Annotated in this window: 51 protein-coding genes and 1 pseudogene; 5 read left to right on the top strand and 47 right to left on the bottom strand. The window is 37.8% G+C overall.

The genetic code is table 11. The features are described from left to right. Positions 1 to 441: 441 nt before the first annotated feature. From FFM67_RS10175 to FFM67_RS10050, 28 genes and pseudogenes are all read right to left on the bottom strand, one after another. Entirely contained in the window at positions 442 to 1,008 is a 567-nt protein-coding gene (locus FFM67_RS10175) for a GNAT family N-acetyltransferase (RefSeq protein ID WP_137614451.1), read from the bottom strand. Beyond that, a complete protein-coding gene (locus FFM67_RS10170) occupies positions 1,005 to 1,184 on the bottom strand; it encodes a hypothetical protein (protein ID WP_137614450.1) in 180 nt (59 codons plus the stop codon). Before FFM67_RS10170 ends, FFM67_RS10175 begins: the two co-directional genes overlap by 4 nt. 235 nt (positions 1,185 to 1,419) lie before the next feature. Further along, positions 1,420 to 2,688, bottom strand: a complete 1,269-nt coding sequence (locus FFM67_RS10165) for a LysM peptidoglycan-binding domain-containing protein (RefSeq protein ID WP_137614449.1) — start codon at positions 2,686 to 2,688, stop codon at positions 1,420 to 1,422. Next, entirely contained in the window at positions 2,675 to 3,109 is a 435-nt protein-coding gene (locus tag FFM67_RS10160) for a phage holin family protein (protein ID WP_137614453.1), read from the bottom strand. The genes FFM67_RS10165 and FFM67_RS10160 overlap by 14 nt, the downstream gene beginning before the upstream one ends. A 50-nt stretch (positions 3,110 to 3,159) precedes the next feature. Beyond that, positions 3,160 to 3,285: a CD1375 family protein gene (locus tag FFM67_RS12545; RefSeq protein ID WP_281279105.1), complete on the bottom strand. Its 126-nt coding sequence runs from the start codon at positions 3,283 to 3,285 to the stop codon at positions 3,160 to 3,162. A 37-nt stretch (positions 3,286 to 3,322) separates the two neighbouring features. Then, positions 3,323 to 3,436, bottom strand: a complete 114-nt coding sequence (locus FFM67_RS12540; protein WP_281279104.1) for a CD1375 family protein — start codon at positions 3,434 to 3,436, stop codon at positions 3,323 to 3,325. 2 nt (positions 3,437 to 3,438) lie between these two features. Then, a complete protein-coding gene (locus tag FFM67_RS10155) occupies positions 3,439 to 3,777 on the bottom strand; it encodes a hypothetical protein (RefSeq protein WP_137614448.1) in 339 nt (112 codons plus the stop codon). 16 nt (positions 3,778 to 3,793) lie between these two features. Beyond that, positions 3,794 to 4,951, bottom strand: coding sequence for a BppU family phage baseplate upper protein (locus tag FFM67_RS12575; RefSeq protein ID WP_371851588.1), 1,158 nt, complete (start codon positions 4,949 to 4,951; stop codon positions 3,794 to 3,796). A gap of 12 nt (positions 4,952 to 4,963) precedes the next feature. Next, positions 4,964 to 6,355, bottom strand: a complete 1,392-nt coding sequence (locus FFM67_RS10145; protein WP_137614447.1) for a hypothetical protein — start codon at positions 6,353 to 6,355, stop codon at positions 4,964 to 4,966. Next, entirely contained in the window at positions 6,355 to 7,401 is a 1,047-nt protein-coding gene (locus tag FFM67_RS10140) for a phage tail protein (RefSeq protein WP_137614446.1), read from the bottom strand. Before FFM67_RS10140 ends, FFM67_RS10145 begins: the two co-directional genes overlap by 1 nt. A gap of 8 nt (positions 7,402 to 7,409) precedes the next feature. Further along, entirely contained in the window at positions 7,410 to 8,231 is an 822-nt protein-coding gene (locus tag FFM67_RS10135) for a phage tail domain-containing protein (RefSeq protein ID WP_137614445.1), read from the bottom strand. Further along, a complete protein-coding gene (locus FFM67_RS10130) occupies positions 8,232 to 14,645 on the bottom strand; it encodes a phage tail tape measure protein (protein ID WP_137614444.1) in 6,414 nt (2,137 codons plus the stop codon). 194 nt (positions 14,646 to 14,839) lie between these two features. Further along, positions 14,840 to 15,151, bottom strand: a complete 312-nt coding sequence (gpG, locus tag FFM67_RS10125) for a phage tail assembly chaperone G (RefSeq protein ID WP_137614443.1) — start codon at positions 15,149 to 15,151, stop codon at positions 14,840 to 14,842. 60 nt (positions 15,152 to 15,211) lie between these two features. Continuing rightward, entirely contained in the window at positions 15,212 to 15,553 is a 342-nt protein-coding gene (locus tag FFM67_RS10120; RefSeq protein ID WP_137614442.1) for a hypothetical protein, read from the bottom strand. Positions 15,554 to 15,625: 72 nt separating this feature from the next. Beyond that, entirely contained in the window at positions 15,626 to 16,210 is a 585-nt protein-coding gene (locus FFM67_RS10115) for a major tail protein (protein ID WP_137614441.1), read from the bottom strand. A gap of 72 nt (positions 16,211 to 16,282) precedes the next feature. Then, complete coding sequence (locus tag FFM67_RS10110) at positions 16,283 to 16,693, bottom strand: hypothetical protein (RefSeq protein ID WP_137614440.1); 411 nt, start codon at positions 16,691 to 16,693, stop codon at positions 16,283 to 16,285. Next, positions 16,690 to 17,094, bottom strand: coding sequence for an HK97-gp10 family putative phage morphogenesis protein (locus FFM67_RS10105; RefSeq protein ID WP_137614439.1), 405 nt, complete (start codon positions 17,092 to 17,094; stop codon positions 16,690 to 16,692). Before FFM67_RS10105 ends, FFM67_RS10110 begins: the two co-directional genes overlap by 4 nt. Next, positions 17,087 to 17,461 (bottom strand): head-tail adaptor protein, encoded by a 375-nt coding sequence (locus tag FFM67_RS10100; protein WP_218022201.1) that lies wholly within the window; start codon positions 17,459 to 17,461, stop codon positions 17,087 to 17,089. Before FFM67_RS10100 ends, FFM67_RS10105 begins: the two co-directional genes overlap by 8 nt. After that, positions 17,424 to 17,726 (bottom strand): head-tail connector protein, encoded by a 303-nt coding sequence (locus FFM67_RS10095; protein ID WP_137614438.1) that lies wholly within the window; start codon positions 17,724 to 17,726, stop codon positions 17,424 to 17,426. The genes FFM67_RS10100 and FFM67_RS10095 overlap by 38 nt, the downstream gene beginning before the upstream one ends. A 77-nt stretch (positions 17,727 to 17,803) precedes the next feature. After that, positions 17,804 to 18,919, bottom strand: coding sequence for a phage major capsid protein (locus FFM67_RS10090; RefSeq protein WP_137614437.1), 1,116 nt, complete (start codon positions 18,917 to 18,919; stop codon positions 17,804 to 17,806). A 26-nt stretch (positions 18,920 to 18,945) separates the two neighbouring features. Then, positions 18,946 to 19,653: a head maturation protease, ClpP-related gene (locus FFM67_RS10085; RefSeq protein ID WP_137614436.1), complete on the bottom strand. Its 708-nt coding sequence runs from the start codon at positions 19,651 to 19,653 to the stop codon at positions 18,946 to 18,948. After that, a complete protein-coding gene (locus tag FFM67_RS10080; protein WP_137614435.1) occupies positions 19,634 to 20,791 on the bottom strand; it encodes a phage portal protein in 1,158 nt (385 codons plus the stop codon). Before FFM67_RS10080 ends, FFM67_RS10085 begins: the two co-directional genes overlap by 20 nt. A 22-nt stretch (positions 20,792 to 20,813) precedes the next feature. Continuing rightward, complete coding sequence (locus tag FFM67_RS10075; protein ID WP_137614434.1) at positions 20,814 to 22,457, bottom strand: terminase TerL endonuclease subunit; 1,644 nt, start codon at positions 22,455 to 22,457, stop codon at positions 20,814 to 20,816. Then, entirely contained in the window at positions 22,454 to 22,813 is a 360-nt protein-coding gene (locus tag FFM67_RS10070; protein WP_137614433.1) for a hypothetical protein, read from the bottom strand. The genes FFM67_RS10075 and FFM67_RS10070 overlap by 4 nt, the downstream gene beginning before the upstream one ends. Before the next feature lie 167 nt (positions 22,814 to 22,980). Next, positions 22,981 to 23,290 (bottom strand): annotated as a pseudogene (locus FFM67_RS10065) (HNH endonuclease). Next, positions 23,283 to 23,723: a hypothetical protein gene (locus FFM67_RS10060; protein WP_246042975.1), complete on the bottom strand. Its 441-nt coding sequence runs from the start codon at positions 23,721 to 23,723 to the stop codon at positions 23,283 to 23,285. Before FFM67_RS10060 ends, FFM67_RS10065 begins: the two are co-directional and overlap by 8 nt. Next, positions 23,720 to 23,923, bottom strand: a complete 204-nt coding sequence (locus FFM67_RS12455; RefSeq protein WP_137614431.1) for a hypothetical protein — start codon at positions 23,921 to 23,923, stop codon at positions 23,720 to 23,722. The genes FFM67_RS10060 and FFM67_RS12455 overlap by 4 nt, the downstream gene beginning before the upstream one ends. A 216-nt stretch (positions 23,924 to 24,139) precedes the next feature. Then, on the bottom strand, positions 24,140 to 24,328 hold the full coding sequence (locus FFM67_RS10050) for a hypothetical protein (RefSeq protein ID WP_137614430.1): 189 nt from the start codon (positions 24,326 to 24,328) through the stop codon (positions 24,140 to 24,142). Between the two features lie 475 nt (positions 24,329 to 24,803). On the opposite strand from FFM67_RS10050, the gene FFM67_RS10045 reads away from it, so the two are divergent. After that, the gene (locus FFM67_RS10045; RefSeq protein WP_137614429.1) at positions 24,804 to 25,052 is read left to right on the top strand and encodes a hypothetical protein; all 249 of its coding nucleotides are present in this window, start codon (positions 24,804 to 24,806) and stop codon (positions 25,050 to 25,052) included. Positions 25,053 to 25,515: 463 nt separating this feature from the next. On the opposite strand, the gene FFM67_RS10040 is transcribed toward FFM67_RS10045, so the two are convergent. From FFM67_RS10040 to FFM67_RS09955, 16 genes are all read right to left on the bottom strand, one after another. After that, positions 25,516 to 25,941, bottom strand: a complete 426-nt coding sequence (locus tag FFM67_RS10040; RefSeq protein WP_162787342.1) for an integrase — start codon at positions 25,939 to 25,941, stop codon at positions 25,516 to 25,518. A gap of 480 nt (positions 25,942 to 26,421) precedes the next feature. Beyond that, positions 26,422 to 26,784 (bottom strand): hypothetical protein, encoded by a 363-nt coding sequence (locus tag FFM67_RS10030; RefSeq protein WP_137614426.1) that lies wholly within the window; start codon positions 26,782 to 26,784, stop codon positions 26,422 to 26,424. Positions 26,785 to 26,786: 2 nt separating this feature from the next. Further along, positions 26,787 to 27,305 (bottom strand): DUF1642 domain-containing protein, encoded by a 519-nt coding sequence (locus FFM67_RS10025; protein ID WP_137614425.1) that lies wholly within the window; start codon positions 27,303 to 27,305, stop codon positions 26,787 to 26,789. A gap of 154 nt (positions 27,306 to 27,459) precedes the next feature. Next, complete coding sequence (locus FFM67_RS10020; protein ID WP_137614424.1) at positions 27,460 to 28,155, bottom strand: N-6 DNA methylase; 696 nt, start codon at positions 28,153 to 28,155, stop codon at positions 27,460 to 27,462. A gap of 37 nt (positions 28,156 to 28,192) precedes the next feature. Further along, the gene (locus FFM67_RS10015; protein ID WP_246042974.1) at positions 28,193 to 28,681 is read right to left on the bottom strand and encodes a DNA cytosine methyltransferase; all 489 of its coding nucleotides are present in this window, start codon (positions 28,679 to 28,681) and stop codon (positions 28,193 to 28,195) included. 123 nt (positions 28,682 to 28,804) lie between these two features. Next, the gene (locus FFM67_RS10010; RefSeq protein WP_137614422.1) at positions 28,805 to 29,047 is read right to left on the bottom strand and encodes a hypothetical protein; all 243 of its coding nucleotides are present in this window, start codon (positions 29,045 to 29,047) and stop codon (positions 28,805 to 28,807) included. Then, positions 29,048 to 29,404 (bottom strand): hypothetical protein, encoded by a 357-nt coding sequence (locus FFM67_RS10005; RefSeq protein ID WP_137614421.1) that lies wholly within the window; start codon positions 29,402 to 29,404, stop codon positions 29,048 to 29,050. Between the two features lie 11 nt (positions 29,405 to 29,415). Then, a complete protein-coding gene (locus FFM67_RS10000; RefSeq protein ID WP_137614420.1) occupies positions 29,416 to 29,859 on the bottom strand; it encodes a single-stranded DNA-binding protein in 444 nt (147 codons plus the stop codon). After that, entirely contained in the window at positions 29,860 to 30,195 is a 336-nt protein-coding gene (locus tag FFM67_RS09995) for a VRR-NUC domain-containing protein (RefSeq protein ID WP_137614419.1), read from the bottom strand. After that, entirely contained in the window at positions 30,192 to 30,380 is a 189-nt protein-coding gene (locus FFM67_RS09990; RefSeq protein WP_137614418.1) for a hypothetical protein, read from the bottom strand. Before FFM67_RS09990 ends, FFM67_RS09995 begins: the two co-directional genes overlap by 4 nt. Next, entirely contained in the window at positions 30,380 to 32,665 is a 2,286-nt protein-coding gene (locus FFM67_RS12290) for a DnaB-like helicase C-terminal domain-containing protein (protein ID WP_170178024.1), read from the bottom strand. The genes FFM67_RS09990 and FFM67_RS12290 overlap by 1 nt, the downstream gene beginning before the upstream one ends. Continuing rightward, the gene (locus tag FFM67_RS09975) at positions 32,655 to 33,458 is read right to left on the bottom strand and encodes a phage replisome organizer N-terminal domain-containing protein (RefSeq protein WP_137614417.1); all 804 of its coding nucleotides are present in this window, start codon (positions 33,456 to 33,458) and stop codon (positions 32,655 to 32,657) included. Before FFM67_RS09975 ends, FFM67_RS12290 begins: the two co-directional genes overlap by 11 nt. 4 nt (positions 33,459 to 33,462) lie before the next feature. After that, on the bottom strand, positions 33,463 to 34,140 hold the full coding sequence (locus tag FFM67_RS09970; protein ID WP_137614416.1) for a putative HNHc nuclease: 678 nt from the start codon (positions 34,138 to 34,140) through the stop codon (positions 33,463 to 33,465). Between the two features lie 5 nt (positions 34,141 to 34,145). Beyond that, positions 34,146 to 34,808, bottom strand: a complete 663-nt coding sequence (locus tag FFM67_RS09965; RefSeq protein ID WP_137614415.1) for an ERF family protein — start codon at positions 34,806 to 34,808, stop codon at positions 34,146 to 34,148. A gap of 147 nt (positions 34,809 to 34,955) precedes the next feature. Then, positions 34,956 to 35,147, bottom strand: a complete 192-nt coding sequence (locus tag FFM67_RS09960) for a hypothetical protein (RefSeq protein WP_137614414.1) — start codon at positions 35,145 to 35,147, stop codon at positions 34,956 to 34,958. A gap of 13 nt (positions 35,148 to 35,160) precedes the next feature. Next, positions 35,161 to 35,406 (bottom strand): hypothetical protein, encoded by a 246-nt coding sequence (locus FFM67_RS09955; protein ID WP_137614413.1) that lies wholly within the window; start codon positions 35,404 to 35,406, stop codon positions 35,161 to 35,163. Positions 35,407 to 35,459: 53 nt separating this feature from the next. On the opposite strand from FFM67_RS09955, the gene FFM67_RS09950 reads away from it, so the two are divergent. Then, positions 35,460 to 35,657, top strand: coding sequence for a hypothetical protein (locus FFM67_RS09950; RefSeq protein ID WP_016177906.1), 198 nt, complete (start codon positions 35,460 to 35,462; stop codon positions 35,655 to 35,657). Positions 35,658 to 35,828: 171 nt separating this feature from the next. On the opposite strand, the gene FFM67_RS09945 is transcribed toward FFM67_RS09950, so the two are convergent. The 3 genes from FFM67_RS09945 to FFM67_RS09935 form a co-directional block, all read right to left on the bottom strand. Further along, positions 35,829 to 36,677: a ParB N-terminal domain-containing protein gene (locus FFM67_RS09945; RefSeq protein WP_137614412.1), complete on the bottom strand. Its 849-nt coding sequence runs from the start codon at positions 36,675 to 36,677 to the stop codon at positions 35,829 to 35,831. Beyond that, positions 36,674 to 37,570, bottom strand: a complete 897-nt coding sequence (locus FFM67_RS09940; RefSeq protein WP_137614411.1) for a DUF3102 domain-containing protein — start codon at positions 37,568 to 37,570, stop codon at positions 36,674 to 36,676. Before FFM67_RS09940 ends, FFM67_RS09945 begins: the two co-directional genes overlap by 4 nt. 221 nt (positions 37,571 to 37,791) lie before the next feature. Continuing rightward, a complete protein-coding gene (locus FFM67_RS09935; RefSeq protein WP_170178023.1) occupies positions 37,792 to 38,010 on the bottom strand; it encodes a helix-turn-helix domain-containing protein in 219 nt (72 codons plus the stop codon). A 156-nt stretch (positions 38,011 to 38,166) separates the two neighbouring features. Between FFM67_RS09935 and FFM67_RS09930 the strand changes: the two genes are divergently transcribed. From FFM67_RS09930 to FFM67_RS09920, 3 genes are all read left to right on the top strand, one after another. Further along, positions 38,167 to 38,805 carry a LexA family protein gene (locus FFM67_RS09930; protein WP_137614409.1) on the top strand — a complete coding sequence of 213 codons (639 nt, stop codon included), beginning with the start codon at positions 38,167 to 38,169 and terminating at the stop codon, positions 38,803 to 38,805. A 16-nt stretch (positions 38,806 to 38,821) separates the two neighbouring features. Then, positions 38,822 to 39,382 (top strand): Ltp family lipoprotein, encoded by a 561-nt coding sequence (locus FFM67_RS09925; RefSeq protein ID WP_137614408.1) that lies wholly within the window; start codon positions 38,822 to 38,824, stop codon positions 39,380 to 39,382. Between the two features lie 76 nt (positions 39,383 to 39,458). Continuing rightward, complete coding sequence (locus FFM67_RS09920; RefSeq protein WP_137614407.1) at positions 39,459 to 40,595, top strand: tyrosine-type recombinase/integrase; 1,137 nt, start codon at positions 39,459 to 39,461, stop codon at positions 40,593 to 40,595. Positions 40,596 to 40,753 lie beyond the last annotated feature (158 nt).

The following is a 40,753-nucleotide window of genomic DNA, read 5'->3' as shown; positions in this document are numbered from 1 at the left end:
AGACACATGCCGGATCCCACTTAGTTGGATTACTACGAAACAAATGTTCTAAAATACTGTCAAATCAACGTTTTTGTCGTTCAATTTATACAGAATATTCGCCATTATTTGATAACATTAGCAAACATTTGCCTCTTTTCTGCCCCTTTTTCATTCTTAATAATTTGTTCGCTTTATAAAAATGAACGTTGGTTCATAGGGAAAACAAAAATTATGATGGAGTTTGAACAGATAATTATTTAATTTACGTACCTTCTCTTTTTGAGAAGGTATTTTTTTATTTGACAATATGCAAAATATTTAAATGGCGTGAAAAAACAAAGCTCCCTACTAAAAAGTAGAGGGTCTCCAGTGTTACAAAGAAAACTTATTCTGGGTTTAATAGTATTATAAATTGCAATATAAAAAAAGACCTTAGCGAGTGCTAGGGTCTTTTAGATTTTAGGCGTATAGTATTGAACTGATTTTTTCAAGATTTATCATCATAGGATAAGATTCTAGCATTTCCTGATTATCTGAATTTTTCATAAATTCAAATCCTAAATTCACATAAAATTCTGTTGCATCATAAAGGGACTCAATAAAAATATTATTTACAGGCAAATTGTATTTTAGCCTGAAATCCATGATATCTTTGTAAATCTCTAACATCATTGATGTGCCAACATTTTTATTTTGATAGTCTACATCAACAGCGAACCGCATTATTTCAAATACAGGGAATTGCTCTACCTTTAATGTATTTATAAAATCATTTATAAATACTCTTTCAAATGAAGGATAACCCGAATATTCTTTTATATTAATTCTACGAAAAGAAACAGTAAAGTATCCTATGACTCTTTCATCGACATCATCATAAAAAAATGTGGTATTTCCTATACCACATCTTTCGCTTTCAGCAGCTTCATCTATAAAAAAAATATTTAATCTTGGATTTCCACAATTAAACTGTCTTATTATTCTATTTGAAACAATTGATGAGTTATAAAATATTTTTTTTATCATCTATCAAAGTCAAATGCAACCTTTTCAAAACGGGCCGCTGCCTTCTCTACACTTTTCTTATAATCATCTTCATTTAGTAGACTTTTTTTCTGATTAGATACCAATTGTTTAATGTCTTTGTATTGATTTGGATTACGAACGACTATTAAAGGATCTCTCTTTAAATCTAAACGCATCAAAATCATCCCCCGTCTAACAATATAAATATGTTTAATATCATACTAGGATTTAAAGGTTATTTCAAGTCTATTATAACTCTCTTATCAAAAGTTAAACATTATTTTGCTTATTCTATGTACCCTGTAGATTCGAACCTACGGCAGGACGATATAGGTTAATTCAATTGTAATGTCTGATAAAAAAGAGTTCAAAACAAAAATAAGCCCCCTACGAAATCGTAGAGGGCCTTTTTTAATACGCTAAATTTTGACCTGGATAAATCAAATTCGGGTTTGATAGTCCGTTTTTTTGTGCCAGTGCTTGATATGTTGTACCTAGTTTCGAAGCGATTGATGATAAATTATCACCGCTTCGAACGGTATAACTACGAGTGGCCGAAGCTGTACCATTAACTTTCAATTGTTGCCCCGCATAAATGTAATTAGGATTACCCAAGCCATTCAAGCTAGCTAGACTTTGATACGTTGTTCTATATTTAGAAGCAATGCCACTCAACGTTTCACCACTTTGCACTACATGGATATTTGCTGTGGAAGGTGCTGTGCTTGTCGTTTGAACAATCTCAACATCTTTCTTGTTGATCCAGCTCATGACTCCACCTAACAAGACCTTAGATCCAGATACTTCTTGAACCGTGTAACTATTCCCTTTAATAAATGCTGGGATAGCTTGACCAGTTGCCCACGTTGACGCTGAGAAGTTCACTTTCACTTTGAATCCAGCTTTGATGTCATTCTTAGGCGTATCGTTAGCCTCTTGTCCTTCTTCTACAGCTGGCGGTGTTGTTTCAGGTTGATTATGTTTCGTATATCCGTTATCAGTGATACCTGTCAGATCGACGTTACCATCTAATCCACCAGCCACGTATGTTGACGTGAATTGATAGATCGCTACGCCTTCCATCGATGGGAAAACACTCCATACAGGCGACGGTGTTACATTGTAATTCGGATACGCCGCCATCCAAAGCGAGTTAGGAAACTCAGCAATGATCTGCTGATAATTTACGTACTGTAGTGTGAACGGTTTGTAAGAATAGTACATTGGCGTGTAGCCGGCGGCTTTGATTCGTCGCATACCGTAAAGAATCGTGTCGGTATTTGCTTGCTTATTAGAGCTTGCTCCATGTTCAAAATCCAGCGCCACAATACTGCCTTTTGGAGTCTGGATTTTTGGCAAGAAATAATCCATCGTTGTTTTAGCAATGCTCATGCTACCCCAAGTGTCGTACCAGATGTAAGTATGAGCACGTTTCCCTTGAGCGATTGTGGATGCTACTTGCGATTTATACGTCCATTGATCGTAAAGACCGCCAGCATTGTATCCCCCGATTTGAGAAATGGAAAACTTATCGTGAGCATAACCAAATTGTCCTTGTCCACCTTGATAAACAGCCCAATCTACCCCTTGATCGCCTTTAGCAGCATTCACACTTGACGGAAAAACAGGAAATAAAAAAAGAGCCGCAATTAGGCTCAACACGATCTTATTCTTTTTCATTTACTTCCTCCTTATTTTTCGGAGCTTTATCTTCTGCGTCATCCTCAAAGACTTGTAGCCAGCGTTGTAGCCACGCCACTTTCAGGCCAAAGTCATGCGCATTTTCAAGAATCGATCCAATTTCATAGACAATCAAAAGAACCGTCCAAATTAATGCCACATTAATTGGCAAAGAGACTCCCAAAATTGGCGCCAATTTATCCAAAGCCGCCGCACAAATGATCGTTCCAAAAGTAACAAATTTAGTCAGCAAACCCACCAAATTAATTGCCGACTTCCAGCTATGGCTTTTCATTGCTTTGATATAACCTGTTACAATATCCAAACCTACCATGGTCAAATAAACGCCCATGATTGGCACACTACCACCAAATAAGTAATTCATAATCGTTCCTCCCGATATTAAAACCAGTAGTTTCATCAAAAATACCTTCCTTTTCTCCCAAAAATAAAAGCACACTCGAAAGTGTGCTACCCTGCCAATTCTGGTAAATCCATATCCAGTAAGATTTCTCTCACTTGTTCGCGGATTAGATCAGGTACTTGTTCGATCGTTTTCTTGCCTTTAATAATTAAAGTCGCATATACTACGGCCATTTCTTCCACCTCCTTTCTGAGCAAATAAAAAGCAATCCTAATCCGCAGTTTCTGCATCAAGGATTGCTTGTACTTCATTTCTGATTGTTCTAGGAACTTCTTCAATAGTCTTCAGGCCTTTCTGGATAAGACTGACATAAATATTTATCATAGTTAAACCTCCTTAGAAAGCGGCACTGACATTTCATAAACTTCCGCAAGCGCTAGTTGTGTGTCTGTTAATTGCGTATCTTGAAGTGCAACTGTTTCAGCTAGACGTTCATTCTCAGCTTGCAAACCTGTAGACAGATTTTCCAGCAATTCAAGTTTCTTAGAATAATCTTGAATAATCGCCTGTTCCCATTTATTCTCTGCAAAGTTGAAGAATTGTGATTGTGGATTTTCTAGTTCCAGTGGAGCAACTTCCACAAAAGGTAATAATACTGGAAAATCATCTGCTACTTCGTGTTCTTCGTAACCGATTGGATATAATACTTTATAAATTGTTTTCATTAAAAATCCCTCCTATTTAGTTAGATGGCCATGGATCTTTAGTTGCCCACACACCTGATATATAAGAGTTTCCATTACCAGAACGAGCGCAAATCATAGAAGCTTGGCTTAAATACGCACGAGCATCTGACGGTTGCGAAGCATTTCTAGTGATTGATAAGGACGTCTGAGCTGGGTATTCTTGATCCCTTTTGAAACCATCCGGAACTTTAACAATCCAACGTGTTTCGGTTGCCGCACTCGGGTAATTGTCACAATTGTAACCCATTGTCAGAATCACGATATTTCCTATTCTGAAAAATTTCCCATTAACCTCTTTCACATTGGTTGTATCACTACGGTCTGCATCTGTAATAGCTCGCTCAATCATTCCCGCCTGGACACCTAATCCGCCAGTTTGAAGCCCGTCTTGAAAATTCTTTGTTCCTAAAATAGTTTCGTTACCAGTCGCAGAAACAAACTTGCCTTGTACCCATTTTGCGATTGCTTTAAATACTAAAGCAGGTGTCATGAACTTATTAGTAGCTGTTCCCGCTTCAGCTTCAGCCTGCGTGGCCGTGGTAAAGTTATCAACGTTTCCTAAACCGATATTTTCTTTAGTTAAATCTGTTTTTTTGGCAAAAAAGATATCTGCCTCGCTTTTTAAAAGAACCTTATTTTCTTCAATTGCGTTAAAAATTTCATTCAATTTAACTTGCGTGTTGTTTAAATCATCAAATAATTTATTAGACGTCTCGTGATATTGATCCATAATCTGATTGAAACCTTGCCAGTAGTAGTCATCTAATTCAGGCGTATTTAAATCAATCGGGCTTCGCTTGATGTCAAAGGTAAAACGTCCAGCAGTGTCTAACGATCGCGAATCAGGTAACTCAATATAAATTGACCCCTCTACACGCCCGACATAACCTAAAATATTATCTTCTAACACGATAGACACAATTCCGTTTATCGCATCTTCGATTATCGCATGATAAATGTGGCGGCCGCCAACAAAATCTAAGCAAATTGGAACAATTGTTCCTTCGGACAACGTTTGATTAACATAATCCTTTTGCAGTTGAAAAAGCATTTTAGCGGTACCTTTGTCATGCGACCAGAAAACCACTCCAGTTGGGATAGGGGTGATTGCTTTTGCTTGAATGACGATGATTTCTTCATTTGTTTTATACATTATTTCCCCCTCCTAGACGATTGGTATTGCATCGTTCGTTACCCAACTTCCAGAAATATAGGATCTCCCATTTCCTGAATACGCGACGATACGGCTTGCTTCAGTCATTCCGGCTCGGGCGCCAGCTGGCTGTGATTCATTCCGATATAACGCTAATGCATGATAGGCCGGATAATTCTGGTCACGCTTGAATCCGGCAGGCACTAAAATAATGTTTCGAGTGTTAGAAACATCAGAAGGAAAGTTATTACATTCAAACATGATTGATACAGTTACCACGTTTCCATCACGCTTAATTGTTCCATTTACATCTGTGACATTTTCTCTATCGCTAATGTCGTCTTTCGTTATCTGTCTTATGATCGGACCAGTCTCGATATTTCCTTGATTGCGTACTTCTGCAATGCGATTTGCTCGTACTTTAGAATCCGCGACGTTCACTCTACCTGCTCCATTATCAGCTATCAGACCATAGTCGTTTCCTGTACCTTTATCTTTTGAGCTGATGACAATATCAGCTAAATTACGCGCTTCAGCAATACAGTTCTGATTTTGATAGAAATTATTACTTGTACCAATTTTTGAAGCACCTATTGCGAAAAGACATCTATTTCCTTTTCCAAAAGTATTTTCAGCGAAACGACAATTCCAAACTCCCAAGTAACTTGATTGTTCAGAATAGATTGCACATTTTAAATCCCCAGAAATATATGCTGCACTGGAAATATTTGCCTGATCGACAAATTGAAGGCCGTTGATTTGCTGATAACCCAGCGAACTAATGAAAGCAATTGAACGGACTTTTACACCCAGTTCTGAGCTTGTATCTGTTACATTTTGTAGATTTCGTATCGTTATGCTGACAGCTTTAAGATTTCTTACTACCACATCTTCGAGATATGCTCCATCGGATATCCAAATTGTTACTCGTGAGCTGGTCAGTAAAGGAATTCGATTGACTGCTGCTTGGATCGTTAGAAATGGTTTTGATTCTGATCCATCTCCAGTCTGGTTATTTCCATTTTTAGATACATACAGACTCAACGTTTCTCCATAAGCACCCATCAATGTTCCAATTGAGTCATTTAATTGATCGAGTTGCCCTTGCTGTGTATCCTGACGAGTTTTCAATTCAGTATAATTAGAATCCACTAGGTTATCCAATGCAAGTAATCTTGAATATAACGTCGGATACGTTGTTCCTTTAACATTCACCCGCGCATCCACAACTTCGTTAGGCGAATCTCCCCCTGAATGTAAGACGAGATTGTCGATTCGCGAGTTAATCGTTTCAACCGTCATAACATTTCGTTGGTTCCATCCCAACAACACTTTGACGTTATCGTTGAAAGTTTTTTTCCACTCAGTCGAAATATTATTTTTCTCTAATAGTTCTAAATCCACTAGCGCATCACTCCTTTCTTAGCTAATCCGGCTAATATAGATGTCATTGTTTTCTTTGTGTTACTTAGTGTTATTTCCGGCGGTTTGTTAGGTAATGCTGGATAGGTCTTAATACCGACTACTTGAATGTACGTATTGATTTTCAAAGGCTCATAAATGAATGGAACGTGATCACCTTTGTTGGGACTGATTTTCCATTTCAAGGTTACGGATCCCGAAATACTTGGATAGTCTTGCAAGTCTGTCTTTAACCGCTCGAGCATGTTCCCTGAAACGGTATACCGTTCGTCTTTAACAGGATCTTGTATCCTGATTCCCCACTTCTGTGATTCAGGACTTGTGTAAGTGATAGGAGTAAATCTATAGTCACTATCTTTAGGATTCTCAGTATTTGCGCCATCCTTCAATTTTCCATAGCCTTTGATTTGTGTTTTTAGACTGTACGTATCAATATCGAATGACACTTCATCTGTATTGTATTTATAGCGAATCTGTTCTTCCGTCTGCTGGCCGTACTCACTGGCGGGATAGAAAGTTAGATGTTTATTATTCGGAATCACGACTGCATTATAGTCAGTCAGAATCTCATTGATCAGCTTCAAATAATTCGCATTACCGAAGTTTTCTTGTTCGACTGTAAGGAATTTCTTGTTTGGATCAATGACTTCCCATGTAAAGCCGCGACTCCCTGCACTAAATACATGTGTGAGTAACTGGCTAATAGATCTCGCACCAGTTACTGCATCGTACTGATAACCATCTTGAACGGTGTAATAGATATGTGTCGCAACTACTTGTTTCGTCAACAACTGTCCAAGTGCTTTGCGAGTCATTTCTTTGATCACAAATTCCTGTCCGTTGTAGAAAACAGAAGACTCGTATTCAACTAAATCAAATACTTCTTGATTCAACGAATTGCTGGTAACGGTAAAGCCAATCTCCCACGTTTCATTTTGTTGCCAGTTTTCATAAAAAGAACCCTTGTCATAACCGACAAGGATTTCTTCTTTGGTTTGTTCATAATTTCGAATAATTAAATCAGTCACTCAATCACCTACTTATATAAGAAACGGAAATCCCATGAAGATTTCACGCGAGTAATATTTTGGATCTCGATTTCATTGACTCCCTCAACCAAATTGATCAGACCGTGATTCGTATTGATCCCACAACTTACACCGTTCAATTTTGGAATCACGCCATCCAAGACTAATGTCTGCCCTAAATTAGTTGAGAGAGAAGGATAATAAATGAATCGATCGCCAGTTGTTTTATTTAGAATCGTCATGTTTCCATCTGATTCCCCTTCAATCCTGATTTTCAGGTCATGCTCACGTGGATCAATCGTGAAATCTCCTGCATTGAACACTAGTATTCGACTTGTCTCAAACTCGTATTGATAATTTTCAGAGACCAATCCTTGAGAAAACTGCCACTCATCGTCCAACGAAAATTCAGATAGTGTGGTTGAAAGTGATTCGGAACAGCCAGAAGGGACATCGAATGTAACTTCGATAGTTGAATAATCATTTTCTTCTTCCGTTAGTTCGAAATTTGACGGATTTACCTTAAACCGTTTTCCCGGACTCAATTCATGTGTTATATAAAACTGAAAACCCGGAAAAACAATTTGATGTAATTCTGTGATGATTAATTCTTTATCGTATTCATTTTTATAAAAAATATCGAATGTAAGAACTAATTCAAAAGGACGAAAAGAAGCATTGACTTCTCTACTTCCGTTCGCCCCCTCGAAATCTTCATATTTCACTTCGTAGATAGGCGCTTGTCTTTTTATTTCTTTGCAGATTATCTTTCCATTTTCTTGCGGATCAAACAATCTACCATTTTGGTTAAAAAGCAATTTGTAAAACAATTAGAAAGCACCTCCTGCTGTATACCCTAATTTGCTCAAATCTCCGCCTAAGAAATCATTAGCAGCTTTTCCAACAGCATCAGTAGTAATACCAGAATCTTTCGATAGGATAGCTTTTAATATCCGCATCAGTTCACTGTGCTGCCGTTGCTGCTGTTTGATCAACGTTACTAATTCAGCAGTGTTATCAGAAGAAGCCGATTGAGAGTTAGGCTGTTTATCCCCAGCCATGAATGCCAATGCTTGACCCATCAATTCGATTGCTCTCGATTTACGGGTTAGTGGAATAACCATTTCAGGTTTGTTTCCTTCACCAGCGCGATACAGACCGTCCTTGTTGATCAGACCGCCATTTTCATAACCGTGGCCTCGACCAATCACGCCTAACATATTCGCTCCATAGCGACCTTTTGCATAACGGATAGCCGCTAACATATTATCAAAACCGTTCATGATATTGCCATGGCCTGGAAAGGCGTTCGCGGCAAATGTACCTGGCTTCGTTTGAAGCAATCCGGTAGCGTTGCCTTCTGCAATAATTCCATCGTTACCACCAACCGCAGAAGGATTCCCACCGGACTCTGTCTGAATTTGAGACATCCACGCATTAACATATGCCTGAGAAGTTGGCAGTCCGTTCATCTTCAACGCTTTCTTTACATACGAGCGCCATCTTTCTACGGATGCGCCCCCGGGAGTTGGCAAACCTCCAGCTACATCTGTTCCAGCTTTAAATATATTTCCTGAGCCTAATGCTCCGTTTAAATGGATGTGATCATAATGATCTCCGTCTGGCCAAGATGTCCAACCGTCATGTACGCCAGTTCCAGAAATACCAACCCGATCTCGTACTCGACCGTTAGTAATTACATAAGCGATTTGTTTAGGAAATTTTTCAAAAGCCCAGTTAGCGGCTTCTGTGTATCTTGGACTGCCGTAAGGATACCCTGAGATGTCCAAAGCTTGGTGTTTACCATGCCAGTAAGGATCACCGGGCCGATATCCAGAAGTGATAGTTAGTCCTCCAAATTTTGACATAACTTTTTGTGCAATATCCACTAAGTATTGGTATACATTATTGGCATTCATAGCTCCATCAAAACTGCCACCACCAAAAGAATCTTCGACTTGCTTTTGTGCAAAAGGATAGGCCGCGCTTGTCATTAACTTAACGCCATCTTTTGTCATTCTCTTCCAAGGTTCCGCGATACTATTGTAGTCAATTCTTTGGTCTACAACTTTCCTAAAAGCACCCTCATCATCGATTAAATCAAAGATATCAAAGTCATCCGTTCCATTGGCATAATGTGGAATATCGAAACCTTTCTTTAATTTCTTAGTAAGACTTGCATTCAGTACTTGCGCCCCTTTAGGAAGGTTGACCAATAGATCCTTTCCTTTGGCAATAAACCCACGGCCATCAGGCATCTGAACATACTCTTCATGAACAGGCCCTTTTTGATCGTTGATCATTGCTAATCCGCCAGGGTGTCCGTCTGTTCCCTTTGAATATTGTGGAACAGTCCAGTTTCCTAATTTCTTGTCTGATTCAACTTCTTTCAGAACATAGTTAACGCCGCCGATTACACCATTAACACCCTTACCAATTCCGCTGACCATCTTATTTGCTACACCGTTCATCGTTGATGATAAAGAGCCACCCATTGAGTTTAGCCCGTTGATCAGTGATTGCATCAGATAGCTACCGGCGCTGTAAAAACCGCCGTTTTTGGAACGGAGATTATTAATTGAATCATTTCCCAGCTGGTTAACTCTTGCAATAAACGATCCATACAATGAGTTCCAACCATTCAAATTATTCTGTTGCCATGCACGACCATTGTTGTACATAGGCGCATTGTAACTCCGAAGAGTTGTCATCGCTTGGTTACAGAATGTTTTGATTAGATTAATGAATGTTCCTGTTAAACTGTTCCAACCATTCATCAAGTTTCTATTCCAAGTGACACCCTGCAAATAATTCGGATTGTTTTGGTTACTCAATTGCGTTAGATAGTTCGAAATAAATAGTGTTTCGCTTGCCATGTACTGCGGGACAATTGAATTCCAGCCGTTCATGAGATTAGTCATCCACATTGAGCCGATTGGAGCATATTGTTCGCCTTGCTCAACCAGTTTATCTGGTGTCAATGCTGTTAAATCAGCACTTCCTTGTGTTCCAGAAATAGTTGAATTTTCAGTCATATTGCCTACAGTGTTAGCGCCTGATTGAACCGAGTTAAACGTTAAAATCAGATTATTGATTGCCTGAATCAACTCGTCTATTTTTGTATCTGACGTGATTACTTCTCCAATACCATCTGCGTATCGAGGTATAAGTTTAGCTGTTTGAGAAGCCTTTAGTACAGATGAACCACGAGGCAAATTAAGCAAAGTGTTCCGTTCTTGTGGAACAAATGCATTTCCATTTGGAAGTTTGACTAATTCTTTATACTTAGATCCTGTTTGGTCATTGACTAATGCTAAGCCACCTTTATGGTAGTTGGTACCTTTTGCATAGTTTCCAGTAATCAGGTTCCCTTTTTCACTCATCTTTTCCTTGATTTTATCCCAAGTGTTATCAAGGAAGGCAGTGAATTTGAAACTAATTGTTTTGTCTTGTAAGTTCGCAACTTCTCGATAAGAACCTAAAGCTTTTTCTGCATTAGGGGTGACATCATCTTTAGCGGTCATTTTCTTTTCTGGAATTTGAACACCGTTATATTGATTCAGTTTATCTCTTGCAGTCTTTTCTTTATTTAAAACATCCGCATTATTGCCAGTTAATACTTTTTGTTCTGGATGATGATTTTTGTTATAATCATCAATTTCATTTTTAGCTTTTGCTGTTTTTGTCGTTACGTCATAATTATCACCGTACATCTTTTTGAGTAACGGCAATACTTGGTTGTACTGCTCAATGCTAATCGTTCCGTCATTGAGTTTCGTATTTAAATCTACGTTATCAGCGAGCATATGTTTAATGTTATCGGGCATTTGAGTCCAAGCTGTGTATGATTCCGTAGAAGCAAATATTTTAGTAGTTAAATCTGTGTTGTCTGCTAACAGTTTTTTCTGATCTACAGGCAACGTATTCCACTGTTTTATTTGTTCTTGTGTTGTAAATAATTTATAAACAGCATCGGCATTATCAATTCCTAGTGCTTTTCTGTCCAGCACATACTGGTTCCACGCGCCCATGGCGTTAATAGTTTCGTAGAGCTCTAGCTTTGCTTCATCGCCATTGACCAATAACATTTTTTCGGTCAACCACAGCTGATCCCATTTACCAGCTTCCCCCATAGCAATTGCCACTTCTTCTTTGGCGTTAGAAGTTAGTTTAGCTTCCTTGACCATAAATTTGAGCTGATTCCAGCCATCATCAGTCTGAGCGATTTCAGTTAAAACATCGGTCATGTTTGTTTTAACTTCACCAGTCTTAGGATCAAGACTTAAAGCGTTCCATTGCATATCGGCATCGGAAGTTCCTTTTGCGAATAAGCTTAGGTCTTTAGTGGTATCTTTGACACTGCTAGACACTAATGCAGTCACTTCTTCAACGTTGTATCCGTACTTTTCCCATTTGAACCAAACCGAATCTAATGAAGATCCTGATTTTTCAGTAAGATTACCAAGAGCCGTAATCATCTCGCCAGTGCTTTTCTTATAATTTTCTTTTAAATCATTTAGTAATCTTTTTCTGACAGATGAGCTAAGAGTTTCGTTACTTTCAATCTCTTTACGTTGCTTGTCATAAGAGGTCTTTTCCTTATCCAAGGATTTTTCTAACGTTTTAATTCGTGTACTTACTTCTTTTTCACTCAGCTTCGACAAATCATCCTGATAAGCTGTTTCGATTGCCAAACGCTGCGACTTAGTAAAACCAGCTGCTTTTAATTGATCATCAGATAAGTTAGCGTATGACGCTCTGATATATTGCATTTCTTGATCAGATAATTGTCGATTATTATCAGAAGCATTTTTGTATATTCCGTTAATCTTATCGATTTGTACTTTAACCGTTTCGGCTGTTTTCTCATCAACTTTTTTCTGCGCAGCAATAACTTGCTCATACCAAGCTTTTGTTTCTTCATCCAAAAAGCTTAATTTAGTAATCTTCTCACGACGTTTTTCTTCTTTTTCCAGCGTTCCTTCAATCGCGTCTTGAATACCTTTATTTGCCTTTTTGATTTTTTCAGCATTGGTATTGACACCGTCTTGATACTCGTTCATATACTGAACGCCTTTTTCTTTTAACTCGTTCGATTTTGTGATTACTTTATCTTGGGTGCCAGTAACTTCTGTACCCCACTTGCCACCAGATAATTGGTAATCATCATAGGCCTTTTTACCTACAACTACAGCACCAGCAACCGCTCCTAATGCTACCAATCCAATTCCAATGGGTCCTGCCAAGCCAGCGATAGACGCTCCTAACCCAGCCACACCACTTGTTCCAGCAGCAGTAGCAGAAGCGGTACCTACTGATGCAACAGTCGTACTAAATCCTGCAATTGCTTTCTTCTCAGCTGCTTTAGCGGCTAACTCTACAATCCCGCCAGTCAATTTGCCTACAGCGGATTGAGTCTTACCTATTACAGAAATACCACCGCCAAGAACCTTCAGCGCAGGCCCAGCAGCTGCTGCAAGACCAATCCATTTCAAAATGCTTTGCTGTTGATCTTTGCTAAGGCTAGAGAATCCTTTAGCTAAATCTCCTAAACCTCTAATTAGTGGCTTAGCCGCTTGAAGTCCATCTCGCAACGCATCAACGAACGGTCCACCTAAATCAATCGCAGCGTCTACCGCTTCATTTTTCAACATTTTTAGTTTCGACTCGGTAGTCTCATAACGTTTATTGGCTTCTTCCGTTAAAGCAGAATTTTCTTTCCAAGATTTATTACCAGTCTTAATCGCGCTGTCAAAAACGCCGCTAGCATTAGCTGCACGTAGCAAACTGTCACGTAGGCGAACTTCTTTGATATCCATGTCATCCAACATTTTAATCGCAGATGTTCCTTGTTTTTCGGCATTGGACAAGCCTTGAATGAATTTCATGATTGCTTTAGACGGATCTGCCTTGAACATTTTTGAAAATTGCTCATTTGAGATACCCGCCACACTAGCAAAGTTTTCTAATGATGTTTTAGACTTATCAGCTTCCTTATACATTTTCTTCAACGAAGAACTGTTCATTCCTAACGCTTCAGCCATTGATTTGAGAGGTTTGCCGCCGTTTACAACTGCTTGGCCAACTTCGCCAATAGAATAACCAGCACTATTAGCTTTTTCTTCCAATTCTCCGAATGCGCCAGTTCCTTTTTCAACGGCTAATTGCATTTGAACCATTACTTTTGATATCGCTGAACCACCAGCTTCAGCTTCAACACCAACAGAACTCAATGCTGTAGCAAAACCAAGGATATCACCTTGACTCATTCCTACCTGTTTACCGGCACCAGCGATTCTCAGAGCCATCTCTGTTATCTCTGATTCTGTAGTGGCATAATTGTTTCCTAAGTCTACGATTGCTGAACCGAGTTTATCAAAGTCTTTCTGACTCATTTGTGTAATATTCGCAAAACGAGCCAACGAAGTTGCTGCCGTTTCAGCAGACATATTCGTTGACTCGCCTAAATCGATCATCGTTTTAGTAAATGATTTTACATTCTGAGTTTTGATTCCTAATTGCCCGGCTGCTTCTGCTACTTTAGCAATTTCCGAATGGCTTGAAGGTAACTGTTTTGCTAAATCTCGAAGGCCTGACTCTAAGTCCGCGTAGGAATATGTCACGTTTCCATTCGAGTCAACAACTTCGTCATTGGTCTTTTTGACACCAGCAAAATCACTTTCCCATGAAATAGCTGCTTTTGTAACCGCTGCTGATCCAGCAAGTAAAGGTGCCGTAACTCCAACCGTCATAGCAGTCCCTACACCTGATACTTTTTGACCGAATGATTCAATTTTCTTACCCGATTTAATCCACTGATCAGATTGTGCTTTAAGTTTTCCGGTTACGCCTTCTGTTTCTACCTTCATGCGGGCAATTTGTCCTGTAGTAGTTTTCATCTGAGCTTCATAACTAGCAGACTTGGCAATCGCTTGATTCAATTCATTTGCATATTTAGCAGTGGAAGTCGTTGCTTTACCATTTGCATCGAAGCTTTTATCATACTGAGTCTTTAACTTACTCATGTACTTTTCGTTAGAGCTAAGCGTTTTGCTAAGTCCGTCATATTTGGCTTGCAAAGCACCCACTTTGTCGCCTGAGTAATTCATCACTTGCATCTGGGCCTTCATAGCCTTTGTGTTATAAGCGACGCTTTTTTTAGCACCTTCTAGTCCTTTAGAAAAGGCGGAACTATCCAAATCCAAAATAACCTTCATATTACCTAACGGTTTTCCGTTTGCCATAATTTTCCTCCTTTCCTAAATAGATTTGACGAAGTCTTTTAGGTCGACTTCTTTTTGTTTTTCTTTTTTCGGACTTACACAGGCTATTTCGATCAAAGTGTCAAAAGAATTGTTCTCGATATCCGAAAGAGACCAACCTTGTTTAGTTAATTCTCGGCACAATTCCAGATACATTTCTTCAGCTTCTTCCGGAGTTACTTTTTTGCATCTGGATCAGGATTATCTTCAATTCCCATTACTTGCCCTAATAAATCATCCAAAGTTTCCCGAGTTTTTTCAGAAGCTAATCCATCTAAAATTTGATCAGAAGTCAATTTGTCTGCTTTGAAAATTTCCACTGCAAAAGCTAAATAAATATCTAATTGATCCCACACCATGACTTTTTCTGCATTTAATTTTTTAATTGTTTGCAAGGCTAAACGATAGTCTTTCCCGGTTGTTTCTAATTTCTCAAAGACTTCTTTTTTGCCTTTTTTATTTTTTAATTCAATTCGAACTTGTGCCATCTATAATTTCCTCCTAATATTTTCAAATAAAAAAGAGGACTACTACAGTCCTCTAAAAACCTATGCTGGTACTAATGCAAGCAAATCTGATTTAAGCGTCTTTCCTGTGTAATCAATTTCGTGCGCTGTCAACCATGCTTTTATTTCTTCAACGGTATTCGCATTTGTTGGCTTTACATCTCCTTCAGGATCAAATCCGGATGTTTCCGGTTCTTGCTCAGCCAATGTCTTAAATGCTGGGATATCAACTTTCATTGATTCAACATCATTAACCAACCGAGTTGCTTGATAGTCTCCCTTTGCTACTTGTGTATTTGCTGCAATACCAGTGATAGAAAGAGGGCTTGTGCCCTCCACTACTTTTGTTCCATCTTTTTTATAAATTCTAAATGTATCTACCACACTCATTCTCCTAACTTAATGCGATTGTTGCCCCTGTTGTCGTCGGGGTAACTGTCCCAACGACTGGGCTTGTTACTCCCCCGCTGGAAAAGCCATTGTGCGCATTGCTGTAATTGACGCCTCTTCATCTCCAACATATTTAGCAACCGATTGCCCCTTTGCTTCGCCATCAGCATCATTGGCAATTGCAGAAAATACATACTCCTCTGCTTCAGGTTCAAAGGCTTCATTTGTTGTAGTATTCAAATTGATAGCTTCACGACTAAACTTACCTTTAAAGATTGTCAACATAGCTGTATCCCCACCGAGATCTTCTGACTCCATAAGCAATGCGCAATATGGCGGCTCCGTGTCTTCGCCAAGAAAGCTGATCTTGTTTGCATCAGTTTTGTAACCAAGAATCTTGTCATTTAAATCTTCTGGTAAATCTAACAATCCAAACGTAGCAGAAATGTCTCCTGTTCCTTTTTGCGAGATATAGTAAGCAATATTTGAGCCATATACCTTTGTAGCTTCTTTTGATAGGCCGCTAATTTCAGCGGATACAGTGGCCCCTTTATCTTGTTTACCTTCAATAACAAATTGATTAGCTGTTGGAATTTTACCGTCCTTATCAAAAATTCCGATTGTCATTTTTTTAAATCCGACTAAAGTCATAATTTATTTCCTCCTAATTTTGACAACAAAAAAAGACACGAGTTTTCGTGTCTTAATTCCTGTTATTCTGTTTTAATATTGTGTATCGTAAATTCGTGTATTCCCGTCATATCGTCGAGCGTCTACATAACGTCTAGTCTCCGAGAAATATTCGTCTAAACCTTGACCATTTACTTGCCCAAAACCAATCTTCTTCATCTCTTTTTTAATTTCATATTGCATTTGTTTGCATGTTGCTCTGTATTTAGACTCAACATCAATTTGTATTACATGTTCAATAGAAAGTTCTTTATCGCTTCCGTGATAGGCTTCGTTTGGGACGTCCACAGGTCTAATTGTAATGAACGGTCCAGTTTTATCCGCCGTTTCTGGTTGTTCGTAATACTTGATGCGATATTCTTCTGTTTCGTCATTGAACGTCATGTTTTTGATGTATTCATTGTTACACAGCAATTCATAGATATTACCAAGCATATCTTTCATAGGTTTCTCTTTACCTCCGATGCCACTGTCTCGAAGTACAAGGGTTCAGAATTCTTTAACGATTTTGTAATAACGCCAAATCCGCGCGGTTTTATTTGACGTCCATTTCTCGTATAACCCCATTCGTTCAAATGAATAAGCCTGTAACGCTGATGAGGCCCATTCCATCCTATTTCAGCCTCGGCTTTGTAGTTTTTGTACGTTGCGTTTTTACGGACAACTTCGTCAATCGTGTAACCTTTATCTTTAAAGACTAGCATGTCTGTTTGAAGTTTCTTCTCAACTATTTCTGCACCGGAATTGATAGCTTTTCGAGCTATTGACCTGACTTTCTTATCACCAAGACGATTTTCCATCGCTCGTAAGGTCTCATTGACGCCTTTAAAATCACCATTATTCATCGCTATACACCGCTAATAAAATCGTGATAAATCGGTTGTCAGTGAAATCATTTCGAACGTCAACGATGTTCCAACGAATACCTGAATATCTCCTATCCATAACCTCTACATAATGCTTGTTTGAAACAATGTAGTCAGTTTGCGGATCTCTAATCGTGAGAGTTACTGCTTGTTTAGTCGTCTTTGAGTTCAAAATTTCCAAGTCTTTCATTGAGGGGTTATAAATCTCAGCGAAACAATTAAAAATGGTCTGCTTCTCTTGCTCGCCTGGCTCAGGGCCTTTATGAGGTCGATATTGAAAAAATTCAACAGGTGTTCTCATAGCGCCGTTATTGACTTTGGGTTTCTGGTACTTCATCTTCGCCATCAGCTCCCTCTTCATAATTTGCTAAAGAGACAGCCATTAATTCCGATTGAAAGTTATCATTGAAAAATTCTAACGAATCATTGTAGACATATCGGCTGCGTTCAATCACGAGTTCGCGAATTTCAGGATTTGAAACATTGTCAGTCCCACACCATCGCTTAACAGCTACTTTTGAACTTTCCAAAATATTTTCTAAGTTGTCATCGTCAGCAGTATGAAAGATTCTCATCCGCGATTTGAAATCTTTTAGCAATTTCTCATCCAATAGAAACGCCCCTTTCTATCGCAGTGCAATTGTTGCTCCGTCACTTGTCGGTTCAACATTAATAACTGCGGGGGACTCTATTTTCCCTCGGATACTTTTAATTCCCAAACTGCAGCAGCCTTATCATCTTTAGCTTTCCCATAAGCAAACTGTTTAGCAGTGTATAAATCCATGTCTTCAATCGCTAATGTTTGATCGTATTTACGTAAAGTAATGCCCCCACCAATATATGCATCGTATCGGCCGTTTACGAACGTTAAAACTTTTTCAGTTGCTTGCGCTAATGATTCAACAATTTTCAAATTGTAAGGTAACGCAGTTACATATACTCCTTGCGCATTTAATGAAGTATATTGACGTTTGACATCCCAAGCATCACTAGGATTAACTACCATGACAACTTTTCCATCTACAGCAACTGCGTGACCTTTTTCGTCAGTTGAATGATGTTTGTAAACATTCGTTAGTTCTTTAACAGTCGTTGCTGAATCAGCAAATGTTAAATCGCCCATTGAAGTTTTTTCTGGATAAACACCACCAGTAATGGCTACACCTTCTTGAACTTGACGATTTAAACCAATCGGCTTGTCATTTCCATCTCCTGATAAAAAAGCAGCCTCTAAAGCCACTGCAAAAGCTTCATCAATTTGAGTGGCCACAAATGATTCAATCCAAGCTGGTCCGAAGTCTTTCAAATCCTTAGGAACAACTACAAACGCCGTCAATTTGCTTTGAATTGCTTCTTCTTCGCTGAACGCTGCATCTAACTGACCTTTAATCTCGCCGAAGATTTTTCCCCATACAGCAACACCACTTGTTTCAGATTTCAAGAATTTCAATCGTAGCCCTGCGTTTACTAAACCGATTTCAGCTAATAGTGGATGGGCAGTAGTTAAGTTCTCAAAGATTCGATCAATGGTTTCTTGCGGCAACAATTTTTCTTCTTTATAACCGACGTCCGTGCTGATAGCATTAAAAAATTTACGCTCACGAGCAGATAATTTCGCATCTGCCGGATTTTCAGCAATTAATCCTTCTGCCTCAGCACGCGCTTGTTTTTTTGCTTCGTTCAGCAATTCATCGAGCATTGCACCGTATAGTTCATTTTGTTTTTCAGCTGGCTCGTTATTATTAACAGCAGCTAAGAAGTTGTCACGAATTGTTTTGAATTCGTTTGATAGTTTCATAGTCATTCAGTATGACCTCCTTATTTTTTGTATTAAAAAAAGAACCGTTTCAAACCAGTATTTTCTGGTTCAATCGATTCTTGTTTTTTAGTATTTAGTTTTTCTGCTACTTCATTTGCCAATTCATCTAAATCAAACTGCGGTTTTAACTTTTCTGCCAATTTTGAAATCGCGTCTGGCGGAATAACCGGCGAGACACTTGCGACTAGTAAAGGTGCTTCTTCATTTTGAAACATTACTTTGTCCGCAAATCCTTTCTCTACTGCTTGTTCTGCTGTCAACCAGGTTTCATGATTCATTAGTTCAAGTAAGTTTTCTTTTTCAAGACCCGTTTTACCGATATAAGCATTCGCGATCGACAAATTATAGTTCTTTAAGACTTCTGCTTCATGAGCCAACGCTCTGTGATCACCGCTTGCACCACTAGAAACATTGTGAATCATAATTTGGGCGGTTGGACTAATTTCAATTGAACTACCAGCCATCGCAATAACGCTTGCCGCACTAGCTGCAATCCCTACAATTTTCACTGTCACTTCACCTTGATATGCACGCAAAGCCGTGTATATCTCACTTCCAGCATAGACATCTCCTCCACCCGAATTAATCACAATTTCTAATGGTTCATTGGTTTCGGGTAAAACAATGTCACGTGGTGCTGTGCTATCCATTTCGAACAAATCGTAGATCCATTTTTGATTGTTCGAAATAATCGTTCCTTTAATTTCCAGTTTCGTCATCTACTTCCTCCCCTCCTTTCGCTGCCTTCTCATAGTTTTTGGTGATGTAAAACTCGTCACCACCATCAATACTTTCATAATCGACTTCTTTTCGAATCTCATTTCGATTGAATCCGCCACTTGAAATTAATTTATCTACCGCATCAGCCAGATCGAAAATATCTTTTTTGTCCACGCCTACAACTTTGATTTCAGTCCCATTAACAAATTCAGTTTTATCAATGATTTTAGCGTTTAACTCATCTTCAATTTTTTTATTCAATGACTTCAAACAATATTTATTCAGTACTGTTTGCGCACTTTCTAAATCTGCTAATTCACCATGCAAGATTGTAGAAGGGATCCCTAAAATATCAGCGACTTCATCCACGAACTGTCGTTTTAGCTTTTTCAGTTCATCAATCGACTGATCTGTTTCTCCAACTGTATTTGTTAGTTCGTTGTACTCGAGTCCGGCTTGCACAGGGACAATTGCAATAGATTCTTTGCTGAATTTCGCATAAACTTTATCAATATACGATTGCGCTCTCTTTTGTAACTTGTCATCAAACCCGCGACCTTCTTTACCAGTAACAGTTGCTCTAATCTGATGGTTGCGCATTGCCACTTCAACCATACGATTGTAGAGAGAGGCATAGTCTTCATACAGGCCACGTACATATCGACTCAAATCATTGTTGTTATACTGGAGAAAAATTACTTCACTCATTGGAAACTTTCGTTTGAACTCATACCCTTTCAACCACACGCTTTCGAAATAATCTTCGTACAACGCATATTCTTTTCTGACATAACTTTCTGCGATTAATAATTGGTCATCATCAGACAAAACAATTAAAACCTCATTTTGCGTGATCAACTTATAAACGACTTGTTGCCAAAACGATGATGCAGTTTGGTCTAAATTCGGTCTGACGTTCAGCAAATACGTCCATTCATTTTTAAGCGGTTGCCCATTTTTTCGAATCCTAAATTCTGAACGTCCAAAAGACCGAGCTAAAAACTCAGCACACGTATCGATGGCTAGGTGTTTCAAGTAAAGTGTATGGTATTCATCGATTAACGCATCAAAATCATAGCTTGATTCAATCTCTGAATTTTTTTTGAAAATATCAAAAAACGATTGAAATACTCCCATTTACACACCCCCCTTCACTGCTTTAAAAGTCCCAATTTTCCATCATGTCAAAAAAGCCTTCTAAATCAACATCTTGAATTTCTTCTCGTTTATATAAAGCCGCTAAGAAGGCATGAAAACCATCTGTCTTTCTACGGACTGGTTCTTTTTTCAAGAATGTTTTATTTCCTGATTTATCTACTTTTGCATAGCTGTTATTTGTGTACCATCGCATCGATGGATCATCGCCAAAAATAAATTTTTCGTTCGCAAAACCATCTTCAATAATTGGCGCCACTTTCGATTGCACGCCACGAATATTTCGAATGAATTCATAGTTATACCCTTCTTTTTCAAGTAACGGTTGCAGTAAATCCATTCGGTAACCATCTGCGCACACCATTTCAATTTGATACAGTTCACGCTTTTCGTTCAACCAATCAATCAGTAGTTGGGGAGAAATAGACGGCGCGTCCACAATTGTGAATATACCGTTTTCCGCCCATTCTTTTATCGGTGCTTTAATTTTGAATGCATCTAAGAACTCTTTTCGTGCAAAACTATGCTGCATCCAAATAAACTTCTCTTCACGTTTAAACAACAGCCCAACACTCGCAAAATCCCGAATTTCGGCATAGTCAAAACCAGCTACACATGATTTTCCTTTCAAATCACCAATAGGTTGATCGGTAGCCATTAATTTATCATGTGTAGTGATATCCGTTTCCATGTCGCCTTCTGTAAAATTCATCCGTTTTACAACGAACTCACGGCGACCAGAGGGTTCTTCTTCTAATTTCAAGTATTCATCCATAACCGCTGAATACAGGCGTTTTGCGTAGGATGATTCTTCTTCAAACATCGGATTCGCTTTCGACCACAATTCTGGCTTGTCCATTTCTTCAATCGTGTCCAGTTTGCATATAAACGGGAATAAACGATCATTCTTGTTTTCACCAGTAAAAATTTTTTGTGCTCGTTCTAACGTTCGGTCATAAAAACCTTCTCGAACATGCCCGTTTGTACCGTTGTAAAATGTGCGTGGATGTTTGATTTTCCCTAATCCACTTCGCTGGATATCAACAATATCCGAGTTTTCAAACATATGGATTTCATCAAATTCAAGACAACCATCACGGGCACTATCCATGGTTTTAGGATTATTTGTCCGATAACTAAAGATAGAATTCGTAACTCGGTTCGTGATCGCCATTTTTGTCAGGTAAAACTGCTGTTCTAAACGTTTTGCCTGAACAGTCTCGTAAACTTCTTTAAAGCTGACTTTCCCTTGTTTTTCCGAATTGGCTGTAATCGTCACATCGTAATTTCGAACACCATAAAGCGGTGAGATGAAAAACGAATCTCTTGCGGACATGAAACCATTCTTGCCGCCTCCGCGAGCAATCGAGTTCAAAATCTCATTAAAAAACACCTCATCATCTTCTTTTTTATAAAGGAAAATGAAAGGTGTAATAAATTTCTGATATTTAGCTAACGGGAAAAAATTTTTCTCGGCATAACGAATAAATTTGTGAATCATCTCATCGTCAAAATACAAATCATCTCTCGGAAGGACTTCCTTTTTGAGATACTCGACAAGCTGGATACGCTCTTTGTTAAACGGAATTTTCCCCCGTTCATACAAATCCACATACTCATCAAAAAAGTAAGGTTGTAGCAACGTCATAGAAGATCACTACCATCTAACGCTGCGTTATTTACAGCATCTCGTTTTTCTTCCGGCAAATAATCTGTCAACTGTTTTATAATCCGCTGATAAGATTGATCACGTGTATTATATTGTTTGGCAACCGGCCGCTCCCGCTCATAAGGAATCTGATTTTCTGACTGGGAAAATAGTTCATAATCACCTTTTTCAGAAATATCGATCCACATCTCATCTAACAAAATTTTCAATCGAGCTGCCTGAGTTACTAATCCAGAAACAACTTTCTTCTTGTCATCTGATAGATCACAAAACAGTTCATTCAATCGTTTTTCCTCAGCTGCTACTTTTTCATTTCTGATTTTTAAATCCGCCATCCAATCACTTCCTTTCTTCTGGGGAGGGGGTTATGCGCATATCGCTAATAGATTTGCGGAGTTGACCCATCCACCGGTTGCGCTTTCTGAAAGAATTCATGAAAACATTTTACCGGGGGGGCTTACGCTGCATACACTAATCGTTTACGAACTTTATAACCATTTCTCTACCACCACTCATCTGCCCATTTCTTAGCTCTGCTTTTGGGACGATAATTAAACCGATGATGGCGGCGATTGTGGCAGTCCTTACAAAACCCTTAGATTATCCATATCAGTTGCTAACTCTGGATGATGTTCCAGCTCTTTAATGTGATCGACTTCTAAGATAGCATCATTAACAGTCGTTACTTTACCTTCTTCTTTGCACCACTGGCATTCATAGTGATCTCGCTCTAATACCTTTTGCCTTAGCTTACGCCACGTTGATGATCCGTAGAAGTTCGCACGATCCTGCCTCGTCGATACTTCAATCATCTATTTCATCTTTCAATAAGTTAAAATAGCCACATTCTCCTTCTTCATCAATAGAGATCTCTATTCTCTTAGCATCTGCGTCGATACCTTCAATGTACTCAAGGGCAGCAAGCAACTTAGCTGACTTATTAAATTCTCGCGTATGCCAGTGCATGTACACATCGACTAACCCGTTAGGTAATTCGTCTACACGCTCACCGCGGTACCAAACCTCTGGTACTGAATCAGTGTCCTTTAGTTTGATTTCTAAGAGGTTAGGTTTCTTTGGGATAGGAAGCCAGTCTCTGTCAACTAATACTGGTAATCCTTGTTGTATTAGAAGAGAATTAATTAGTTCTAAAGGTAAGTTCGAATCCTTACTCAAAGCTAATAAGGCTTCATATTCTTTTGCCTTTTTAATTTTATTCTTTAGAAACAAATCTATTAACTTCATCTCAGCCACCTCTTTATATTCTCTTGAATGTGTTTGTCATTAAACCAACCGATACCAACGAGAACCAACTTATACTGATCAATCTCTTGTGGTGTTGCTTCATCTGTCAGCTCGACTATCGTGTAGCGTTTAGCTATCTGCACTGACATGGATCGTTGCGGATAGCTTCCACACAACGATAAGTACCAGTAGTTTCTCAATTGGGTCAGTCCTTTCTTCGATATATCTTTCTTCCGTATTTCCTAGTGATTTCATTGTTTTCTTTACGTTTATATGTATTGCTCTTTATTGGCTTTCGAATTGTTAGGTAAGGTTTGGAATCTGAACCGGCATAAATATAAGTCTCTTCATATCGTTGTTCGAGATATTGTGGGCGATACATTTTATTCACTCCTTATATTGTCCTGTTGTAAATACTATTCACCAGACACTACCGCAATGATTAACGCCACTAACATAATCAAAATCCATACACCTATGCCAATCAAAGTCGGCGCAAATACTAACAGCCAACTCCAATGGATTAATCCAAGCAACTTAGCTATAACAAAGATAATTGTCAAAATACTTAAAAAACCTAATTTATTATTGTGCTCTTTTTCCATTTCAATCGCTCCTTGACCAAAATAAAAAGACCACTCGTGATGAGTGATCTTGATTATATATAACGTCCCCGCTTGGGACACATTGTTAAGAGGTGTGCGGGGTTCTATTATAATTAAAGCTCTCACCTCAGAACGTATCTGCCTATACAGGAATGAGAGCATTGACATTAAATTAAGCAACCTACTCCATTATGGAACCCACTGTTACTCCATGCCTGGCAGATAGGAATGCTCGGTTGCTGCATCATTCGTTCACGCTTAACGGTGGTGAAAAACCTAAGTCACTGGAGTGGCACCGCCCCACTCACATTACTAACTCGTCGTTAGCAACAGCCACTCTACCCGCTCGGATAGCCTTACCGCGTCTTCTACTTCCGCCACAGTGACAAATTAATATTGTGAAAATAAATACTAAGCGTATAATTTTAGTTATCAGCGAGTGGTCCGCTGAAATAAATCAAAAGGTGGTGAACCTATGAAAATTACTGCTGCTATCACTAAAGAGCAAGGCGTCACATTTACAGTTGTTCTTGTTAAAACTGGTGTAATTTCTTCTTCTAATAGAGAACAAGTTAGAACTAGCGCTCCAAGCAATTTCCCGCGACCTATTATTTTAGCTGAACAATCACATGGGAAAATGAAATATCATGGTAGAACAGATATCGTAAGATTCCTTTCTAATGTTCCTTATCAGGATTTGCCGTGGAAGGTCTATACTTTATAGATTCTGCTATTGGAACATTGATATCCCCTTCTGGTAAATCAATGTTCCAATTTGCTTTTACAAAAAAACTTGAGTTCTCACTTTCATCGTTAGATACAAGATTTGCTTTATCATATTTTGATTCCATCAGCTTTCCCTCCAATACATAAATTAATAGACAGCGGCACGTGAACTTTAAAGAAAACGAAGTCTTTCAACTCCATTCTCGTTTATTTTGTGCCGCCATTGAGCTTCTAACTGCACCTAAAAGCTCGCTGGATACATTGTGCAGATGTTGCCTTCTCTGTTTCCGCAGAGTGGCAGTGTAGTCAAAAAGGTGATAACTTATCAAGCGAGACGTTGTAAGTTTAAAATTCAGAAAGGAGAAACTTTCATGTCAGTAAAAGGTTGAATCGTCCGCTTGATAAATTATCTACTCTATCATTTTATAGCGTTTTGATACCTCGAAAAGTTTAAATTCTGTTTAATCTAACATAGCATCTAAATATTTGAAAAATTGTTTTCGCTTGTCAATTGCTTTATTACGTCCACAACTGAGAATGTTTTTTTGCACTAATCCATCGAGCGTATATTTTGGGTATCTAGGAATGTATAGCTCATTGATTATCGTTTTAGTGTCTGTATCGCATTCATTCAGCAATTCTTTTACAGCCCTCTGTGCTTTACGATAGAACACGATTCGCTTGTCTGTCTCAACTCGATATAGCACTTCTGTTTGTGTTTCTGACACGACTTTAGTTCCCCTGCGATCACTAGCTGCGTCATCTTGTTTATATGGTACTCGAATAGATTCTTCGACAGCTTGAATTATATGGTCAAAGTGCTCGTAATCTTTTAATACTTGCACAACCCTTTTGTATCTCCAGCTTTCTAAATTTAACTCATCCAAATACCTTACCCTCCTATTTGCTATCGCTGACGATTGCGGAATTACTTCTTCCGTTTTTTCGGTTTAGTTCGTTTGCTTTTTCTGTTGTTGATCATTTTTCTTCCTCCATTCATTTATCGCTACCGATTGTTGAATTCATTGCTTGTCCAACGTCTCATCATAGAAAATCATTCCATCCAAGACCAACGCTATGCAGAAAGCAAAATTCGTTACACAATAGATGTTTTTTATGGTATTCATTCTTAAAACTCAATCTGTTTCCACATTCTGAACAATAAAGTACTACTTTTTTATCTGGATAACCGTTTTCGATTAACCAGTTCTTAAATTGTTTGTTTTTTTGGCGCCTGTTCATCACTCTTCCTCCTTAGTATCCTCTGTTTATTTTCTCTAAAATATTAACTACTTTCCGAATCTCGACTCTAATACCAGAAAGGGCCTAGGATATAGAGATTAAAGCAATAAATATTAGAAATTCCATCACTCTTCCTCCTGTTCCTGTGCCCACAACAAGAAAGCAACTGTTACTTTTGCCCATTCTTTATCCGTTAAGCCATCGTATAGCATCATATCAATGGCACAGTCGTATAAATCTGCCCCTTTTTCAAAAGACTTCTTGGCATTGTTTATTGCAACCTGCTGATCGTCGGTGAGTTCAACCGGCAACATACCTCGAAACTTATATGTGTTATAAATTAGCCAATATCTAAGATATGGATTATCTATATAGTTATGGCCTGAATTGTAAATTAAATCATTCATAATCCGATCGAATGAATCTTTTGTAAGATTGTGTTTATCAATCCATTCTTTTACGAACTCAATCGTGATATTTTCTTCCATTCTCACACCTCCACTTTCTCGACAGTGCCATCAAAGAAAGAAGCTTCCTTTTCAGCCGATTCTTTATCATCAAAAACATGCGCTCGGTTCTCATCTGTAGTGAAATTATAAGTAATCGGGTCACGTGCTATAAGTTGAGTTATACCAGTAAAATAAAGTCTATTTGATTTAACAACCCACTTCGGCTCTTCCTCGACCTCGTAGCCGTCTAGCATACGTACAAGTGTCTCAATCGGTTTGCCATTTTTATTATCAAACCATTTACCAAACTCACTATCGTCGCTCGCATAGTCCTCAAACATATAGTCTAGAATCGCTCGATCTAGAACGTACTTATTAGTTTCGAACCATTTAGCCACAAACTCCGGCACTTTGACCTTCTGCGGTTCGTCTAGCTGCTCAAGCAATTCTCTAACTTTAGCGACTTTCACATATCTATCTTTTTCTCCGTGGATATCATGGCATTCTGTACACCACGCACCATATTCCTTGAGCTTTTCAATAACTTCTTGTTTATTCATTTCATACCTCTTTTCTTCCTTGATAGGCTGAGTTAGTTTACTTTTTCAGTTCTCCCATTTTTAAAAGTAAATCGGCGATCAAAACCGCTGAATCTTTTAGCAATTGCTCTTCTTCGCTTGTCCAAAATTTGTTATCCAAAATTTCACCTTCTAACTAAAATAAACTAAGCTGTGTAGAGTCCTCATCAGGCTCATACGTTTTAAAATACTTATCAACAATGGATATTGGGCTTTCAACATGCTCGATCGGCTCTTCAATCCACTTTCTTATGTCAAATTCTTTTTCTACATTCTTGCTATGCGGCATGACATTTAAACTACTAAACGTCATATAATCGTCTAAATCATTTTGGATGAAATAGACTTGCTTAGCTTCACGAGTTAGTGCATCACCATGAACGACCGTCGCATTCATTCCTCTGATCATCAGATTGAAAAGGAGAAATGGTAACGCTCTGTCAGATAACTCTTCGCATTGATACAGGAACATTGACGGCTTGTAGTCAAACGGCGACATGCTGATGCGATCATGATTCCATTTTTGGATCATCAAGCTGCCAGTCCCTGCTGCCACATCCAAATTATTTGAACCTGGTCCAACGATTGCTGAAAGTAGTTTTGAAATCGAATCCGGTGTAAAATCCTGGGCGAATTTCTTTTTATTCGCGTGCTCCTCTTCAAAGTAAGCATGAAACCAGTCGCGATCTAATCGCCATTCAATTTCTAAAAAAGCTTTGAAAGTTGGTTCTCTTTTTTCTTTATCAAACAAAATCGCCATTAGAGCATCTGAAGCTTTGTAACTTTCTTTGATTCCGAGCAACTCATTAATTTTTTCAGTAGTTAAATTCATAAAGCTTGCTCCTTTTTTTGCTACTTAATTGGTGTGGTTAGCGGAACTTCCATTGACTTGCCATTGCCTCAGCTATGCCTTTGAATGTTCTGCTACGTTCTTTCCATCGGTCCTCTCCTGGAGGCATCCGATGAATCCTATTTTCTCTACCCTCGACAATGTTTGTCGGTTCCAACGGTGGCAGATTCTTTAACCATAAACACGTTGCTTTCGTTTCCCCGTGACCAAACTGCCAAGGTTGAATGATCTGATCCGGTTTTCTAATCTTGCTTGAAATGACTGATATTGGATTCTCGATCGCTATTCTTTCAACTGGTAAATCCATCAACCATCTAACAAATTCTAATGCCTCGGCTTGCTCTTTCTGCTTATCTTTAAACCACCTAGCGCCACTGACCGCTAAATGGGTACACGGCGGATGACAGATAGCCAAATCGAATTGCTTAAAATAGTCTCTTCCAAGACTTTGTACGTCTCCAATCATATGAGGACCTGGCGCTTCACTTTCAAGTAAATCGAAAGACACCGCCTCATGACCTTTTTTTATAAAGGAATCTCGGACGATTCCTGAAAATTCACATATTACAGCTACTTTCATAAATATTTTCCTTTCAAAAAAACTACTTGATAGCGCCAGTTAGCGGAACTTTTACCCAATCTTCCTCCACCTTCTCAGTGGTCCTTTTCTGCCATTCGCTTGACAAGCAAGTAAATCAAATCTTACGCCTGCACGGCTAGGCGTTCGCTTGTGCTTTGGATTAACCGTCTCTTTATGCACGACGTGTCTAACGCCGTTTTGGTCCTCAACGATGAGTACATTTTTTAACGGTTGATCTAAATACTCGATTTCTTCTCCTTCGATGTATTCGCCGAAAATATTAATTGTTTTCATCTAAATTCCCTCTTTACCTTTTTTTAGCTTGTTATTTTTGGATAATCCATGCTTCCTCCTGACATAAGAAAATATTTTGGGGTCTATCCTGAATATTTCCCTCAACTGTTGCATAGTCCTTCCTTTTTTTATTTGATAAATAATTTCTTTTTCCAGTCCCGAACGTGCATCAAGATATCTTTGGTGTTTAATATCTATTCTGTTTTGCGGTAAAATTACTTCGTTTTTCTCAAGAATTTCCATTATTTTTTTATGTTTCTCGCATTTTGAACTGTCTAAATACCACTCTGGATCATTGATGAGCAGTAATAATTCGTTCCATGCCTGTTGCTGCGCTGGTGTTTTCCGGCTTCTCATATGAACACCTCCTAGAACGGCAGATCGTCGTCGCCGATGTCTATTGACGATCCACTAAATGGATCAGCATTCGGTTTACTATTACGGTTATTGCTATATGAATTGCCTGAAGAATTGCTTTGTGGGCTTTCTTTGCTCTTTCCTCCAGGGAAACTAAAGTTACTCACTACGATTTCGGTAATATACTTTTTATTTCCTTGTTGATCTTCATAATTTCTCACTTGAATTCTTCCAATTACTAAAATCTCGTCGCCTTTTTTAAAGTAATTATCAACTGTTTCAGCTGTCTTACCCCAAAACACAAGATTGATCCAATCGGTATCTCTATTTCCGTTAGCATCTTTAAAGTCTCTCGTAGATGCAATGCTTACAGAACCAACTGCTTTCCCTGACTGTGTATATTTTAAATCGATATCTTTGCCTAATTTCCCTTGTAAAACCACATTATTAATCATCTAATTTTCCTCCAAATTCTTTATTGATCTCTCGCCGTTCACTATCTCAATCGCTTGTTCTAAGTTCCAAGCAACGCCGTTCAGAATCTTATTTTCTTGTGCAACTTTCAAAAATTTAATCTGATCACCAGAAGGCTTACCTTTGCCAATTTTTACTTCTACAAAGAACAGCTTGCCATCCGTACTTCGTGCTCCGAATAAATCTGGAAACCCTTTTTCTAATCCTTGACCTCTCGTTTTATGAGTTAATTTCTTACCCGAATCTACTTGCCAGCACTTATGCCCTAAACGCCGCAACTCCTGTTTAATCTGCTTTTGAAGTTCTAATTCGTTCAAATGTCTATCACTCCATTTTTCTTCTCAAATTCAGCTATATCTATCGCAAGCCATTTCGTTTCTTCTGCCATATCGATTAGATTGTTCTCATATAGAATCGCAACTTGCTTTTCTAGCAACTTCACTAGCTTGCTTCTCTTTAATTCGTTTTCTTTTAGAATTGCTAAGTAAGTTTCCCCGTCCATCAGCCTCTCCATTCATCAAAATCGATGCTGAAATCCATGTGCTTTTTGTCAAAAATGAAAGGTGCTATACCTGTCATGCCTTCTCTATTTTTAGCAACATCGCAACGTATTTTTCGGCTGTCTTTTTCGTCGGCAGATAGTAGCAAGGTTACGTTTGCATCTTGTTCTAGTGATCCTGACTCTTTCAAATCGCTAAGCATTGGTCGCTTATCCTGTCGTTGTTCAACCGCACGACTTAACTGAGCCAATAAAATAATCGTAATACCATAATCAGTCGTGAGTTTTTTTAATTCTCTGGTTACTTCGTTCATTACTTGACGTTCATTTTTACGAGCGTCATTCACTGTTATCAGTCCTGCGTAATCTACGAAAGCAACATAGCGCTTGTCACCAATACGTTTTTTGATTGCATATTTAATGTCATTCAAATTTGAATATTCAGAAGTGAACACTCGCATATCGAATGATCTCTTCATAGCTTCATAAGCTTCTCTTGCTTTTACTTTGTTATCAGGACTTAGTTTGTCTTTACCTACGAACAATAGTGAATTGATATTAGTCACTTTGGAAACTAAACGTGTCATCAGTTCGTTTTGACCCATCTCAAAAGTAAAGAAGTCGCAAGCTACATCATTATTTTTAGTAAACAGCTCATACATGATGTTTAAAGCGAAAGCCGTATTATGAGTAACTATAAAATCGTTGCAAAGATACAACTGATCTTTGTTTTCAACTGAGATACAAGTTACTTCTTCATACCCAACTTCTCTAATTTCAGAAATTATCGATCTATTAAATTTCTTTCTAAATTTATGGTCACATTCTAAAAGAACATTTTTTTTAGTTGGCGTTTTGAATAATTCGGACAATTTACTAACTTCTGCCAAGACGGATATCTCATAACAGATATTTTTACCTCTTTCATCTTTTCTAATCTTATTTTCATACCCAATACTAAATAGCAGTTCTCTTACTTGATAAGCCATTTTTCTGGAAGTGGTGCTATATTTTACATAAGGACTATTCTTGCTTATATACGCTGATCCATCTGTATCAAACAATCCTCTTAATAGCTCAAGCCTTTCGCTTATACTTGATGTCATTAAATATTCAGGTATCTCTTTCAAATGAGAATATCTGACAATTTCTGGAATATTAGAAAAAACATCTTTTGTTTGTAAATACTTTTTATTCTTTTTGTGTTCTTTCAACTCGAAAACCCAACTATAATTTTTTGAACTTAATTTTTTGGGCTTTGTATTTGTTATTTCGGCTATTTTTATAAACACAAACTCGTCACATCCACTGATAGTTAAAGGTCTTTCTGATGAGCAGCCATCTCCCAAATACACACCAATCAAATAAGGGTCAATAGCCGACTCGTTTTGAGGATTGTATTCAACTGGACCGTTTAAAGGTATTGAGTATCTAGCATGTTTTTTCCCGTTCACATCTACTCTGTGCGTTCCAGTTTCAAAAATTTCTTTTGTTGTTATTTCCTTTAAATTTCCCTTTGATGTATAAACACTCCAGATGTGATCTTCATCAACAATTGTCTTTCTTCCATCTTTTAAAGTGACTTCAAAAGTTTTCAAAGTACCTCTCGGATATACGCCAACTACCTTAGTTGGTTTTCCGTGTTGATCAAAAACATAGTCATTTGGTTTTAAATCACCAAATCTTACTTTTCCTTTTGGTGTTGGTATTTCTAACCAATTCGGATGCCCTTTCCCAGTAGCAGGCCTTCCTGCCAAAACGATCAACTTACCTCCTGTTATTCCGCCACCTAAAAAGTCATCTAGTGGTTTATTAGTTGTCATTGCATTGCTGGGTCTATCCAAGCTATCGCAAAATTCAGCGAACGCTACGTCTAATCTGCCATCAGACTTGATATGATTGATCTCACGCTTTTCTTCTAGCAGTCGCTGTAACTTGTCCCCATCTGTTTTAGAAAGGGTCTGAGCGTAATTTGTGGACGCTGTATGCAACTTGCGGTCTAAGTAGGCATTGTGTATCTGTCTCGCTAATTCTCTTTCGATTCCTAACTGAGGTGCTAATCCTTTTAACGTTTCGAGATCATCAACTGTGCCAGCGCTAAACAAGTCAATGCTTCTCATTTCTCGATAGACTTGTTCTGTTGTGTAGTTCACGCCCCTAAGCCGAGTTAATGCTTCTACAATCATCTTTTGTTGAGGACTCTCAAACCATTCAGAATCAATATCAATGCTCGTAATGATCGATGGGTTGTTTAGCATTTCTGCAACTAGACTAAGTTCATTGTTCATATGCTTCAGCTATCTTCCTTTGTGATTCTGCTATTTCATCAGATATTGAAGAACTAATTTGTGGTCTGTATTCATTCAAGTAATCATCAAACTTGTTCCCAAAGAGCGTTACTGGTCTTAGGTATTTGTTCATCTCTTGATTGTTTATCCACTGACCTGTTTTTACATCAATCACTTTTTTAAAATCATCAAGCCTTTGACCTTCATTCCATCTTGCTTTGATCAGGTCTTTCCATTTTTGAGTAACTTTAAATGATTTGCTTGTTTTGTTGTTCAAGTATTTGATGATCTCGCTATATGGTATTTTCTCTTTATCTATATCTCTTTCTTTATCTAATTCTTTATCTATATCTGTTGCGTCACGTGACGTCACGCTAACGTCACTCTTAGACTCGAGCAATTCTTGTTTTTTACGTTCACGATATTTTCGATTTCTTTCAGCATTTTTAAGCCTAACTTGTTCCATTCCTTCAATATTCTGGTGTTTTTCCCAGTTGCTAATAGAAATTACTCCATCGTTGCTGATGTCAATCATGTTGAAATTAGCTAGCGTTGTCAGTGCTAGTCGGACTGTATTGACGTTTTTCCCAAAAAGAGTTGCTAGCATTTCTTCTGAGTAAGGCATATTTCTTTGTATATAAATCAAACCATCGTCGTTAGTCTTCCCTGCCAACACTAAAAGCCTTATCCAAATAACTAAGATTGCATCTGCTTCAGGAACAGCTTGTATTAACCTTATTTTTTCATCGTCGAACATTGTCGTCTTGAGCTTTATCCAACTTATTTCAGCCAAGTTCTTAACCTCCGATCCTCAACTTTTTAATCTCGTCTTGATTCAGTTTGATACCAATAACGTGATACTTATTCTTAAATTCCGTAATCCCCATTTGATGCTTTCTTTGATGGTGGGTTCTACAGAGTGCTGCAAAATTAAATTCTGTGTGGTCTACCTCACTTCGCTTTCTTCTTCCTAAAGCTTTATCAAAATGGTCAATATCAGCATTCTTTTTACCGCAAATACAACAGGTTCTTGTCGTTACACATTTATAAAAATAGTATTGTGTGTTTTGTGGTGGAATCTCATAGCCTTCACGAAATGGAATGTCATTTTCGAAGATAAAATCTAGTATCAATTCAGACAACGTAGATACTTCATCTACTGTATTCTCTGATTCATTCGATAAACTAATGTCTTTACCTGTGAAGTACCTAAATTGCCAATAAAACACGTCTTTAAGGCTTTCTAACGGTTCTCCAGTATAAATGTATATGTCCTGCATTAAAGCGAACACAAAGCGTCTCTGTTGCGGTGTAAAGCCACGTGGATCTTTGATGAAAAGCTCCGCTTGTCTCTCGCCATCAAATCCGTTGAAAATCGTCTTCAATCTTTCGATATTCAGTTCTTCTTTGAGTTCTAAAATAATTTTTCTTCCAGAAATATTTGTTATTTTTGCAAGATAAGAAAGGTTGTTCATGCTGATCACTTCTTCGAATAGGCTTTTTCTAACTCTTTAATATAGCGGTCAATGGTAAGAAACTGTTCTGTATCTAATTTCTCAATAGGGATTATGGTCAAAAACTTAGTATCTGATAGTTTTTTATACATTGCATCGGGCGTAATATCTGTACCTGTTTTTAAACTGGCTAGAATTGCTAACTCCTTGACCTTTGCTTTAAGTACTTTTGATTTGTTAGAATCGATTGTCTTTGGTTTTCCGCTATCTACTTGTTGCTTATATTCGTCTGTATCCGCGTCCTTAGTATCATCTATTTGATACAAGCCGTTCATAGCATATTTTCGAGCGTAGGATGAAGCTGTTCCTGTTATTTGCGATTCATCCATACCCTTTTTAGATTCGGGTTCTCTCGCGTTGCCTGTCGCCGAACGTTCTTCCCCTGTTTTTACATCTATAATGGAAGCAGTAGCTTGTATATAGTGCCAGTCACCTATCGCAATTGGCTCATCCGATAGGCGTGGTAGCAACCCGTATTTGAGTGCCAGCGGCTTCACGGCTTCTAAAATATCTTCTGCACTTCTATAGTTGTACTTGCCGAAATTATTTCGTTGACCCTCCGGAGCTTTTAATTCCGCAATCAAACTCAAAAGCTTTTCGTCAAGCGACATCTCTTTTTCTTCATTCACTGTATAATTCCTCCATTTCTTTTTTGAAGTCCTTACCGTTTTTATATCTCACAAGCTCCGCCGATATTTTGCTTTGCTCGAATTGTTGATTGATTACGAACCCACCAACGATCAGCTATTATCTTTCCTATTTTTAGAGCTTCTACTCTATTCATAGTCAGCCCCCTCGGTTGGCTTTTTTTGTTCATACTCCGCAATATCGTAGATCAGTACCAATCCAAAAATAGATGTAACGTACGCTATTTTTAACCAGTCAGGTACATTTCCTGTTAGTGTCGCACCAATTCCAAACATAAATAGCATCGCGCCTGTTCGTCTTAGCCAATAGATTTTTTTCATGCTGTTGCCTCCTCTACCTAAATTTATTCTTGTCCTTCCAATCCAAAAATTGATCAAACAGATTGATGTTTATCAGCACAATTTTGTATGTCGGTGCTCGATAACCTTTTTTGTAATCAGGATGTACTTTGAACTCTGCTAACAATCTTTGGAATGTAGATTCATGTCCTTCAAATCCGAAATATTTTATCGCTTCATCCTTTGGCATTGATAATTGAGGCAATTTGATGGTTTCTGCCAAGGCGATTTTTTCAGTCATTATTTATCCTCCTATCATTTGGTATACTCACTATATAAAGTGAGGTGAAAATTATGTCATTAACTAATGAACAACGCGCTCATGACTTAGCTCTATTAGCGGTAGAAGCTGAAGTCAACAGAAAATTAATTTCCCAAATAAATGGCGCTGATTACAACGCAGATGAAAAAGAAGTCGATATTTACGGATTGTATTATGACTTGTTCCATCGCAGTTTAGACGCTTTTAATCTAGACTTTCCAAAAGAATAGTCTATGAAGCCAGCTCATTTTTGAGTTGGTTTTTGTAATTTTTAGGTCGATGGTTACGCGCCCTTTTGGTCTCTCCATTCATCTCACCTCCTATGCTGTCTTGGGATTAATTTCGTCTAATGTTTTAAAAATCTTGCATGGTATGATAAAATAGTTTTGCTGATTACTCTCTTAGTCGACTATTGCCCAGTCGGCTTTTTTACTTTCGATGACTACAAAACCATTGCTGCTAATGTAATATTCAATTGCTCGACCGCTTTTTTTGGACAACTTAGCATTGTATCTGTCGATGAATTGTCTTGTAGCATCCGTCTGATTCATTGTGGCGGTCTTAATATTTTCGACAAATTCAATATCTTGATTTGTTCTTAAAATAATTCTGTTCAAATCAATACCTTCTATTTGATACAATCCCCATAAAGCGATACAAACTTTACTTTTGATTGGCGTGTTGGTTCTTTTTCTAAAATCATTTTTGTACCAATTTAAAAACTCTACAGTTTTTTCGTAATTAAAAAATTTAAAATCCCCTTCTTGAATAATTTTTTTATTCGTTCCTCCAGTGCTCATTGTATTCATTGACGAGACTAGTACTGCTGTAGTATCCGCATATCTCTCATTCAATAAATTCACAAGTTTGATATATTCTTCTTTTCCTTGATTCGCAAAAGCTTCAATGAAGTTCTTTAGCGACCACGGCTTTTGAACTGTATTCATTCTCACGATGTCGTGTTCGTTCAATCCTTTTTTAACAACAAATTCAACCGGCATTCCTACTTTTTCAGATGCTTTCAACCTACGCTGGCCGTCAATCACCATAAGATTTTCGTTCACGATGATTGGAGACAAAAACCCCTCTTTCGCTTGAACCAACATTTCTTTTCTTAAAAGGATGTTTCGGTTAAATTTGCTAAATTGGAAAATACTGTAATCTGTCGTTTGATAAACTTGATTTACAGGAAACCCACTTACAAAAACATTGCCTTGCCCTAATTCGCTAAATACTCTTTTTTCTGTCATTTTAATAACTCTCCCTCTATAATTTTTTTGTTTGGCAATTCACTTTTTATTTCTTTGACCCAACTTGATAAACGATCTAAACAATTTTCCAAGTTAGCTAAAGCTTCTTGATTCAAAGATAAGATTTGAAAATCCTTAGAATATTTCACGCCGGAATTTGATTGGATAAACGATTCAACATTCCTTTCAAGAGCGGTTATTCTTTCGTACGATTGTTCCTTTTGACTTATTTCGAATTTTGCCTTTTTTAATTCAGATAGTTCTTCTTTCAAACTATCATTTGTAGATTCGTTCTTAATTCGTTCTTCCAAGGCCTTCATTTCTTGTCTGATTTCTTCATTTTGTTTCTTATAGAATTCATAGTTCGTTTTCACTGCTTCATAATTCCCTTTGAAAAAGTTATAATCGTCAGGAACTTTTTCGATAACTATTTCTTTTTCAACTACTTCTGGCTGTTGCACGCTCATGTCATTGATGACATCTGACAAATTGTCTATCTGTTTGTCCTTTGCTTTGAGCTGTTTTTTTAGCTCTTGTAACTCTCTTACCGTCATTTCGTCAGGCGTTTTAGTTTCGCCTTTGGCTGTTTCGTGTGGTTGAGTTCGTTCTTCTTCTGGTAGAGTAGTGATGAGGTATAAAGCAGAACTTCCTAAATGACTAAACGTTGAGTCATTTGGCAATTCTTCAGCGACTTTCATAAATTTATACGCCTCTCGTCTATCCATGCCCAAAGATTGAATCCAGTCTATAAACTCTCCATGAGCCAAGTCATGCTCTTTCACATAATTTAAACGTCTTCCAATTTCCCATATTGATTGACCAGCAATCTGCTTATATGAGTTAATCTCAGCGGTTATCACATTAATGTCGTTCGACAACGTTATTTCTTGCAACTTTATTCTCCTTTCTGTTGTATAATTTCCTTTTGTTTTCAAATTTTTGTGTGTTCATGATGCAACCCTTTCTTTTGTTATTTATCGTGAAAACAAAAAATGTTTCACGAGGATTTTGTTTGTTTTTTAATTCTTCCAAATTGTTTTGTTTCACACAGAAAATCTTGTGGATAAGTTTCCTTTCCATGAAACTATGAAAGGATTTTGTTTCTTTTTGGAAACTATTTTCGTATTAAAAAAGAACCAACTTCTTCATCAGGAATATCTAAAACATTCATAATTTTAATAAAAGAAGGCAATGTAATGATGATTTGACCACTCATATATTTTGAGTAAGTTCCTTTCGTGACTTCTAATTCGCTTGCCATATCAACATCTTTTAGTTTTTTAATTTTCATTTTTTCTTCTAATTTTGATTTATCCACAGGAATCATTTTCATCTCACATCCTTTCGACATAAGTTATCATAACCTAAAAGTTTCCTGATGGCAACTATATTTTGAAAACTTTTTCTAAAATAATATATCTTGTTTCTTGTTACGAAACTCTTTAAAATGAAAGCATAGAACAGTAAGTTTTTTGAAGGGTTGATAAAAATGATAAATAACTATGATGCAGTTGCTTATTTAAGAGATATTCGAAGAAATAGACGGATTAATCAAGAAACAATTGGCAACTTATTGAATGTAACGAAAGCAACAATATCTAAGTACGAGTCTGGCAAGCTCCAAATGAACACTGAAGATATTTTGAAATACGCTGATTTTTTAAATGTTAATAGAGGAGATCTTCCCGATTTAGAAGTTTCCAGCAACCTATTTGTGGATGAATCATGTCTAAAAGTAGTTGGGTCGGTTCGTGCTGGTTATCCTCTTGAATGCTATGAAATTGCTGAAGACGTACCCGTTCCTTCATGGATTTTAAAAAAATTTCCTTCTGCGTACGGACTAAGAGTGCATGGCGAGAGCATGGATCGGATTATACCCGAAAATACGATTGCTGTTGTTAATCCGCAAAGTGAATTGCCTAATGGGAAAATAGCAATTGTTAGAATCAACGGTACCGAAACGACAATGAAGAAATTTTATGATTTAGATGGAACGATTGTCTTAAAACCGGAAAGCACCAATCCAGAGTACAAGACAATGATTTTTGATACAAAAAGAGAGCAAGAAGATTTACACATTGAAGGCCGGGTCGTGACATTCGTTCCCGATCCTGAAATAATTTTATAACTGAGGAGGAATTAAAATGAAAAAGGTAGTTTTAGTGTTGGTGATGTCTATTTTTTCAATCGGACTTGTTGGGTGCTCTGGAGATAGTGAAACCACATCTGGGGAAAGTTCTTCCTCGTATGATTTCGAAACAGAATTTGATGAAGCTAAAGAAGAAGTCGATGATGAAGAACTACTTGTTGACCCAGAAACTGAGGATGTGGCCGGCCAAGAAGAAGCAAGCTCTTTGCCAGAAACACAACTTGAATCAAGTTCTAGCGCTCCTACGTATGCTCAAGATGATTCTGTTACTAGACAACAAAAAAATGCACTAGGCGCAGCCGAATCGTATTTGGACTACTCATCTTTCTCAAAACTCGGTTTGTATGATCAATTGATTTTTGAGGAATATCCTGCTGATGCAGCTCAATATGCAATCGATAACGTAGAGGCAGACTGGAAAGCTAACGCTCTTCAAACCGCTCAAGATTACTTAGATTTTAGTTCCTTTTCTGATCAAGGATTGTATGATCAACTTATCCACGATCAATACACCGCCGAAGAAGCACAATACGCAATCGACAATTTACCAAACTAACCACCCCATGCCCATCTTTGGGGCTTTTTGTTAAACCCTAAAAAAGAACATACATTCGAATAAAGGAGCGATAGTTATGTGGATTGAAGAATTAACGAACGGGAAATACAAATATTCTGAACGATACATTGACCCATACACAGAAAAAAGCAGAAAAGTTTCAATCACACTTAACAGCAAATCTAATCAAGCTAAGAAGCAAGCAAGCATAGAACTTCAAGAAAAAATTGATAAGAAGATCGAAGAAAAGAATCAAATCAAGATTACACTTGGCGAGCTATTAGATGCGTGGTGGAATCAGCATAAGGTTTCTATTCGCCAATCATCACAAGTTAATTATGAGAAACTTTTGAAATACATACGAAAGAATATTAACACTGCTGCGGTGGTGCGAAATACAGACACAAGATTTTATCAAGATTTCATAAATGAGTTACCTCAATCTTACGAATATAAGAAGAAGTTTCGAAGTGTGCTAAAAATGGCGCTTGATTATGCAGTGGATATGGAAATGATCAAAATTAATCCTATTAACAGGGCGAAAGTTCCTAAACCAGCTTTAACAAAAGAAACTTATGAAAGAGTGGAAGATAAGTATTTAGAAGAAGAAGAAATCAACAAGCTATTGAACGTCTATTACAGCACGTTTCAGAGCGTCCATCACGGAAGGTTAGCTGAGTTCATGTATTTAACTGGACTGCGTGCAGGCGAAGCTATAAGCCTCACAATCGATGATTACGATCCGAATAGCAAAACTATAAAAGTGATTGGTACTCTAGATTATTCAGACGGCTACAAGAATGCAAAAAAAGAGATGCCAAAGACATTAGCATCATATCGTGAAATTGATTTATCGAATCGAACGATAGAAATAATTGACGAATTGATTTTAGAGAATAAGTTAAAATTTAAAGGAAAGACTTCTTATCTCTTTGTTGGCAAGACTGGCAAACCAATTCAAATCAATGCGTTCAACAATTCGCTAAAAGCTATGAATGACAAACTTGGTAAAGATGCTATCAAAAAGAAAATGTCTAGTCATATTTTTAGACACTCTCACATCTCCCTACTTGCTGAATTAAACATACCAGTAAAAGCAATCATGGAACGCGTAGGTCATGCAGACATGGAGACAACAATGAAAATCTACACTCATGTAACCAAGAAAACAAAAGCTAGTATTGTTGAAAAGCTTAATGCTAAAGGCAAATAGCTCATGCACCTTTTCTGCCCCTTTTGGTTTTTGACAAATAAAAAAGCAAGCTCTCAGGCTTGCTGTTACGCGGTTTATAAAAGACACATGCCGGATCCCACTTAGTTGGATTACTACGAAACAAATGTTCTAAAATACTGTCAAATCAACGTTTTTGT

The sequence above is a fragment of the Enterococcus viikkiensis genome (assembly GCF_005405345.1).
GTDB lineage: Bacteria > Bacillota > Bacilli > Lactobacillales > Enterococcaceae > Enterococcus_A > Enterococcus_A viikkiensis.
This window is presented reverse-complemented; position numbering and strand designations above follow the sequence as displayed.

Excerpts from the sequence above, each read along its gene's own strand:
- FFM67_RS10010 (WP_137614422.1), bottom strand. The coding sequence starts at position 29,047 with ATGAAAACAATTAATATTTTCGGCGAATACATCGAAGGAGAAGAAATC.
- FFM67_RS09945 (WP_137614412.1), bottom strand. The coding sequence starts at position 36,677 with ATGACAGAAAAAAGAGTATTTAGCGAATTAGGGCAAGGCAATGTTTTT.
- FFM67_RS10175 (WP_137614451.1), bottom strand. The coding sequence starts at position 1,008 with ATGATAAAAAAAATATTTTATAACTCATCAATTGTTTCAAATAGAATA.
- FFM67_RS09920 (WP_137614407.1), top strand. The coding sequence starts at position 39,459 with ATGTGGATTGAAGAATTAACGAACGGGAAATACAAATATTCTGAACGA.
- FFM67_RS10025 (WP_137614425.1), bottom strand. The coding sequence starts at position 27,305 with ATGAATAAACAAGAAGTTATTGAAAAGCTCAAGGAATATGGTGCGTGG.
- FFM67_RS12540 (WP_281279104.1), bottom strand. The coding sequence starts at position 3,436 with ATGATAAATATTTATGTCAGTCTTATCCAGAAAGGCCTGAAGACTATT.
- FFM67_RS10070 (WP_137614433.1), bottom strand. The coding sequence starts at position 22,813 with ATGGCGGATTTAAAAATCAGAAATGAAAAAGTAGCAGCTGAGGAAAAA.
- FFM67_RS10045 (WP_137614429.1), top strand. The coding sequence starts at position 24,804 with ATGAAAATTACTGCTGCTATCACTAAAGAGCAAGGCGTCACATTTACA.
- FFM67_RS10060 (WP_246042975.1), bottom strand. The coding sequence starts at position 23,723 with ATGAAGTTAATAGATTTGTTTCTAAAGAATAAAATTAAAAAGGCAAAA.
- FFM67_RS10115 (WP_137614441.1), bottom strand. The coding sequence starts at position 16,210 with ATGACTTTAGTCGGATTTAAAAAAATGACAATCGGAATTTTTGATAAG.
- FFM67_RS12290 (WP_170178024.1), bottom strand. The coding sequence starts at position 32,665 with ATGAACAATGAACTTAGTCTAGTTGCAGAAATGCTAAACAACCCATCG.
- FFM67_RS10160 (WP_137614453.1), bottom strand. The coding sequence starts at position 3,109 with ATGAAACTACTGGTTTTAATATCGGGAGGAACGATTATGAATTACTTA.
- FFM67_RS09990 (WP_137614418.1), bottom strand. The coding sequence starts at position 30,380 with ATGGACGGGGAAACTTACTTAGCAATTCTAAAAGAAAACGAATTAAAG.
- FFM67_RS09970 (WP_137614416.1), bottom strand. The coding sequence starts at position 34,140 with ATGAACAACCTTTCTTATCTTGCAAAAATAACAAATATTTCTGGAAGA.
- FFM67_RS12575 (WP_371851588.1), bottom strand. The coding sequence starts at position 4,951 with ATGTATAAAACAAATGAAGAAATCATCGTCATTCAAGCAAAAGCAATC.
- FFM67_RS10050 (WP_137614430.1), bottom strand. The coding sequence starts at position 24,328 with ATGGAAAAAGAGCACAATAATAAATTAGGTTTTTTAAGTATTTTGACA.
- FFM67_RS10170 (WP_137614450.1), bottom strand. The coding sequence starts at position 1,184 with ATGCGTTTAGATTTAAAGAGAGATCCTTTAATAGTCGTTCGTAATCCA.
- FFM67_RS10030 (WP_137614426.1), bottom strand. The coding sequence starts at position 26,784 with ATGGAAGAAAATATCACGATTGAGTTCGTAAAAGAATGGATTGATAAA.
- FFM67_RS12545 (WP_281279105.1), bottom strand. The coding sequence starts at position 3,285 with ATGGCCGTAGTATATGCGACTTTAATTATTAAAGGCAAGAAAACGATC.
- FFM67_RS09935 (WP_170178023.1), bottom strand. The coding sequence starts at position 38,010 with ATGAAAATGATTCCTGTGGATAAATCAAAATTAGAAGAAAAAATGAAA.
- FFM67_RS10130 (WP_137614444.1), bottom strand. The coding sequence starts at position 14,645 with ATGGCAAACGGAAAACCGTTAGGTAATATGAAGGTTATTTTGGATTTG.
- FFM67_RS10005 (WP_137614421.1), bottom strand. The coding sequence starts at position 29,404 with ATGAGAAGCCGGAAAACACCAGCGCAGCAACAGGCATGGAACGAATTA.
- FFM67_RS10080 (WP_137614435.1), bottom strand. The coding sequence starts at position 20,791 with ATGGGAGTATTTCAATCGTTTTTTGATATTTTCAAAAAAAATTCAGAG.
- FFM67_RS10155 (WP_137614448.1), bottom strand. The coding sequence starts at position 3,777 with ATGAAAACAATTTATAAAGTATTATATCCAATCGGTTACGAAGAACAC.
- FFM67_RS10105 (WP_137614439.1), bottom strand. The coding sequence starts at position 17,094 with ATGAATAATGGTGATTTTAAAGGCGTCAATGAGACCTTACGAGCGATG.
- FFM67_RS10085 (WP_137614436.1), bottom strand. The coding sequence starts at position 19,653 with ATGACGAAACTGGAAATTAAAGGAACGATTATTTCGAACAATCAAAAA.
- FFM67_RS09960 (WP_137614414.1), bottom strand. The coding sequence starts at position 35,147 with ATGAAAAAAATCTATTGGCTAAGACGAACAGGCGCGATGCTATTTATG.
- FFM67_RS10000 (WP_137614420.1), bottom strand. The coding sequence starts at position 29,859 with ATGATTAATAATGTGGTTTTACAAGGGAAATTAGGCAAAGATATCGAT.
- FFM67_RS10165 (WP_137614449.1), bottom strand. The coding sequence starts at position 2,688 with ATGAAAAAGAATAAGATCGTGTTGAGCCTAATTGCGGCTCTTTTTTTA.
- FFM67_RS09955 (WP_137614413.1), bottom strand. The coding sequence starts at position 35,406 with ATGACTGAAAAAATCGCCTTGGCAGAAACCATCAAATTGCCTCAATTA.
- FFM67_RS10110 (WP_137614440.1), bottom strand. The coding sequence starts at position 16,693 with ATGAAAGATATGCTTGGTAATATCTATGAATTGCTGTGTAACAATGAA.
- FFM67_RS09925 (WP_137614408.1), top strand. The coding sequence starts at position 38,822 with ATGAAAAAGGTAGTTTTAGTGTTGGTGATGTCTATTTTTTCAATCGGA.
- FFM67_RS10075 (WP_137614434.1), bottom strand. The coding sequence starts at position 22,457 with ATGACGTTGCTACAACCTTACTTTTTTGATGAGTATGTGGATTTGTAT.
- FFM67_RS09950 (WP_016177906.1), top strand. The coding sequence starts at position 35,460 with ATGTCATTAACTAATGAACAACGCGCTCATGACTTAGCTCTATTAGCG.
- FFM67_RS10090 (WP_137614437.1), bottom strand. The coding sequence starts at position 18,919 with ATGACTATGAAACTATCAAACGAATTCAAAACAATTCGTGACAACTTC.
- gpG (WP_137614443.1), bottom strand. The coding sequence starts at position 15,151 with ATGGCACAAGTTCGAATTGAATTAAAAAATAAAAAAGGCAAAAAAGAA.
- FFM67_RS10020 (WP_137614424.1), bottom strand. The coding sequence starts at position 28,155 with ATGAATTTAACTACTGAAAAAATTAATGAGTTGCTCGGAATCAAAGAA.
- FFM67_RS10100 (WP_218022201.1), bottom strand. The coding sequence starts at position 17,461 with ATGGCGAAGATGAAGTACCAGAAACCCAAAGTCAATAACGGCGCTATG.
- FFM67_RS09930 (WP_137614409.1), top strand. The coding sequence starts at position 38,167 with ATGATAAATAACTATGATGCAGTTGCTTATTTAAGAGATATTCGAAGA.